The organism is Christiangramia crocea (assembly GCF_022410465.1).
Taxonomy (GTDB): Bacteria; Bacteroidota; Bacteroidia; order Flavobacteriales; family Flavobacteriaceae; genus Christiangramia; species Christiangramia crocea.
This window is the reverse complement of record NZ_JAJSON010000007.1, coordinates 57,672-115,342: the sequence shown is the minus strand read 5'-3', so window position 1 is coordinate 115,342 and position 57,671 is coordinate 57,672. Positions and strand designations below refer to the sequence as shown.

The window sequence follows — 57,671 nt, the reverse complement described above, 5'->3', positions numbered from 1 at the left end:
ATGTTTTCATGTTCGTTGCAGTGGGAGCTGTATTAGGTAATATGAGTGGAAAGGAAAAGATTCCATTCTGGCAAAAGGCTTTAGTTTTTATAGGTTTAACAGGTGTTTTGATTTTAGTCCAGGATAAGATCCTGGGGGTGATGGGACTTCAGAATTCCGACAATTTAATCGAAGATTTTCAAGCTGTATCATCAAAGAATGCTGAAGATCTAAGTTCAGCCGGTTCAGGGGTGGATATGTCGTCATATCCTTTGCCTTTTAAACTTTTTACTTTCTGGTTTAGGCCTCTATTTATCGATGCACCAAACCTTTTAGGAATAATAACATCTGTAGAAAATCTAATTTATCTTTTGTTGTTTATTAAAATCTTGTCATTGAGGTTTATAAAATTTTTAAAGAAATCTCCGGCTTTGGTGAAGATGAGTTTTGTGATCTTTTTAATGGCCTCATTTGCCATGACGTTTGTAATGTCTAACCTTGGAATCATTATGCGACAAAAATCGATGGTGATGTATTTCCTCTTTTTTGTGATTTATTACTACCTGGCTCAAAAGAAGTATGATAAATTAATAAGGCTCAGAAGGTTAAAAAAGAAACTAAAAGAAAAACGGGAGCACCCAGAACTCATAACGGAATAATATGCAGAACGGTTATTTTGTAATTTCACTGGATTTTGAACTTCTATGGGGGGTATTTGACGTTATGGACTTTTCCAAAAAAAAAACATATTTCAGAAATACAAGGCAGGTTATTCCTGAAATTCTAAAATCCTTTCAAGAAAAAGAAATACATTCCACATGGGCGACCGTAGGAATGCTATTTAATGAAAACTGGGATGAATGGAAAAGCAATATACCTGAATCAATACCGGCTTATCATAATAAAGCTCTTTCAGCTTATAATTTTGGCATGAACCATTATAAAGACGGAATTGAAGAATTATGCTTCGCTCCTGAATTGATAAGACATATTTCTGAATTTCCGGGACAGGAAATAGGTACACATACCTATTCTCATTATTATTGTATGGAACCCGGACAGGACCAGGAAAATTTTAGAGCTGATATATCTACAGCTGTGAGTCTGGCCAGTAAATTTAATATACAACTCAAATCCCTTGTTTTTCCAAGAAATCAGATTTCTGAAGATTACTTAGAGATTTGTAGGGACCTGGGAATTGTTAATGTAAGGTCTAATCCTTATTCATGGTACTGGGAAGATGTAAGGTCAGATAGCATAGTTACAAGATTGGCGAGAACCGGTGATGCCTATATTCCTTTAGGGAAAAAAACATACAGGTTAAATGAATTAAAAGGCAAAAATGCGGAGCCAAATGAACAGATGGCTAGTAGATTTTTAAGGCCTTCAGAAGAAACCGATCTACTGCGCAAAATAAAGTTGAACAGAATTAAACGGGAAATGGAAACAGCAGCAAAGAAGAATGAAATTTACCATTTATGGTGGCATCCACATAATTTTGGGGATCATCCAGAAAGAAGTATGAGAGATCTGAACGAAATTCTTTCACATTTTCAAAGTTTGAGTAAGGAATATAACTTTCAGTCTCTTAATATGGCTGAATTAGGTGATATGATTCTTAAATAAAATTTAATTACAGTTACCTCCGTAAGTGTTTCTTTATATTTGCGGATTTTACATTAAATACCATTTATGTGCGGAATCAATGGAATAATTCAATTTAGACGGGAGAAGCGAACAGATCTTTCCAAACACCTTTCTAAAATGAATATGGAAATCTTTCATCGTGGACCCGATGAGGATGGATTCTTTATCCATGAAACAGAGGACTACCAGATAGGAATGGCAATGAGAAGGCTGTCGATCATAGATCTTAATACGGGAAAACAACCTATATATTCTGATGATGGTTCTGTATGCATAGTTTTCAATGGTGAAATATATAACTATAAGGTTTTAAAAAATAATCTTACTGAACAGGGGGTTAAATTCAGCACAACTTCAGATACTGAGGTGATACTTCGCTTATACGAAAGGTATGGAACGGATGCTTTTCCAAAGTTGGATGGAATGTTTGCCTTTAGTATATATGATTCGAATATAGAAAAGCTTTTCATCGCCAGAGATTTTTTTGGAGAAAAGCCTTTATATTATTTTCATAAGAAAGATAATTTTATTTGGGCCTCAGAATTAAAATCTATTACTAAAATTATTTCGGAAAAGCCCAGCATATCTGTGCATGGTCTCAATCTTTATTTTCGGCTAACTTATATCCCGGCTCCATTCACCATTTATGAAGATATAAATAAGCTTGAAGCGAATCATTATCTGGAAATAGACTGTAAAACTCATACTGTGAATGATCATGAGATCGTTCAGGAATTCAAAAATGAAGTCGATCCCGGCTTATCTTTTAAGGAAGCTGTAAAAAAAACTCATGAGCTGGTAAATAAAAGTGTTCACTCCAGATCTATGGCAGATGTTCCATTGGGTACCTTTCTTTCCGGAGGCGTAGATTCTTCTATTGTTTCTTTGGCCTTGGCCAGGGAGAAAAGCAGCAAAATTGATACATTTTCAGTGGGTTTCGAAAAGAAATCTTTTGACGAGACTGACAAGTCGCGCACTGTAGCCAAACTTATAAATAGCAATCACCATGAATTTGTTATTTCAGTTAAAGATTTGAAACAGAATATCGATAATATTCTGCTGAATTTTGATGAACCTTTTGCTGATTCTTCTTCATTACCTACTTACCTGGTAGCACATAAGACCAGGCAAAACGTAAAAGTAGCCCTTACCGGGGACGGCGGAGATGAAGTTTTTGGGGGATATAATAAATACTATATAAGTAAACTGAATCAGCGATATTCTTCAGTGGTCCCAAGAGGTATGCATTATAGTTTTAGAAGTCTTTCTAATTCTTTATTTTCCACAAAAGATGATAAAAGAGGTATCAGGTTTAAAATTAAGAGACTTCTCAATGCTATTAATTATGAAGGTGACTTTTATTACAATATCATATCACTGGCTTATCAAGAGGAAGAGATGAAAGCGTTGTTAAAACCATCTATGCAAAGTCCTGGAGTATTTAATTATTATAAAGATAGTGTAGGACATAAGGCCAACTCTCTTACCGATTTCAGAAATATTGATAAGATAATGAGCCTTGAAGGGGATATGTTAGTTAAGGTTGATAGGACCAGTATGTTAACATCGTTGGAAAGCAGGGCGCCATTTCTCAATAAGGAATTATGGAATTTCACTATGCAACTTCCTGAGGATTATTTAATGAAAGGATGGGATAAGAAGTATTTGCTTAAAGAATCCTTTAAACATTATTTTCCTAAGGGTTTTCTTGATAAATCTAAAAAAGGTTTTGGAGTTCCGGTAGGTGATTGGTTGAGAAATGATTTATCTGCTGAGTTGGAATCATATATCGAAAAAGATTTTCTTAATCAACAGAATATATTCAATGCTCAGGAAATTACCAGTCTTGTCAAAAACCATCTATCAGGAAAAATAGATAATACCTTTAAGATCTGGACTTATTATTGTTTTCAGAAATGGTATCAAAGAACTTATCTCCACCATATCTGATTTTTATTAGCTCTTATTTTTATATTGCCGGGAGTTAAATTAAGGACACTCTGCCTTCAGGTTTTTTTAAAATATCTGATCTAACCTTATCATTGTTGTATACTTCCAAAAGTGCCACCTTGTTCTCTGGAAGAAGTGCTTTCTGTTTTCCGGTGAAGCACTAGATAGTTAAAAGTTTCTCTTTATAGTCACAAACTTCCGCATTGGATATATCCTATTTTGGTTCTTCATAAATTTAAATGCTAGTTAGATAACTCCTGCATATAAAAATCCTGCTCCTAACCAATTTCCAATAAACTAATGGCGTGAAATAAGTAAAGTGTGGAAGTGCTCTACAGTTCTCAGGAATATTCTACAAATAAACGGGTTTCAGGAACTACACTCTATAATAATTAAAATGCCTTAAACATCTATTAGACAGTGTTTTATTGGTTTAGAATAAGGGGTATTATATATTCAATTTAAAGATGGTTAGAATATTGAATTAACCGATTGCGAAATTTAGATTTAAAATATGCATACCGGAGAAATATTATGTATTGCTGATGCAATTCTGGCAACCAGACTTTTATTTGGTTTGAATCAGTTCATTTTTGGGAAGTTGGAGAGTGAACATCTATTTTTCTCCAGGAAATTAATGAATAAGCTTTTTGTATATCATATATTTTTTGGAATTGTATATTACATATACGCATTATTTAATCCTTCAGATTCTAAAAGATACTTTGAAATACCCTTTAATTCTACAAAAGGATGGTTCGATTATTTTGGTACAGAAACCACCTTCATTGATTTTATTTCCTACCCTTTTATTAATGGATTAGGTTTTAGCTATGAAATGATGATGCTTCTTTTTACCTGGATAGGTTACTGGGGTTTTGTATTTGGTTTTTTATTTTTTAAAGAGAATATCCCTCAAAAGGTCACCGTCTTTAAACGAATTGACCTGTTAACCTTAATACTGTTCTTTCCAAATATGCATTTCTGGTCTGCTTCCCTGGGTAAGGGGGCGCCAATATTTTTTGGTTTAATGTTATTCGCTTATTCCATCGGAAAAATAAAGGAGCGGAAATTAGGTTTGATCATTTCCTCCCTACTGGTCTTTGCTATAAGGCCCCATATGTTTTTGTTATTATGCATAGGTGGCCTTTACGGGCTTTATTTTGGAAAGAATATGATATCAATAAAGAATAAAGTTATAGGTGGCTTGGCTATACTGGTAGGGTTATTACTCATACATGAACATATTTTAGCAGTTGTTAATCTTAACCATTCTACTAATCTATGGGCAGATTTTCTTGCATTTTCCTCTAATAGATCTGAAGCTCTTAGTTCAGCCACTTCCGGACTGAATATGGCAGGATATAGTTTGCCGGAGAAAATATTCACCTTCTGGTTCAGGCCATTATTTCTTGATGCACCTGGATTTTTAGGATTGATTGTGTCTATAGAAAACTTTATTTATATACTTCTTTTTGCTAAACTTTTACGAATGAACTTCATAAAGTTCTGGAGGAATGCCCCTTCCCATGTCAAGTCCTGTTTGATGATCTTCATGCTTACTTCTATAGCCATGACATTTATTATGTCTAACCTTGGAATTATGATTCGTCAGAAAACCATGATCATGTATTTTATGTTTTTTGTGATATATTACTTTCTTGCCTATGAAAAGTCGGAAGCTTTAAAGCTAAAGCTGGAAAGGATAGGAATGCCTGAAAAACAACTTTCAGTTTAGTTCTAATCAGCCTAAGTAAATTTATTTTATACGTGTTTGCTCAAATTTAAAAATCTTAGATTTGCAGCTAAAATATCTTTGATTAGTGCAAAAACTTGTTCGAATAACCACCATTCCCCTTTCCCTGGAAAAGCTACTGGAAGGTCAGCTTACATTTATGAACGATCATTATGAGGTGATCGCAATATCCGCGGAAAAAGAGAGACTTAAGAAATATGGACGGGATAATGGAGTAAGAACTTTTTGCGTGGAACTGACCAGAGCGATTACGCCTTTGAAGGATCTTAAGAGCTTGTGGAAAATTTATAGATTCCTAATAAAGGAAAAGCCTTTTATAGTTCATACGCATACTCCTAAAGCGGGTATAATTGGCATGCTGTCGGGAAAATTAGCCGGAGTTCCAATAAGATTGCATACAGTAGCCGGTTTACCTTTGCTGGAGACACATGGATTTAAAAGGAAACTTCTGGATGCCGTGGAAAAACTTACTTATAAACTGGCAACCCGTGTATACCCTAATTCCTTCGAATTAAAAAAAATTATACTTAAGGAAGGCTACACCAATAAAAATAAATTAAAGGTGCTGGGAGAAGGAAGCTCCAATGGTATTGATACGGGATATTTTGATCCGGCACTTTATACAGAAGAAAGACCTGGAATAAGAGAAGAACTAGGTATCCCGCATGAAGATTTCATTTTTATCTTTATAGGCCGGCTGGTTAAGGAAAAAGGTATCAATGAGCTGGTAAGAGCCTTTGTGAATTTACAAAAGCATCATCCGAAATGTTCCCTTTTACTTGTGGGACCATTTGAGCAGAAGCTGGATCCGGTAGATGAAGAGGTTTTTAAGCAGATACAGTCTCATAAAAAAATTTTCACCACTGGGTATCAGCGAGATGTAAGGCCTTATTTTGCCATAGCAGATGTTTTGGCTTTTCCAAGTTACAGGGAAGGTTTCCCCAATGTGGTTATGCAGGCTAACGCGATGAATCTACCGGCTATTGTGACCGATATAAATGGTTGTAATGAAATAGTTGAAAATGGGAGAAATGGGATTGTTATTCCGGTTAAAAATGAAGGAATTCTCCTGCAATCAATGTTGAAAATTATAGACGATCAGGAATTTTGCTCTTCTTTAGCACATAACGCACGTGAATTGATTCAAAAGAAATATGAGCGGAAGCGATTTTGGGAAATTTTGTTAAAAGAATATAAAGATTTAGAAGTCTTAAATAAACATGATTAAATTCGCCGCCACAAGAGTGAGACGTCATGTTCCTTTAATTGTTCAGAATGTATAGGAAAATTATTAAACCAGCTCTGGATTTTTTAGTAGCCTTAATAAGCCTAGTTATAATAAGCCCTTTACTGATATTAATAATACTGTTATTAGCTTTGGCCAATAAAGGCAAACCTTTCTTTTTTCAAAAAAGACCGGGTAAATTCGGTAGAAATTTTAAAATAGTTAAATTTAAAACCATGACCGATGAAACAGATGAAAATGGCAATTTGTTGTCTGATTCTGTAAGGTTAACCTATATTGGAAAGGTAATCAGGAAAACTTCTATTGATGAAATTCCCCAATTGATAAATGTTTTGAAGGGGGATATGAGTATTATTGGGCCCAGGCCATTATTGCCAGAATATTTAGCATTGTACAATGAAAAACAGATGAAAAGGCATGATGTAAAACCGGGAATTACAGGTTGGGCACAGGTGAATGGACGAAATACCATAAGCTGGACCCAGAAGTTTGAATATGATGTGTGGTATGTTGAAAATCAATCCTTTTTTCTGGATTTGAAAATTTTGTTCCAAACAATAAAGAAAGTGCTAGTCTCAGAAGGAATTAATACTCAAAATATGGCAACAACCGAACCTTTTAACGGAAATAATTAATGATCATATACGGAGCAAGCGGTCATGCTAAAGTAATAATAGATATAATAAAATTGATGGATGGCCATTCCATAGATTTTGTTTTAGATGATGACCCTAAAGTTAAAAACCTTTTGGGCTTTGAAGTAAAGCATCAGCTAACTGATGATATGAAGGATGAAAAGTTAGTTCTTGCTATCGGTAATAATCTTATTAGGCATAAACTGGCTAATAAACTTCAGCAGGGTTATTGTTCAGCCTTAATACACGCATCGGCTGTAATTTCTGAGAATGTAAATATCAACGAAGGAAGTGTGGTGATGGCTAATGCTGTTATTAATTCTTCTACAGTTATTGGCAAACATTGCATTATTAATTCGGGAGCAATTGTAGAGCATGATGTAAAGATGGAAGATTTTGTTCATATTTCTCCGGGCTCCACGGTCACTGGAAATGTCAATATTGGGAAGGGTACCCAGATTGGAGCCGGGGCAACTATCATTCCCGGTCTTCAGATTGGAAAATGGGTTACCGTTGGGGCGGGCGCAGTGGTACTTGAAGATATTCCGGATTTTGCAGTAGTGGTTGGAAACCCCGCGAAGATTATTAAATTCAACAGGATTGAAGATGAATAACGAGAAAATATGGCTTTCTTCTCCTCATATGGGAGGAGAAGAATTGAAATATGTTAATAAGGCATTTGAAGATAACTGGATTGCTCCATTGGGTCCAAACGTTACCGGTTTCGAAAATGACATAAGGGAGTATCTAACTCAGAACGGCTCTTCAGATATAGAAGTGGCTGCTCTGAGTTCAGGTACTGCTGCCCTGCATTTAGCTTTGATCCTTTTAGGAGTTGAAAGAGGTGACGAGGTTATTTGTCAGAGTATGACATTTGCGGCATCTGCAAATCCTATCGTTTATTTAGGGGCGATACCGGTATTTATTGATAGTGAAGTAGATACGATGAATATTTGTCCCGAGCAACTGGAGATTTCGATCAAAGATAGAATGGCCAGGGGTAAAAAACCAAAAGCCATAATAGCGGTCCATCTTTACGGAATGCCTTATAAAGTTGATGAGATTAACAAAGTGGCTAAAAAATATGAAATCCCCGTTATAGAAGACAGTGCTGAGGCCCTTGGGAGTAAATATAAAAATGCTTATTGTGGGACTTTGGGAGATTACTCTATTTTATCTTTTAACGGGAATAAGATAATAACCACTTCTGGAGGCGGAGCTTTGATCACAAAGAATCTTGAGGCTAAAAAGAAGGCCATCTTTCTTGCCACCCAGGCACGGGATGATGCTCCTCATTACCAGCATAGTGAGGTAGGTTATAACTATAGATTGAGTAATGTTAGTGCGGGAATAGGTCGGGGACAAATGCAGGTTTTAGATAAAAGAGTAGAAGCCAGGCGCAATATGTTTCATTTTTATGTAAATTTATTCCGCCAGATTGAAGGCGTGAGGGTTTTTAAGGAACCCTCGGATGACTATTTTAGTAATCATTGGTTAACTGTTATAGAAATTGATGAGTCTAAAACTGGCGGCTTAGACAGGGAAAAGCTCAGGAAGTATCTGGAAGCCGAAAATATTGAAAGTCGCCCTCTTTGGAAACCAATGCATATGCAGCCAGTTTTTAATCACTATCCATATTACGGCACGGGAATTGCCGAAAAGATGTTCCAAAATGGTTTATGTTTGCCCAGTGGCTCCAATTTAACAAGCAATGAAAGGAATAGGATAGAACAGGCAATATTAAATTGTTTTAAAAACAGAGTCTAAAACTACATTATGGGTAAAATTAACAGAGCCCTGAATAATATACTTTCTGGTCCCGACAATGCCTTAGATATTAGAAATATCAAATATCTTCCGCGGTGGGCAGTTATGCTGATAGATATTGGCCTGGTAACGGTATCAACTGTTCTAACTATTCTTATCTTACTGGATCTTGCTCCAAACGCTTATCCATTACTGAGCTATTTTGATAAAACAGTTGTGGTTGTAGCAGTAAATATTATTTTTTTCTACATATTTAAGACTTATGCAGGTATAATAAGATATTCTTCGAATATTGATGCTCTCAAGTTATTACTTGCTACGATAAGTTCATTTATTAGTTTACTTGCGATAAATTATATTTCTTTTTTCTTCCTGGGTGAAAAGATATTTTTAGTGGGCGGATTATTAATCAACCTGTGGATATCTTTCTCACTTTTATTCTTATTCAGACTTGGAGTAAAACAGGTTTATGAATATTTTAAAATTTTACAGAAGAATGAATCTCTTATAAAAGCCGTTATCTTAGGTGTAGACGAGAATGCCATTTCAATAGCAGGTGCGCTTGATATTGAACACCCCAGACGTTTTAAAATTGTAGGTTTTCTAACCCAGGGATCGCATAAAAGTTTAAGGATTTTAGACAAGCCTGTTCTAAGACATACCCAAAAAATTCATAGGGAAGTAAAATCTTTAGGTGCTGATGCTATTATCTTTTCAGAAAACACTTTTTCTTCAGAAGAAAAATTTCAGCTGGTAGAAGAATGTTTAGAACACGATATTGCCGTATATAATGCGCCTTTGGTTTCCTCGTGGGATGATAATCAGCCTATAGCCAAAAAGGTTAAAACATTACAAATTGAAGATTTACTTGATAGGGAGCCTATTCAATTGGAAGTTCAGAATAAAATAGAGCAACTTACAGGTAGAACAATCCTGGTAACGGGGGCTGCAGGTTCAATAGGCAGCGAAATAGTAAGGCAGGTAGCTGAATATAACCCAAAGAAGCTCATCATCCTTGATCAGGCAGAAACCCCCTTACATAATTTACAACTGGAAATTGAATCTAAATATCCAGAACTCAATTTCAAGGTGATTGTATGCGATGTAGGCAATCAGAAAAGACTGGAATTAATGTTCCGGAATCAGAATATCGATGTAATATATCATGCAGCTGCGTATAAACATGTACCTCTTATGGAGAGTAATCCACACGAAGCTATTTCAGTAAACATAATGGGCACAAAGAATCTCGCAGACCTTGCAATAAAGTATTATGTTGGCCATTTTGTGATGGTATCTACAGATAAGGCAGTGAATCCCAGCAACGTTATGGGAGCATCTAAAAGAGCCGCTGAAATGTATGTACAATCTCTTTATCATGAACAAAAGAGGCAGGGCTGGGGTAAAACTAAATTTATTACTACACGATTCGGAAATGTTTTAGGGTCTAACGGCTCTGTAGTTCCTTTATTTAAAAAACAAATTGAAAAGGGAGGGCCGGTTACTATAACCCATCCGGATATTATAAGATACTTTATGACAATTCCTGAAGCCTGCCAGCTTGTTCTGGAGGCAGGTGCCATGGGCAAGGGAGGAGAAATATTCGTGTTTGATATGGGAGAGCCGGTAAAAATCATGGACCTGGCAATTAAAATGATTAAACTTGCCGGATATCAGCCAAATAAGCATATTAAGGTAAGGATAACCGGGCTAAGGCCAGGTGAAAAATTGTACGAAGAATTACTTAATGATGAATGTAAAACTTTGCCAACTCATCATAAAAAAATAATGATAGGTCAGGATGTCGTTCGTGACTACGAAATGATAAATGAGAAAATAATTAAGATCATCAAATCTGCCAGTAAATTAAAAAATGAAAAAGTTGTTGCCAAATTAAAAGATTTGATCCCCGAATTTAAAAGTAATAATTCGCTATACGAGCGTTTGGATAACACTCCGGAGCTAGAAAGAGAATAAGCTAAAATCTATGAGGAAAATAATAATGCTGCTTTTGAGCACCTTTATGATCATTGGGTGTGCCACGAAAGATCAAATTGTTTATTTCAATGATGCAGAAAGTCTCGAAGGCATGGAAAATATTTTGGATTACGAGCCTGTAATCCAAGTTAATGACATCCTTCATATTACTGTCTCCTCTTCATCTTTAAACAAAGAAATTGTTGAACCTTTTCAAATGCCTGGTCAGAATCTTCAAGGTGGAGGAGGTGGTGGGCAAAATCAATCAATGACAGGATACATTGTTAATCCTGAAGGAAACATAAAATTTCCGGTTTTAGGTAAAACAAAAGTTAGTGATTTAACGAGATCTCAAGTCGAGGATAAGATAGAGAAAGCCATTAAAGCATATGTAAAAGATCCTATTGTAAATGTTAGGATAATGAATTTTTCAGTTACCGTCTTGGGTGAGGCAGGTGCAACAAGGGTAAAGATTGATGATGGTAGAATTACGATGCCCGAACTTATAGCTGAAGTAGGTGATATTTCATATGATGGTAAAAGAGAGAATATTTTGATAATAAGAGAGGAAAATGGTATAAAAAAAATTGGTCGAATTGATATGACCGAAACTGATTTGTTTAACAGTCCTTTTTACTATTTAAAACAAAATGATATTGTATATGTGGAACCTACTTACCGGACTGTAAAATCTGCTGGTTTCTTTACAAGTTATCAGGGTATCATCTCAGTGGGAACTACTATTATTAGTCTATATTTACTTATAAACGGCCTCTAAAATATGGAAGAGATTACAGATTTTTCTGAGGAGAAAAATGAATCCAATTTTGATCTTAAAGCTGAGATCTATAAATATCTCATTCACTGGAAATGGCTTTTTCTAGGTTTCTTTCTTGGTGGCTTTTTGGCGTTCCTATATAACAGGTATACTATCCCGAAGTATAGGACTGAAGCCACAATGATAATTGTAAATGAACAGGAAAAGAATGCAATGAGTGCACTTCCATCGGGAGGGGCTGCAATTTTATCTTTGGAAAGTGATGGTATCCAGAATCATATTGAAAAATTAAAATCGAAGCAGTTAGTTGAAAGTGTGGTCGATGAGTTAGACCTGAATGTGTCTTATTATATAGAAGGTAATGTAATAACAGTGGAGGCTTATAAATCCAGCCCTATTCTTATTGAATTTATTACAGCCGATTCTATTGTTAATAATGTCAATGGGAATTTTTTTGTAACCCCGGTATCGGATACTTCGTTTAAGCTGGAAGAAGAGGATTTGAATTATTCTGAGATACATGAGATAGGTGAGATTATTAATTTAAATGAACTTAGGTTTACAATTTTACCGCGATCAGGCGGAGAAGAAGGAAGTTTTAAACGTACCAGTACTGTTAATATAAAATTAAATTCGGTTAGACAGGTAGCGAATGATTTCATTCAAAGCCTTATGATAGCAACCAAAGGGCAGGCAAAAGATATTCTTGCTTTAAGTATGGTCAATCAGTCGAGTAAAAAATCTGAGGATTTCCTTAATAAATTAATGCATAGGTTTAACGAGGAGGGGGTTGCAGATAAGCAGGAAGTTGCAGAAAATACAACAACGTTTATTCAGGATAGACTGGAAATGATCACCATGGAACTTGATTCTGTAGAAATTGGTATTGCCGAATTCAAAAGGGAGAATCGTTTGATGAGCGTCGAATCCGGTGCTTCTGAGTTTCATAGTAAATTTACCACAGCTGAACAACAAATTTTTGAGCTTGAAACTCAATTAGAACTTATTAATTCAATTGAAGACCTTTTGAAGGAACAGGCTGATTATGATTTTCTTCCTGAAGTAGGAATAGAGGATGCCGGAGTTTCAGGATTTATCAATTCCTATAACAGTATTGTGATGGAACGCAATATGTATCTTAAGGGCTCTACCTCCCAAAATCCTGTAGTAGAAAATCTTACGGAACAACTTGATAGTTTAAAAGATAATCTATTCGAGAGTATCCAAAGTACCCGTCGCTCAATTAATGTTAAATTAAAAGAGTTGAATCAAAGGGAGAATATTGCCCAAAGCCGGTTCAGTAATTTTCCCGGACTGGAAAAGGGAATGCGAAGTATTGAACGGCAGCAGCAAATAAAAGAACAGCTTTATTTATTTCTGCTGCAAAGAAGGGAGGAAGCAGCTATTTCTTTTGCTGCCACTGCTTCCGTTGCGAGAGTAATAGACTCGGCCTTTACACATAATGACCCAGTAGATCCCAAACCATGGCTTATATTACTGGCAGGATTTATAGTTGGGATAATTCTTCCTATATTGATAATATTTGTTAAAAACTTTTTAGACACTAAAGTTCATCACAAGGGTGACTTGGCTTCCTTGATGAAGGTTGTTCCTTTCATTGGAGAAATTCCAAGAATAGGTGCAGAGCAACAGGATATTATTCATGTTAATGACAGATCACCACTTGCCGAATCTTTTCGGATTTTAAGAACCAATCTGGCTTATCTGATTCAGAATAAAGATAAAAATATAGGCGACGTTATTTTTGTGACTTCAACAATTAAGGGAGAAGGCAAAACCTTTATCTCCTATAACTTATCCCGTACGCTGGCCAGTACAAATAAAAAAGTTTTGTTGATAGGGGGAGATATTCGAAATCCTAAACTGCATCGCTATACAGCAAATACAGAAGGTGCACAGGAAAAGGGGCTTTCTGATTATTTATATGATTATGAGGTAACTCCAAGTGACATTATTTCAAAAACCAATGATGATGGTATTACTGTGGATGTGATACTTTCAGGGCCCATACCTCCAAATCCTGCCGAACTTCTTATGAACGACAGAATGGAAATACTTTTAGATGGTGCAAAGAAGGAATATGATTATATTATTGTTGATACAGCACCAACCATGATAGTTACTGATACTTTGTTAATTAGTCAGTTAGCCGATTATACTCTGTATGTTACAAGGGCCGATTTCACAGAAAAGAATCTTCTTGAATTTCCAAAAGATCTTAAAAAGCAGGGTAAACTCAAAGGCGTGGCTGTAATACTAAATGATGTGGATTATTCTAAATTCTCTTATGGTGCCCAGTATGGTTACTCTTATGGCTATGGCTATGGATATGGAGTAGATAAGGAGAGTAGATGGAAAAGATTAAAAAGGAGGCTTTTTAGTTAACCTTTCTAATTCTCAGTTGAGAATAGAAGCTTATTGTTATCTATTAATATTTTCACCTTATCATGATATTTTTTAGGTATTTTGATCTTTTTAATTTTATCAATATGGTCTATTCGATGTACATCACTGCAAATAAAATCCAGTAAATCTTCTTCCAGTAATTTAAATGAAGTTTTCTGAATAGATTCACCATAATGTCCGGATAGAGATAGCATATTTAATTGGAATTTACAGCCTCTTGATTTCAAGTCCTTATATTTCTCCAGTGATTTAGAATGCAAATAGCCATATCTTTCAGGATGAGCTAAAATAGGTAGGAAGGAGTTGTTTTGGAGTTTGAACAATATTTCATTTAAATTTATAGGCGGCTGAAAATAGGACATCTCCACAAGTACATTTTTATCTGAGACCGTAAGAATATCTTGGTTATCGATGATTTCAAGAAAATGCTGATCCATTATATATTCTGCAGCCGCTCTGATTTTAATATTCGGTTTCACTTTATCCTGAACCTTTTTATGTGCTGATTGAATTGTTTGAGGAGTGTTTGGGTAATACTCTCCTATTACGTGAGGTGTGGCCACGAATTTTGTAATTCCTATATTTTCGAAAGCTTTGATTAATTCTAAGGATTCATCTAGGGTTTGTGCACCATCATCGATACCTGGCAATATATGGTTATGAAAATCTGTTATACCTTCCAGTAGATTTACTAAGAATGCTCTTTTTTTAAATATCGAAAACATTAATTCTATTTTTCACTCCAAAATTACATAATTTAAATTCTTATTAGTAATATTTGCATCGTTCCTAGATCGGTTACATGAGAAAATACTCCTTAGCAATCTTTTTTTGTTTCCTGGTATTTGAGCTTTCAGCTCAGAATATTGATTATGGAGTTGATTTAGAAGGAATCGGACAGTTATACTCTGGAGAAACATCACCGTTTTGGCTACATACAAATAATAGAGGTAGACTTGATGAAAAAACTCACATATCCACGCTTTTATCCGGTACGGGAAATATTCAGATAAGTGATTCCACTTATTTTAGGTTGGGGGTTGGAGCTTTATATAAAGATGGTTTTGAGAACGGAGTTAGACTGGATGAAGTTTATTTTGAATACAAATCAAGAAAAATTGGTGTAGTTCTAGGTAAAAAACATAAAGAAGATTTATTCCAGGGGCTTAGTGCGAGTAACGAAAATATTCTATGGTCTTTAAATTCGCCCTCTATCCCTGGGATAAGGATTTTTACAACAACTCCCATTTTTTTGCGAGAAAACCATGGAATCGGTTTTATGGCTGGACTTGAGGAATATCTGCTTAATGATGACAGGTATGTTAGGGATTCACGTTTACACCATAAAAGTTTTCATTTTGTATTTAAAAATCAACGGGATTTACAGATTGCACTTGGAGTACAGCATTTCGTACAATGGGCGGGTATTTCGCCAGATTATGGAAAACTACCAAACTCATTTGAAGATTATATTAAAGTGTTTACCGGTACTTCTGGAGATCCCGTGGGAGGAGAAGAGGTTAATGCTCTGGGGAATCAAATAGGCTCTTATGAAATAAGATTGAACACCAAAATAAAAGATTTGGATTTCCAGTTTTTATATAATCACATTTTCGAAGATGCTTCCGGGATGAAAATGGGTAATTTTCCCGATGGGCGATATGCTATATATGTGGAAGATAACCGTGATGAGTTTTGGGGATCCCCATGGCTAAAGGCATTTATGTATGAATTCTATTATACCAAGAACCAGAGCCGGGACAGGATGAGTTCGGCGATAGATGGTGCCGATAATTATTTCAATAATAACCTGTATCGCTCGGGTTGGACCTATAAAAATCAGGTAATAGGAGTGCCTTTTATTTTGTTGAATGACAATCGCTTCAGAATTGGAACCAATATAGTTGCGGTTCATCATATAGGTCTAAAAGGAAAAGTATTGGATGAATTCCCATACCGTCTTTTATTAAGCTATAGGCAGAATTATGGTGTGAAAGGTTCCTATTTCCCTCAGAAAAAAGAAATATTATCAAGCCTCCTGGAACTGCAATTAATCGATTCTGAGTATAACCTAAAGGCTCAATTCGGTGCTGATATTAATTCCCATCAGGATTCCAATTTTGGATTCGGGATCAACTTCAGCAAAACCATCTTTTAAATAAGGGGTAAATAAATTTTTTGTATTTTAACTCCCAGCCCAATCACTTAACCTAAGCTTTACACCTTGAACCGGAAGACCGAAACTTCTAATTTTAATGGTCAGTTTTTTATTAGTCTGAATAAGGATTTCAGAGTGCTGGCCTTTAATAAAAGTTCAGAAATCCTGTTTTTAAATTTCCTTGGCAGTTCAATTCAAAAAGGAACTTATTTCCCTGAGTTGTTCAATGATAAGCAATCACCCGATATCCTGGAGAAGCTCCAAAGTTCAATAGGGGGCTGCATTGAAACTTGTGATATTCTAAATAATTCCGGCATTGGTGGTTATCGAATTTTGTTTACCCCGGTAATGGATGAGAATGCCGAATTTTCCATGCTGTCCATTTCCATCACCCCATCAACAGAAGCGGAAGATTTTGCAACCCGTGAGGGACGTATGCTTCGGGCCATTATAGATAATATCCCCGATTATATTTTTGTAAAGGATAGAGAACATAGATCAGTCCTTTTTAATAAGAAGTTCTCTGAAAATATTCTGAAAAAGAATAAGAGAAACCTGTATAGAGGTCAAACTCCTTTAGACTATTTCGAAGAAGAAAAGGGAAAGGAAATTATTGCTGATAATGAGGAGGTAATGAGAACCGGAAATCCTGTTATTAACAGACCGGATGTAGTTATAACCACAAGTGGAAATGAGGAAAGAGTACTCCTTACTAAAGTCCCGCTAAAAAATGAAGATGATAAGATATCCGGCCTGGTTGGTATTGCAAGGGATGTCACCTCTAATTATAAACAGGAAAAAAAGCGGGAGCTTATTTTAAATATTATTAAGTCCTTCGGTGATTATTCTACGCTTAAAGAGGCAATGGCAGAGAGCCTTGGTCTATTATGCAAAGAACTTGGATATGATTATGGAGAGGCCTATAAAGTAAGCATGGATAAGAATAATCTTATAAGAACTGCATTTTGGCCACCAGATCAGGATCTTTCAGATAAAGATGATTATTGTACTTATGAAATGGGCGAAGGCCTTCCCGGGTTGGTATGGGAGTCTAAAATACTTAAGGTACTTAAGCTGGAATCAGGCCTGCTTAAAAATATGCTAGTTGATGGTAAAGAACCATTAAAATCGGCAGTTGGTTTTCCTATAATGTTTGGGAACAGGATAGTTTCAATTATATGTCTTGGATCGATTGAAGAAGATAAGAAAATTGAAACGGAGTATCTCAAAGAAGTATCCATCCAGATCGCTTCTGTTATAGAAGGTAAAAAAAGTCAGGATCAGCTGAGTGATTTTTTCCATTATTCATTGAATCTAATAGCGGTTATAGGCCTGGATGGTTTTGTGAAAACTATGAATCCTTCTTTCCAGTATAAATTTGGTTATACGCAAAATGAAATACTGAGTCAGCCTTTTATGGATTTCATTCATCCCAATGATCTGGAAAAAGTCTTGCAGGCCATTAGCGAGTTGTCGGTGCCTGATTCAAAGTTTGAGATAAGGTGCAAAAAAAAGGATGGGGATTATCTCTGGATCTCATGGCGCTTTTCGCGCTTCTTCGAAGATGAAAATGTTGTTTACGTATTTGGTACAGATATCACACCTCTTAAAAATGCTTATCATGAATTATCTACTCAAATCCTTGAGCGACAAAAAATACAGAATCAATTACAATTATCTGAAGAGAAGTACAGAAGCCTTTTTAATGTAAATCCATTGCCAATGTGGGTTTTAGATAGGGAGCAACTTAAGTTTCTAAGTGTTAATCAAGCTGCTATCGATTTGTATGGATATACGAAGGAAGAATTCTTGAATATGAAAGTACAGGATCTTTGGGCTCCCAATCAGGAAAAAAGGATTAAAAAAGTCGTGAATGATAATCATGACGACTTCTTCAAGGTAAAAGTAAAACATGTAACTAAAAATGGTGATTTTCTCTATGTTATAGTGAAGAGCAATCCTTTGATCTTTGACGGGGTGAAGGCCAGGGTCTCCCTGGTCAACGATATAACAGCGATGGTCAAGGCCGAAGAGAAACTGGTTAATAGTGAAAAGAGGTTTAAAGCCTTGGTTCAGGAGGGATCAGATCTTATCTCTATAGTAGATTGCAATCATAATTATATATACAATAGTCCGGCTTCGCGATGTGTTTTTGGTTTGGATCCAGATCATCTAAAAGGGACCAATTTCAGAGATTATATCCACAAAGAAGATATTGCAGTGGTTGATGCAAATATGACAAAATTAAAGACCCAGAAAAGAATTCAACTACCTGCTTACAGGATAAGAAATACGAATGACCAATGGCGCTGGATAGAAACCATTGTTACTAATTTAAAAAATGAGCAGGCTGTGGGAGGTATCATAATGAATTCCAGGGACATTACTGAATTTGTAGAACAGAAGAAAAAACTTACAGATAGTCTTCAACGTTACGACATCGTCTCTAAAGCTACAAGTGATATTATTACCGATTATGATATTGATAAGGATGAGGTAACAGTAAATGAGGCTGCCTCAGAGATGCTTGGTTTCCTGCCTGAAGAAATTGGCAGGAATGGTGCCTGGTGGGACGATAAGATCCATCCTGATGATTATGAAAGTGTAAAAAAGATTTTCCGAAAAATGAAAACAAGGAGAATAAAAAACCTTACTGCCGAATATCGTTTTCAATGCAGGGATGGTTCTTATAAACATATACTTGATAGAAGCTACCTTCTTACGGATGAAAATAATATCGCTAAAAGAATAATTGGTTCCATGCAGGATATCACGGAACGTAAACAACATCTTATTGAGATAGAGAACCATAATAAAAGGTTGAAAGAGATTGCCTGGACACAGTCTCACGTAGTTAGAGCACCTTTAGCGAAGGTTATGGGACTGGTAGACCTGCTTTTGAATTATAAAAATGATCTCGATAATGTGGATGAATTACTTCAGAATATTTTAAATTCAGCATATGAGCTAGATAAGATAATAAGGCAGATTGCCGTCCAGACAGAAGAACACTTATAAAAAAGACCTAAATGACCCTACAAACCCTACAAACAATTATTATTGATGACGACTCTATAGTTACTTTCCTGCAAAGTAAAATAGTTAGCAAGACTGGCCTGGATAAAGTTCCTGTTATTTTTAAAGATCCGCTGGAAGCCATTGATTTTCTGAAGGAAAACTTAACTAAGGATCCCGGTCATTATTTGATAATGCTTGACATCAATATGCCGGCAATGACCGGTTGGGAATTTCTGGATCGTCTAAAAGAGATTCCCAATAATGAACATTGCCATGTTGTAATGGTAACTTCATCAATAGATCGTAAGGATAAGAGGAATGCGGCAAACGATCCCCATGTGATAGACTTCATTGAAAAGCCTGTTTCAGCCAAACACTGTAATAAGTTAAAAGGTGTATCTACGTTATCGCCTTTTTTTGAGGAAAACTGAGATCGATCTTTTGTTGTAGAGGGTCGGCATTCTGAATTTTTTCTTCGGCCCATTCTTCTTCTTCGCGTTCAGCCTTCTCTGTGTCTTCATTGATCAATTCTGCGGTAGGTTCGTAATTCAACTTAATGTACATCGGGAAATGGTCTGAACCTATATTTCTTTCCCTGGCAATATCTATTAATGTGAAATCCTTTGTATGGAATACGTGATCCAAAGGCCACCTAAGCAAAAAATAATCAGCATGGAAGGTGTTAAAAAAGCCACGGCCTATCCTGGGATCCATCATGCCACTCATTTTCAAAAATAATTTGGTAGTGCGCGACCAGGCTACATCATTTAGGTCACCAATTACCAAAGTTGTTTGTGTATCTGCATCCACATCTCTTCCCAGCATCAATAATTCTGCATCACGATTGGTAGAGGTTTCACTTTCAGTTGGGCTGGGTGGCATAGGGTGCAGACAATGAAGCTTCACCTTTTTACCACTTCTAAGGACCACAAAAGCATGAATGCTGGGTATATCCTTCTGAACTATATTGCGCACCTTTACATCTTCCAGTTTTAATTTAGAATATAAATGCATCCCATATAAGTTATCCTGCGGGATCTTAACGGTATATTTATATTCATCTTCCAGGACCGATAGCTCCTTTTCCCATCTTTTATCACTTTCAAGTGTTAAAAGAATATCGGGCTGGCGCTCTCTCACCAGGGTAATAAGTTTATCACATCGTTTATTGGGAGTAAGCACGTTGCTCACAAGAATTGATATGGTAGCATTTGGATCACTTCCTTTAAATTTGAGTACCTGCTTTTTAGATATATAAGAATATGGATAGATCTTTACTAATTGATATACCAGGCTTAATGCCAGAATTATGACTGCAATAAGATGCCAGGATTCTGAAAAATCATAATAGATGACTGAAGCTATAATTACAACAGTGATTAAAAAACTTATTTGTATACGTGGGAAATCAAAACCCCGGATCCACCATTGGTCAAACCTTGTTATGGAAGCAATTGTAGGAATGCATGTTAAAACCGAGAAGAATAAGATTATTATTTCTCCTATATCCATATGTTACCAATTTAAAAGGAATAGATCATTGCGATATTTTTTCAAATCTCTTTTTTTCTGAAGAAAATTGAAGAGTAATTAAGAAAAGAATAACAATAGCGCTTTTTCGTTTTGGAGATTTCAATTAACAAAAGTTTAGTGAGTGTTTACAAGACATGTTTTCACTTTCTGTATAAAATGGTTTATTTTTAAAGATATGAAAAGGAATGCAGATAAAGAGATTAGAGGTTTCATTTTCAACAAGTATGATGAGCCGGAAAAATCTCCTTTTGATAAACTATTTGAGATCTTCAAGGAGATCATTACACATACTTCGGGTGATCTGGATGAGGCTCTGGACTGGATGAAACAGCTGGATGAGGAATATCAGCTTACCGATGATGACTATACCCTGGATGATTTTGTAGAGGACCTAAAGAAGAAAGGATATATCAGGGAGGAGATAGATCAAAACGGGGGTGGTAAAATGGCCATAACCGCAAAAACTGAAAGAGCCATAAGACAGCAGGCCCTTGAGCAGATCTTCGGAAAACTGAAGAAAGGTTCATCCGGTAATCACAGGACAAGCTATATTGGTGAGGGTGATGAGCATACTGGAGATTTTAGAGATTATCACTTTGGTGATTCCCTGTCCAGAATTTCAATGACCGAAAGTCTCAGAAATGCTCAGATAAATCATGGAATCGGAGACTTCAAGATGTCAGAAGATGATCTTGTGGTGGAAGAAACTCATTATAAATCTCAAATGAGTACTGTGCTAATGATAGATATAAGCCATAGTATGATACTTTATGGTGAAGACAGGATCACTCCGGCTAAAAAAGTGGCTATGGCACTTTCCGAACTTATCACAACCCGCTATCCCAAGGACACACTTGATATTCTGGTTTTTGGGAATGATGCCTGGCCTATTTCAATTTCAGAACTGCCTTACCTCAAGGTTGGTCCTTATCATACAAATACTGTGGATGGTCTCCAACTGGCTATGGATTTGCTTCGCCGGAAAAGAAATACCAATAAGCAGATCTTTATGATCACTGATGGAAAGCCAAGCTGCGTAAGGGAAAGAGATGGCAGTTATTACAAGAATAGTATGGGCCTGGACCCTTATATTGTGGATAAGTGCTATAATATGGCAAGACAGGCAAGGAAACTTCATATCCCAATCACTACTTTTATGATCGCCCAGGATCCTTATCTAACCCGCTTTGTTCAGGAATTCACCATAGCTAATCAGGGCAAGGCTTTCTATACTGGCTTGAAGGGCTTAGGCGAAATGATATTTGAGGATTATGAAATAAACCGAAAAAAAAGAATTAGAGGCTAAGAAAAGGAATATATGGAAACAAAAAATATCAGGACACTGGGGGCTTTAAAAAAGGCCGGATACCAGAGTAAGAGTATAAAAGAAGAACTTAGGGAAAACCTCAAGGAAAAGATCAGGAATAATGAGAATGCCTTTGAAGGCATTCATGGTTACGATTACAGTGTAATCCCCGAACTGGAAAGAGCAATTCTTTCCAGGCATAATATTAACTTCCTTGGACTCCGGGGTCAGGCCAAGACAAGACTTGCACGCCTCATGGTTAACCTTCTTGATGAATGGATCCCGGTTGTGGAAGGTTCAGAGATCAATGATGATCCGCTAAAGCCTATAAGCCGCTATGCAAAAGACCTTATCAATACTAAAGGAGATGAAACACCTGTAGCCTGGATCCACAGAGAAGAAAGGTTCTTTGAGAAACTGGCAACGCCTGATGTTACCGTGGCCGATCTTATTGGGGATGTGGATCCCATCAAAGCAGCCAATTTACGATTGAGCTATGCCGATGAACGCGTCATACATTTCGGGATGATCCCGCGTGCGAATCGCAGTATTTTTGTGATCAATGAGTTGCCCGATCTTCAGGCGAGGATACAGGTAGCTCTTTTTAATATTCTTCAGGAAGGCGATGTTCAGATACGCGGGTTTAAACTAAGACTTCCACTGGATATGCAGTTTGTATTTACAGCCAATCCTGAAGATTATACCAATCGGGGAAGTATAGTTACCCCTCTTAAAGACCGGATTGGTTCCCAGATACTCACCCATTATCCTGAAAGTATAGAGGTGGCTAAGATCATAACGACCCAGGAAGCCCAGCTGGATGACCGTCAAAAAGAACTGGTATATGTACCGGAGATGGCAAAGGATTTACTGGAGCAAATAAGTTTCGAAGCCAGGGATAGTGAATTCATTGATCATAAGAGTGGTGTAAGTGCGAGAATGAGCATTACCGCTTTTGAAAATCTTTTAAGTACGGCTGAAAGAAGAGCAATTAAGAACCGAGAGGAACAAACCATGTTGAGGTTTGGTGATTTTCTGGGAGTTGTCCCTTCGATCACGGGAAAGGTGGAACTCGTTTATGAAGGAGAGCAGGAGGGAGCCGCCTTTGTTGCACTTCAATTGATAGGAGAGGCGGTGAAAAGTCTTTTTCCTGATTATTTTCCAAAGATAGAAAAATTGAAAAGACCGGATGAGACAACTCCTTATGACGATCTGGTAGAATGGTTCTTTGAAGGATCCGGTTTTGAACTGCCCGATGATCTGCCTGAATCTGAATACAAGGAAAAACTGGATTCCATCGATCCGCTTAATAAATTGATAGAAAAGTATCAACCTGAGATTGATGATCAGGATAAATATTTTATGAAAGAGTTTTTGCTCTGGGCATTGGTGGAATATAAAAAATTAAGTAAACACAGGTTTTCAAAAGGCCTTCAGTTCAAAGATCTATATGGAAGTTATATCAGCGGACTCTAAATTTAGATTTTCAAATTATTAATAAACAGCCCGATATATTTTATTATCGGGTTTTTTATTCGGAAAAATTATTAATGTGATAATTCTTAAAAGGATATAAATAAAAAGTTTTGCCGCTAAATTTATTTGAATACCTTTATTCAAGTTTACAAGCAAAAGCTGTGAAAAATCTTCTAAAAAATATCGATATGAATGCTGGAAATATTCCTTTCCGAATGCGTATTATTGGTATTATCATGATTACAGGTATTACCCCTTTTGGGGTTCTTATTATATAATTTTCGTTCGTACCTGTATATTTTAATTTCTTATTAACCTTATTAATTTTTAAACGGTTTCAGTTATGCATATCCTGAAATTTGGAGGGACGTCCCTCGCTTCGCCAGAAAGAATAAAACTGGTATCCAAAACTATTCAGCAACATCTTGAAGAAGACTCTGTGATTACGGTGGTCTCAGCTTTTGGCGGTGTAACTAATGATCTTTTGCTCATGGCTGAATTGGCCGCAAGAGAGGATCTTAGTTACAAAGAAATCCTTGAAAAGAATGAAAAACGGCACCTGGAGGCAGTAAGGGAGTTGATTCCGGTGACAGCCCAAAGTGGTATCCTGAGCCAGGTAAAAAATCAGTTTAATCGACTAGAAACTCTTTATGAAGGAGTTTTTTTATTGAATGAACTTTCAGATAAAACCCGTCATGTTATTTCCGGTTTTGGAGAAATTCTAAGTTCCCTGATTATTTCAGAATATTTTAAAAGCCTTAAAATAAAAAGTTTGTTTACCGATTCCCGGGAACTTATCGTTTGTAAAAATCAGAATGAAAAGGTTCAGGTGAATTATGAAAAGACAAACAGTAACATCACTGAATATTTCAAGAAGAACGAAGCTGATCTTTATATAGTTCCCGGTTTTGTTGCCAAAAATGATCTTGGTGTGCCAAGTACCCTGGGTCGTGGAGGATCAGATTTTACTGCCGCCATTATAGGTGGAGCACTCAATCTTGACAAGGTAATTATTTATACCGATGTAAACGGGATGTTCACTGCAAACCCTAACCTGGTTCCCCAGGCTTATTCCTTGAAGGAAATCTCTTATGAAGAAGCAATGGAACTTTCACATTTTGGTGCCAAGGTTTTATATCCGCCAACATTACAGCCACTGCTCGATAAAAATATCCAAATTCATATAAAAAACACCTTTGAGCCCGATAATCCGGGCACCCTTATTTCGAGGTCCAGCAAAAAGAATTTTCGCTGGGTAACGGGAATTACACATATAGATTCAATAAAACTTCTGAATATTGAGGGTAGTGGTATGGTTGGAATCCCCGGTTTTTCCAAGCGTTTGTTCGAGGTTCTTTTTCAGGAGAACATAAACGTGGTGCTTATTACTCAGGCTTCCTCTGAACACAGTATTTGTATCGCCGTGAAAGCTGATGAAGCTGACCAGGCCAAAGAGGCTATAGACGAGGCCTTTGAAGTTGAGATAGACTATAAAAAAATTAAACCTGTGGAGATCGAGGATGATGTGGCAATTATCGCCCTTGTCGGAGACAGGATGAGAAGCCATCATGGTCTTAGCGGGAAAATGTTCAGCGCCCTTGGGAATAACAACATAAATATCAGGGCTATTGCCCAGGGATCTTCTGAGAGAAATATTTCAGCAGTGATCGCAAAGAAAGATGTGGTAAAGGCATTGAACACCCTGCATGAACAGTTCTTTGAGGTACCTTCAAAAGAGATGAACCTCTTCATTACAGGAGTTGGAAATGTTGGTAGTAAACTTATTAATCAGCTTAAGAAACAGGAAAAATACCTGCTTGAAAAGTTAAGATTAAAGGTTAGGGTGCTGGGCCTTTCCAATTCGCGAAAGATGCTCTTTAACGAAGATGGAATAGATCTGAATAATTGGCAAGAAGAATTGGAGAATGCTGAAAATGCTGATAGAAAAGAATTCTTCAACAGGGTGAAGGAATTTAACCTTAGAAACAGTGTTTTTGTGGATAATACGGCCAGTCCGGAAATATCTGACTGGTATAAGCACTATCTTGCAAATTCCATTTCAGTAGTCACCTGTAACAAGATCGCATGTGCCGATGACTTTGAGAATTATGAGAACCTTCAGAACCTGGCAAGGGAATATGGAGCTTCATTCCTTTATGAGACCAATGTAGGCGCCGGACTTCCAATAATTGACACTTTACAGAATCTTGTGGCTTCCGGAGACAGGATAACCAAGATCCAGGCAGTTCTTTCCGGCAGCCTTAATTTTGTATTTAATAACTATGATGCTTCAGAACCCTTCTATAAGGTGGTTGAAAAAGCCATGAAGGAAGGTTATACTGAACCCGATCCGAAGATAGATCTTAGCGGGGTAGATGTTGCAAGAAAAATACTCATCCTTGCCCGTGAGAGCGGACATCAACTGGAGCTGGAGGATATAGAAAGGGATGATTTCCTTTCACAGGAAAGTCTTAATTCAGAATCGAATGAAAGATTCTTTGAATTGCTTGAACATGATGAACCTGAATTTAAGAAGATGTACAATCATGCTGTAGAAAATAATGCCGAACTGAAATATGTGGCTCAGCTTGAAGATGGAAAGGCAAAAGTAGGACTTCAGGAAGTAGGTGCCGATCATCCTTTTGCCGGACTTAGCGGAAGTGATAATATTGTATTATTTTTTACTGAAAGATATCCCGAACAACCATTAATCGTGAAAGGAGCCGGGGCTGGAGCTGAAGTGACCGCGTCGGGAATATTTGCAGATATAATCAGGGTAGGAAAGAAATAGGTATGAAGGAATTAAAAGTTTTTGCGCCGGCAACTGTTGCCAACCTTTCCTGTGGCTTTGATGTTCTGGGTTGTTGCCTCGATTCTGTGGGTGATGAGATGGTAGTGAGAAAAAATGACCTGAATGAAATCAGGATTACTAAAGTCACCGGACAGGAACTTCCAATGGAAGCCGATAAGAATGTTGCAGGGGTAGCTGTTAAGGCCTTATTGAAGGACCTGGAATCTGATCAGGGATTCGATATAGAGATAACCAAAAGGATCAAACCAGGAAGTGGGATCGGCAGTAGTGCTGCAAGTTCTGCCGGAGCGGTTTTCGCCGTGAATAAACTGCTGGGAGAACCTTACAGTTCTAACCAGCTGATACCTTTCGCAATGCAGGGAGAGCTTATAGCAAGTGGGAATGAGCATGCAGATAATGTTGCACCGGCACTGCTTGGGGGCTTTAGCCTTGTAAGAAGCTACTGTCCCTTGGAAGTCCTTAGTTTGCCCGTTCCTTCAGAATTGAGAATGGTGGTGTTACACCCTTTAATTGAGATAAAGACTAAAGATTCCCGTTCCATTATCAAGCAGAATATAAGTCTTAAATCAGCCATAAATCAGTGGGGAAACCTTGGAGCATTAATAAGTGCTCTTTATACTGATGATTATGATCTTTTGGGGAGGAGCCTTGAAGATGAGATCGTGGAACCTATACGTTCCATCCTTATTCCTTATTTCCAGGAACTGGATGAACTATCAGTGGCCAATGGGGCTTTAGGTTTTGGTATCTCAGGGTCGGGACCTTCAGTATATGCCCTTTGCAAAGGAGATGAAAATGCGGAAAAGGTAAAGCAGGCAATCAAGAAATTTTATGAGAAGAAAGGGATCGACTTTGATCTTCATCTTTCAGCAATTAATAAACAGGGAGTAAAAATACTATGAAATATTTCAGTTTAAATAACAGGGAACACAGAAGCAATTTTGAAAATGCCGTTATTCGTGGTCTGGCTCCTGATAAGGGGCTTTATTTTCCTGAGGAAATAGTGAAACTTCCTGAATCGTTCTTTAAGAAACTTCCTGAATTGAGTAAAACTGAAATTGGATTTCAGGTCATTAAGGATTATGTAGGAGGTGAAATTCCAGATAACGAATTAGAAAACATCATTAGTAAGACTCTGGATTTTGATTTTCCCGTAGTGGATGTAAAAAAGGGGATAGGTAGCCTGGAGCTTTTTCATGGACCAACACTTGCTTTTAAGGATGTTGGGGCCCGGTTTATGGCGGGTAGTCTGGGTTACTTTATAAAAAAGGGTAATATTGGAAATGTAACTGTTCTGGTGGCAACTTCGGGAGATACGGGTGGTGCCGTGGCCAATGGATTTTTAGGGGTTGATGGTATAGACGTTGTAATTCTCTATCCTAAGGGAAAGGTAAGTGAGATCCAGGAAAAGCAACTTACTACTTTGGGGCAGAATATCACTGCTCTAGAAGTTGACGGAGCCTTTGATGAATGCCAGGCCATGGTAAAACAGGCTTTTCTGGATGAGGACATCTCTGCGAAACGAAAACTTACTTCTGCAAATTCTATCAACCTAGCAAGGTGGTTACCACAGATGTTCTATTATTTCCTTGCGTATAAGCAGTTAGAGGAGAAGGATGAAAAGCTGGTATTTTCAGTTCCCAGTGGGAATTTCGGAAATATTTGCGCCGGAATGCTTGCCAGGGAAATGGGATTACCAATCGATCAATTTGTAGCCTCAAATAACGCGAATGATACTGTCACGAGTTATCTGGAAACCGAAATTTACAAACCAAAACCAAGTGTCCAGACCATCTCGAACGCTATGGATGTGGGAGATCCCAGTAACTTTGTGCGTATTCTTCAGCTTTTTGATAATGAATACCATTCACTAAAAAAGAATTTAACTGCCTATAGTTTTGATGATGAAGAAACGAAGAAGGCAATTAAGGAGGTCTTTGAGGAGACCGGTTATGTCATGGATCCACATGGGGCTGTGGGATATTTAGGACTTCAGGAGTTTCTGAAGGACAAAAATGGTTATTACGGTACTTTTCTGGAAACCGCTCATCCAGTTAAGTTTTTAGAGACTGTTGAAGAGGTGATAGGAAAGAAGGTGGCAATTCCGGATTCAATAGCCAGAATTGTTGATAAAGAAAAAAAATCCCTCCAGATCAGCAATTATGAAGACCTGAAGGGATATTTGATGAGTTAAATATTAATATTTTGCGGGTTCGCCTTCTCCTGGTAAGGTGTTCAGGATAAATTCTCTCAGATCATCATTAGCCTTTTCAAGGTCCTCGCTTCTTAAATACATCATATGGCCGCTTCGGTATCCCTTAAAGCTGAGGCGGTCTTTCATTTTGCCGCTTGGGTCAAGTTGCCACATGGAGTATTTCGCATTGAAGTAAGTGGTAGCACCATCAAAATAGCCAGACTGAATCATCACATCCAGATTCGGATTTTGAGCCATGGCCTGTCTTAAATTCTCACCGGTATTATTCCCGCTTCGATCCCATGGATGAACCGGCCCGAACATAAAATATTTAAGATCTGTCTTGAAGTTCAGTTCTTCGCGTAGATAATAGTTTATCGCCGGAGTGAAAGAGTGCAACCAGGAAGTTAGTTCTGAATTATAATCGGGATCGTCTCCTGATTCCTTGGCGTCCAGTCCCCGATATCTTGAATCAAGTCGGCCAACCGTGTATCCTTCTTTTTCGCGCAGAAGCTCCTTCCAGAAATACCTGAAGGGTACTTCAAGGTTATTCTGAAGGATTACTTTTTCTGAAATTCCTGAATAGTAGGCCATTTTTTGGGCCACTTCCTGTTTTTTTGAGGCTTCAGTAAATCCTCCTTTCACCAAAACAGGTAATAATTCGTTTATAGCATAGTTTTCAACTTCGGGCAGTAAATCATCCAGGTCCTTACTCTGAAGTTCCTGAGGTAAAGCTTCATGGTACCATGCTGCCGCGGCAAAATATGGGAGACGGTTAGCAATCTCAACCGGCCCTTCCCGGTCCAGTCCTATTTCTGTAGGAGAAACCAGGATCACTCCGTTAAGGTACATCCACTGGCTGTTCTGTAATTCGAGTGCAAGACCGGAAACCCGAGTGGTCCCGTAACTTTCTCCAATCAGATATTTTGGTGACAACCATCGGTTCTTTCGGGTTACGAAAGTATTCAGCCATTCGGCAAGATATTCAATATCGGCCTGAACTCCGAAGAATTTTTCCCGGTCTACCTTTCCTTCTTTATTGGGGATAGGGCGTGAGTAACCGGTGTTCACAGGGTTAACATATACGATATCAGCCACATCCAGAATTGAATGCGGATTTTCCTTTATTCCATAGGGTTGAACAGGAAAACCCTCTTCATCTATTTTTAGTACACGTGGGCCTGTGTAGGCTATGTGCATCCAAACAGAGGCCGAACCCGGGCCGCCATTAAAAGAAACTACCAGTGGCCGGTTTTCTGTATTTTTAATTCCACTTCGAGTATAATAAGTATAGAATAAACTCGCGATTGGTTCCCTGTCTTCGTTCCACAGAGGAATAGTACCGGTCTCAGCGGTATAATCAATCGATTTTCCATTGATGTTCACAGAATGCCGGGTCACCACAGAAGTGTCCAGGGGAATTTCTATTTGCTGGGCATAAGTGGCGAAAATTGAAAAAAGGCTTAAGCCAATTAAAAATGAAAATTTTCTCATGTTAATTTTAGAATTCTAAAGTTCAAAAGTTAATTTTTATTATTGAGGTTCTCGTCTCTGAAGACTATAACATAGCTTAGTACGATGGCTCCTACTGCTGCCAGAATAAAGAATAACATGGCCAGGCCAGGATAACCAAAAATGGTAAAATCTGATGGTATTTGCATGAGCATGGAGGCACCGATGATCATGGCTGCTATAATGAGACCCAGAGTGATACGGTTTGCTACTTTTTGAAAACCATCAGTCACGCGTTTTTCGTCTATGGCGTCTATCTTGATCTTCATCTCGTTGTTAGCCAGGTTTTCAGAGATCCGGTTCATTCTTTCAGGCATTTTCTCCAGAAAGTGTTTTGATTCTATGAGAGTGCTAAAGAAATTCTCAGGTTTCAGTTCACTGAGCATCTTTTTTCGCATGATCTCATGCACATTTCGCTGGATAGCAGCTCTCAGGTCAAATTCCGGATTTAAAATTGCTACGATCTGGTCAAGGTTAAGAAGTATCTTCCCAAGAATATTGATCTCCACCGGTAGTTTTATATGCGTATTAAGTGCAAGCCGGTTTAGTTGAATTAATATGCGGCCTGTTTGCAGGTCTTTAGCCCTGCTGTTCTCGCTTTCCATGATCACATCGCTAACAGTCTTCGCAAAGGCTTTGGGTTGCGACTCCTCACTCATTTCACTCATCTTGAGCAGAATGTGAGCAGTTTTCTCCCCGTTACTCTGACTTATGGCCAGAAGTAATTCAATGAGATTTTCCTGAAGTTGGGGAGTGAAGCGTGCTACCATTCCCAGGTCTATAAGTGCGATCCGGTTATCATCGGTGAATTTTATATTCCCTGGATGTGGATCGGCATGCGCAAAACCGTCGTTTATGATCTGCTGTAAATAGGCTTCAACAAGCTCTTCCACTAGTTCAGAAAAGTCATTTTCCATCTGCCTCAAAGGGGAAAGAGAAGTGATCTTTTTTCCGCTAACAAACTCCATGGTTAGTACCCTGGAAGAACTATAATCATCCACGGGTGCCGGAATAATGAGATGTTCATATCTCTGGAGGTTTTGCTTTAGGGTCTTCAGGTTCTGTGCTTCCTTAAAATAGTCGAGTTCATTTATTAAAATACGCCTTAACTCCGCAAATACTTCATCTATGGCATAGGTCTTGGCCTTTTCGAGATGTTTTACGGCCAGTTGCGTCATTTCATCCAGTGTTTCAAGGTCCTGCATGAATTGCTTTCTAATTCCAGGCCGCTGGACCTTAACCGCGACAGGTTTCCCGGAATGAAGTTCAGCGTGATGCACCTGACCTATAGAAGCACTTGCTATGGGCTTTTCATCAAAAAGATTGAAAGCTTTAGAGATTTTTGTTCCCAGTTCTTCCTCAATGATATTTTTTACTTCCTCAAAAGGAACAGGAGAAACATTATCCTGCAGATTGGCCAGTGCCTTTAAGTATTCGTCCGGTAACAGATCTGGTCTTGTAGAAAGAAGCTGCCCTAATTTAATGTAAGTAGGCCCCATGGCTTTAAGATCCTCGACCAGTTCTTCGGGAGTCTGATCGAAGTGATGTTCATCATCTTCTTCAGCAAGGCCTTCATCAATAGCTGCTGAGGTGGTTTGCCGGAACAGGTCACTATTCCAGTATTTCAGCATAAAATGAATGAATTTGTAATATCTCTTGATCTTATCTGGCGTGTTGCTCATTGGTCATTTAAATTGTTAGGGTTCTAAATTTATAAAATAAACCAGTATCAGAAAGAAAGCATATTGTTTATATGGTTAATATTATTGGGATGTCCAAAAAGATACAGCAGGTCACCCTGGTGTATTGTCGTCTCTGGTGATATCTCGGTGAGATAACGTTTATCCCGCTGTATGGCCAGAATTGTTACCCGGTAGTTCTTCCCAATCCCTGATTCTTCAATGCTCTTACCCACTATCTTATGGTTGTCCCTCTGTACCTTTAGGGTAACTATTTCTTTATTAGGTATGTTGAGGTGTTGCAGGGCAGGAGAGTGCGGACTTTTCTTCATAGAAGTAAGCATCTCATAATCTGAAGAACGGATCTGGTTTATAAATTCCTGAATTTCATCAAACGGTACCAGGTATTTTTTTAAGACCCTTGTAAATATCTCGATGGAGGTCTCAAATTCTTCAGGTACCACTTCATCTGCGCCCAGCCTTATCGCATCTTTGATCTCCCTTACATATTTCGTTCTTACTATAACCGTGGCAGTTTGGGTAAACTGCCTTATATTGGTAAGAATTTTTCTGGTGGCCCCGGGATCGGAAATTGCGATCACTATAACCCGGGCTTCCTGGACATGAGCGTGTTTAAGGATAGAATTATTTGTAGCATCACCAAAAATTATGGGTTCCTTTTTTGCTTTGGCCTTTTCAAAAGTATCAGGGTTGGTGTCCAGGATCACATAAGGGATCTCAGCCTTTCTGGCGGCTTTTGAAATGTTTTCTCCATTAATCCCGTAACCGATTATCACAAGATGGTCATGAAGATTTTCTTCGGAAAACTCTTCTTCGGCCTTGCTGCTTCTTTTAATGTTTTCAAGACGTTTTCGTACTGCTGAAGGGATGGGGGCCTTCAGAAGGGCATAGGTGATGCGCGGAGCTTTTTCAATGAGAAACGGTGTGATGCCCATCGTAATGATTGAAATAGCCAGGAAATACTGGTAAATATTTTCGGGAATTAATTCGCTTTCTTTGCCAACACCCGATAGGAGCAGGGAAAATTCACCCACCTGGAAAAGGCTGAACAATGCAAGGAAAATAGTCCTGACAGGGTATTTTAAAATAAGCACAGTAAGTCCGACTACCAGCATTTTTAAAAGGATCACTCCAATCACCAGAAGCAGGATATTGATGATATTGTTAAAAAAGAAATCAAGGTTGAGCAGTGTTCCTACCGAAATAAAGAAGAAGCTAATAAAGATCTCCCGGAAGGGAAGTACGTTTGCTGTTGCCTGATGGCTATAATCCGATTCAGAAATGATGAGCCCTGCGAAAAATGCACCCAGAGCCAGGGAAAGACCCACCGTAGACGTGAGCCACGCGACACCAAAACAAAATACCACCACAGTGAGCACGAAAAGTTCCTGATTCCTAGTTTTTACTACCCATCCAAATATTTTTGGAGCCACATACCTGGCAAGAATATAAACAAGGATAAGAACGATCAATATCTTTAAGGCCATGATAGAAATAGTATAAAGAATATTTGGTGTCTCACCAGCAAGCAGCGGAGTGAAAAGCATCATGGGAACTACGATGATGTCCTGGAAAATAAGTATTCCCAAACCGATTTTTCCATGAGGAGATCCAATTTCCCCTTTTTCCTGCAATAGCTTGAGTACGATAGCAGTACTGCTCAAACTAAAAAGGAAACCAAGGAATATTGATGTATTCCAGGGTAAGCCTATAAAATGTGAGATAGCCGCCGTGATAAGGATGGTACCGCCAACCTGTAAGCCACCTCCCAGGAATATGATCCTCTTGATAGAGGCCAGACCTTTCAGTGACAGTTCGATACCGATCACGAAAAGCAGAAAGATGATCCCGATCTCGGAGAGCAGTTCTACTTCGTGTTGTGAACTTATTAAATTAAAGGCATGGGGCCCGGCAATGATCCCTGCTATAAGAAACCCAAGAATGGCGGGGAGTTTCAACCGTTGAAAAATAAGAATTATCAAAATTGATAACCCCAGTATAATGACTATATCCTGAAGAATAGGAATTTCCATAGGTTGGTTTAATTGAATTTTAAATATAAGAAGATAAAGGGCTTGGACTCTATTTTAAACAAAAAAAAGCGGTAGGATGTTGGGGTTAAGTCCATTTTCCTGCCGCTGTCTATTCTGATAAAACCTATTAGCCTTTTAACCAGGCATTACGAAGTTCCATTTGTTCGCCATCAGCATTCTGTATCTCTACAAGCCTTTTATCCATGTCCATAGGTTTTGTAATTTCACCTTCAAGTGTAATTTCTTCCCCATCCCTTTCAACAGTCATGCTAATTCGGTTTCCTTCTTCCCAGCTTTGAGTCGCATTGATTAGATCATACACATTCTGAATCGTATATTCTTTTCCATTGATAGATTTGATGGTATCTCCTCCCTGAACACCAAGATCTTTTAAAAATGTGTTCAGTTCAATATCATTCCTGAAAACGAGCTCCATGGTTTGCTGATTTGCGGTAATGTATGGTACCTGGCCTCTTAAGAAATATCCCACTTCGGTCATGATTTCTTTTTCTTCCAGACCTGCCTTTTCAAAAAACTCATAATAAGGAATGGGAGTAGTACCACTTACATAGGTATCAAAAAAGTCCTGAATCTCAGGATAGGTAAGTTTCACGATTTCCGAGATCAATTCATCATCATTAAAGGGTTTGTTTTTTCCGTATTTCTCACTCAGTTTTTTCATAAGGTCAAGTATGCCCATGCGGCCACCACTTAATTCCCGTAAACGTATGTCCAGAGCCATACCTATTAAGGCACCTTTCATATATACATTATAGTAACTGTCTTTATAATCATCTTCCAGTATATTCTTACTCATTACCGTAAAAGGCATGGTGTCATCAAAATTCTTAGCAATGTTGATCTTCTCAACCATTCGGTTATAGAATTCCTGATTACTAATAAGCCCCTGGTTAACCTGGAAAAGATTAGCGAAATATTCGGTTACGCCTTCATACATCCATAGATGCTGAGACATTTTAGGATCGTTGTAATCAAAATAATGTATCTCTTTGGAGTGAACATTCAGTGGAGTGAGTATATGAAAGAATTCGTGGGATACTATATCGATCATTGAATTTTCCAGTGAAGAAAGCGAGGAGTCTTCAGACAGTACGACCACCGTAGAGGTATGGTGTTCCAGGGCTCCAAAATTGCCGGCATCGGGTTTATCATTTTCGGCAAGATATAAAAGGATGGCATACTTCCCGGTATTATCGATATCTCCAAGGAATTTTTTTTGTGCATTAATCATCTTTTGCATGGATGGCTTGATATCCTGTGCCGAATATTTATCGTTAGGCGAATAAACATTCAGCAGTACTTCCATTCCCTGAACCTTTATCCTGGCGGTATCAGGTTCAGCGTACATGATAGGATTGTCTATCACCTCAAAATAGCGGCTCAAATTGAAAATATCGGTCTTAGAACTGCCATTTTCAGAATTCATAGTTCTGTCTACAGTAAGTGAAGTTCCGGGAATAAGACCTGCCGGACGCTCAATCTGAAGTCGGTATTCTTCCTCTTTCATATCCTTGAAATAACCCACAAATCCATGAAGGTTTAAAAGGAAGTTTTTGTCTTTGAGAATGTTTGTTCCCGCCATGGAATAAACGCCTCCTTCGTTTTCCCAGTCGAAAGAGTCATTCACCTGGTAAACCACTTTATCAAGATCTTCTGCATTGGCAATACTCCAGCTATTGTCGTCAAGTTTTACCACGTCCATTTCCCTACCCTTATAATCCAGAGCCTTGAAATTTTCTGAAAATTTGCCGTAGTTATCTGTAGAATAGGTTCCCGGTACTGTTTTGGGAATATAGAAAGTTGTGGTTTCTGAAGTAAACCTATCCGGATCTACGCTAACCCACACTTTGTCATTTTCAACATTTACAAGATCTATGGTAGCCAAAATAGGCTGTTCTTCCTGGGGTACATTCGGGGTCTTACAGGCAAATAAAACCGAGGCTGCTGCAATCCCCATTATAAATTTCTTCATAAATAAATTGTCTTTACTTTATAAGACATAAAGTAAGTGAAAATGTTACAAAAAAATAAAGGCACCAACCGGTGCCTTTATACAAATTTGAATATCAATATTATACCCTAACATGACCTTCTCCCAGAACATAATATTTGTTGGTAACCAACTGTTTTAGTCCAAGAGGTCCTCTATGGTGTAATTTATCGGTAGAGATCGCAAGTTCAGCACCTACACCCATTTGTCCACCATCAGTGAATCGGGTAGAGGCATTATGATAAACTGCGGCGCTGTCTACCTGTTCCATAAAGGTGAGAGCCTCATTTTTATCTGTAGTGATGATTGAAGCCGAGTGACCACCGGAATAATGATTTATCTTCTCGATGGCTGCATCCAGCCCATCAATGGCTCCTATAACAATTTTCATCGCCAGGAATTCTTCATACCAGGTATCTTCTGAAGGTACCTTTTCTTCATCGGTAAGTACTTTAGAAACTTCATCATCAACCAGGATATTCACCTTGTTGTCTTTGAATAGCTTCTGAAGTTCTTTCAGTTTCCCTTCAAAATCTTCAATATTCTTATCTACAAGTACCTTATCTAAAGCATTACATCCTGAGATCTTATCAATCTTGGCATTCAGCATCACTTTTTTAGCAACTTCAAAATCAGCATTTTTTGAAACATAAAGGAAATTATTTCCTCTACCACTAACCAGTACCGCACCGGTAGCATGTTCCTTAACAAATGCGATAAGTCGTTCACCGCCTCGAGGTACTATAAGGTCTAATTGTTCTGGCGGGTTTTTCAGGAATTCCTGGGTTTCAGTTCTGCTCATATGCAGCAACTTGATCCAGTCTTTTTCAAGGCCGTTTTCCTCAAGGGCTTCATGCCAGCATTCTTCGAGGATCTTGTTACTGTTAATCGCCTCTTTTCCTCCTTTAAGATAGATCTTGTTATTAGCTTTGAAAGCTAAAACTGCTGCCTCAATGGTTACATCGGGTCTTGATTCATATATAATCATGATATTTCCGAAAGGAGCTGTTTTATTAGTAATATCAAGACCTGTATCAAGGGTACGGTGTTCAATCACCTTGCCTACCGGATCATCCTGTTCCATTACTTCTTTAACAGACTGGATCATCCCGTCCACCTTCTTATCATCTACGATCAATCGGTCGTACATGGCCTGATCGTCTTTAGTGAAGGCCTCAAGATCTTTTTTATTGGCTTCAATAATTTCTTTACGTCTTTTATCCAGAATCTTCATCATGGATTTAAGCACGTTATTTTTGGTTTCTGATTTTATCAACTTCATTTTTTCGTTTCTTTAGTTTAGTTATGTTAATCTAATTCTTTTATGAGGTAAACTTGGTACCTACCGGTTTTCCTGCCATAATATCAAGAATCACATCTTCACGTTTTCCATTGGCAATGTAAGTTGTGATATTCTTGGCTGCAGTACCCTTCGCTATCTTTATCTTGGATTCCATACCTCCACGGCCTTCGCCTTCACCCTTATCAGATTGCTGAACATATTTTTCAACATTCTCGTCTACCTGGACCTTATTCAGCTTTTCAGATTCGTCATCTTCAGGATGACCGGTATAAAGTCCTTCGGTATCACTAAGAATAATTAGTTTTTCAGCACCGATAAGTTCGGCTACCAGACTCGCGAGCTCATCATTATCAGAGAACATAGACATGGTGACCGAAACGGCATCATCTTCATTTGCAATAGGGATGATACCTTCTGAAAGCAGGGACTCGTAGCAGTTTATCATATTTTCTCTATGGATCCCGGGACTAAAATCACGCTTGGTGGCCAATACCTGTGCACATCTCATTCCGTAATCATGGAAAATGCTATAATAGTGGCGCATCATACGTGGCTGCCCTACTGAGGAGTATACCTGCCTTCTTTTACTTTCATCTTTGATGTTTATTTCACCAAGGATCTCTTTACCTGCGATGGCAGAACCTGAGGAAACAAGTACAACAAGAATATCTTCTTCATATAAGGTAGCTATTTGCCTTACCAGGCTTTTTAATACAGGGCCTAAAATCCTATTGTCTTTATTGGTCATTACATTAGTACCAACCTTTACAACAATTCTTCTTTTATTGTCCATTTTAGTTTATTTATAAGCTAAATTAAGTTTAGAATTATTTGTCTTCTCCCAGTTCTACGGCACGGTCAAAAGCAGCATATGCCGCTTCTTTGATGAGCTCCTTTACATTATTATCGTCCATGGAATCAAGTGCAGCTCTGGTTGTTCCGCCCTTAGAAGCCACTCTTTCCATCCAGGTATCAGGGGAAAGGTCATTACGATTAAAGAGTTCTACGGCACCCTCAAAGGTTTGGCTAACAAGAACTTTGGAGTCGTGCTTTGAGAATCCCATTTTAAGTGCTGCTTCAAGCATAGACTGCATGAAGTAGAATACATAAGCCGGCCCACTACCAGAAATACCGGTGGAGGCATCTATAAAATTCTCATTTTTAACATGTATGGATTCTCCGGTAGTATCCAGAAGATTGCGTACCATAAGCAATTCTACACGGGAGACTTCCTTAGATTCGGTATATGAGGTAACACCTTTTCCAACCTGTGCCGGAAGGTTAGGCATAGATCTCACTACTTTCTTTACTCCCAGACCCGCCTGGATCTTTGCTATAGTTACACCAGCCATAAGGGAAACAAAGATCTGCTCTTCGTTTACCATTGGTTTCATTTCTTCAAAAAGGGTATCACAGTGATAAGGTTTTACCGCAACAAATACCATATCTGCCTGTGGCAGGCAATCCTCAAGCTTTTCATAAACATCGAAATGGTCAAGTTCTCTAAGTCTTGCAATAACATCGGCAGACTTATCAAATACCATTAAATTTCTACGATTAAGCATGGCAGATTTAGCCATACCCTCAGCGTAGGTTAATCCCATATTACCTGCTCCAATTACTAATGTTTTCATTTTTTATTTTTTGGTTCTAAGTTTTTTAAAAAGGCTTTTGCCATATGTTTCGCCCCATTTGGTTCAAAGACCATGCGATAAAGTTTATTTTAAATGCCCAACCGGCAGTTTGAAGCAATAATTTAGTTTGATTTTATGGAAGCGTGCACTAATAAAAACATAAAATCTGGTAAAATATCTTAAAATCATCAACGGTATAATTGTCGATTAATCAATTATTGAGGATTGATATTAAGAATAAGTGTGTAGAAATTCCTCTATTTTATTAATATGAAAATCACAGAATTGAAATAGAAAAAGCCGAATATGAACCCATTCTTAAAATAATGTTATTTATTTCTGATTTAAATTTTAAAGAAATTTTATTTGCATATTTGACAAAATCATGTAATTCTGTCAGGTATTTGAGGTTTGAAGTGGAAACCTTAGAACTCTAATGAAAATTTTTGGCATGGATTTTTCTCTAATGGGGGTAATTGAGGCAAAACAGTAATAAACACTAAGCATTTGACTCAATAAATATGTGATATGGAATAAAACTTTTTGGAAAAATTATCTATTATTACCGATTTCAAAAGTATTCTATATTGAATATAAAAACCTACTAGTCTAATTGAATGAAAAACTTTAAAGAGAGGCCTCAGGCTGATACTAAAAAAGAAAAATTGGCTGAACAGACCAGGATTATCGCCGTTGGAGCGAGTGCAGGAGGATTGGAAGCCCTTAAGAAATTCTTTAAGAACATTTCAGCAGATGATGAGAATGCCTATGTAGTTATTCAACATTTATCTCCCGATTATAAAAGTATGATGGGAGAACTCCTTAAAAAGAATACGAACCTTCCTATTATACAGATCACTAATCAGATGAAGGTGAAGCCAGGACACATCTATTTGATACCTCCGGCTAACAACCTTATTCTCGAGGATGATATCCTTTTACTTCAGGAGAAACCTAAAACCCAGATATTAAACCTTCCCATAGATTTGTTTTTTGAATCAATGGCCAGGCAAAGAAAGGAGAGGGCCATTGGTGTTATTTTAAGTGGAACAGGGAGTGATGGAACAAGAGGAGTTCGCGCCATAAAGGAGAATGATGGAATGGTCATGGTGCAGGAACCAGACGAGGCTAAATTTGATGGCATGCCTAACAGTGCCATCAATACAGGACTGGTAGATTATATACTTCCCGTTTCTGAAATGGGACCGGAGCTAAAGGATTTTATTTCAACTCCGCCAATTTTCCATTTTAAGGATGGCGATGTTCAGTATGACGAAAAGGAACTTAATAAGATCCTTAATTATATTGATGAAAAGGCTGGGCTGGATTTCAGGGAATATAAATATGCCACCCTTGCCCGAAGAGTAGCAAGAAGGGTAAATATCTGCAAATGCAAGAACCTGTCTGAATACTACAATTTTCTTACAAGTCAGGAGGAAGAGGTAGAGATCCTTTACAGAGAATTCCTTATTGGGGTAACCAAGTTCTTTAGGGATGAAAAGGTTTGGGAAGTGCTTAAAACCGAGGTATTCCCTAAAATGATTTCCGAAAAGAATGATGGTGACACTTTAAAAGTATGGGATGTTGGGTGCAGTACCGGGGAAGAAGCTTATTCTTTTGCCATGTGCCTGCATGAGGAGATGGAAAAGCAGGGTAAAGACCTTGAAATAAAAATTTTTGCAACAGATATTTCTCAGCCACATCTTGATATAGGCAGTAAAGGTATTTATCCGGAAAGTATTGTGGCCGATGTGTCAAAGGAATTTCTGCTTAAATATTTTTTAAGCAAGTCCAACGGCTACCAGATTATTGAGAAAATCAGGAGAATGGTGATATTCTCACAACATAATATCATCAAGAATCCACCTTTCAGCAATATGGATATGGTGGTATGCCGAAACCTTCTTATCTATTTCCAGAACAGTATTCAGAAAAAAGCATTGAACATGCTCCATTATGCATTAAGGAAACATGGAGTACTGGTTCTAGGGACCAGCGAGAGTGTGCATGGCCTTAAGGATAATTTCTCGGAAATTGACCGCAGATGGAAGATCTACAAAAATGTAGAACCTAGTAAAAGGCTTAAGAATGGTATTAGCCATGCCTCTGCCATTGGGGCCAAGACTACTAGATTACTGGAAAATAAATCAACTTCCGAAAGGAAAAATTTCAGATCACAGTCTAATCCTATAAGACAGAAACTTCAGAATGAGCTGAACGAGACCATTTTGGAACAGTTTGGTGGTGCCTCACTTTTTGTTGATTCAGAATATAACATATTACAGGCCGTTGGTGAATTCAGAAAATATGCAAACCTGCCGGTTAGTGGATTTTCAATCAACCTTCTGGATATGCTGGATGGAGATCTTAAGATTGTTGTGCAGTCTACTTTCAATAAAGCATATAAGGATAAGGAGAAAGTGGTTTATCGCGATGCAGTTATAACCCAGAAAGATAAAAAGATAGGTGCCGATATCATTGTCAAACCATTCACAAATCATAGTATAGAAGGTGAGACAAACTACGTGATCTCTTTTATTGAAAAGGAACTCAACCTTGAGGAGGTAAAAAAAATGGACAAGGTAAGTCCTTCTAACCAAACCAAGGAATATGTAGCCAGTCTTGAAGAAGAGTTAAAGAAGACCAAGGAAGATCTGCAAACCTCTCTTGAGGAAATTGAAACGAGTAACGAGGAATTGCAGGCTGCTAACGAGGAGCTTCTGGCTTCTAATGAGGAACTTCAAAGTACGAACGAAGAACTTCAAAGTGTTAATGAGGAGATCAATACGGTGAATGCTGAGAATATTCAGAAGATGGATGATCTGGCAGCACTTAATGCCGATATGAACAACCTTCTTAAGAGTACAGATATCGGTGTTATATTTTTGGATTCCAATTTAAAGATCAGAAAATTCACCCCGGCGATTAAAAAGCATTTTAGCTTGATAAACGGCGATATTGGACGACCTATAGACAACTTTACCAATAGTTTTGGTTTAAGCAGGAAGCAGAGTTTCCTGGATCGTTGTGAAAAGGTGCTCAATACCGGAAAAGTATTTGAAAAACCTATAGTTTCAAGAGAAGGGAAGAATTATCTGCAACGTATTTCCCCCTATATGGATTCAGATAACAATATTGATGGAGTTGTGATCGCCTTCATTGATATTGAAACTATCCAGAAGTCTAAGGAGAAATTAATGGCGAGTGAAAAGCGTTTCAAGTCATTCTATGAGGACGATCCTGTATTACATATTAGTGTAGATCCAAAATCTTCTGAGATCGTACATTGCAATAAAAAGGCGGTTCAGAAACTTGGGTATGAAACCAAGGAAGACCTTATTGGAAAACCTATTTATGAACTTTTTGATGAGGACTCCAAACTTTCTGCCTTAAAGATGGAGAACAGTATTAAAAAGTCAGGTGAGCTGGTGAATCTCGAGCAGAATATGCTCACAAAGAAGAAAAGGGTTTTACCTGTTATTCTTAATGCTACTGCAGAAAAGGATGAAAAGAACAATCTGAAAACCATTCGCTATACCTGTGTGGATATCTCTGCTCTTAAAAAGGCCCAGGAGCAACTCCGTGAGCAGAAAAGCGACCTGGAAACAGCCAACCGCGACCTTGAGCAATTTGTATCGATATGTTCACATGACCTTCAGGAGCCTCTTGCAACAATTAAGTTCGGTAGTGATGTGCTCGGGAAGATGTATGCAAGTAAACTGGATGAGAAGGGAGAGAATTATATAAAGTATATTAAGAACGCTTCAGACAGGCTTTCAGCACAGATTCGTGCACTGCTTGAACATTCCAGAATTGGTAGGAATGGTAAGAAAACCATTGTAGATACCAAGGAAATTGTTGAAGTAGTGAAGTACGATCTGGGGAAGAGTATAAGGGATACCGGAGCCAGAATTCATACCGGAGCCCTTCCTAAACTTAAAGGCTATGAGGTGGAGTTAAGGTTATTATTTCAAAATTTAATTAGTAATGCTATAAAATATGTACCAAAGGAAAGAGAACCGGAAATCCGTATCTCAGCCTATAAGGAAGATAAATACTGGGTCTTTTCAATAGTGGATAACGGTATGGGCATCTCCACAGAAGATCAGCGTAATATTTTTACCATTTTCAACCGCGTTCCCGGTAATGAAGATATGGATGGTACTGGTGTTGGCCTGGCACATGTGGAGAAGATCGTTCTTTTACATGAGGGTACTATCTGGTTAGATTCTCAGGAAGGAGTGGGGAGCACCTTTTATTTCAAATTAAAAGCCAACTAAATTTATGCCCCAAATCAGTTATCCTGAAAAAGTGGATATGACCAATTGTGATAAGGAACCCATTCACATTATTGGCAAATCCCAGTCCCATGGCGTAATTGTAGCCTGTGATAAGGTTAGTCTTAATATTACTCAAATAGGAAGGAACTCTGAAGACTTCTTTGGAACCCCTTCTAAAGAACTGCTTTCTAAACCTTTAAGTTTTTTGATAGGAGAGGAAAGGACCAGCGAGCTTAAGCTTTTGAAAAATGAAGAAGAAAGGCCAGTAGTAAGGGAAGTGAAAATCAATGATAAGGAGTTTGTCATGATCCCTCATATTTCCGGCGACAGCCTTATTATTGATTTTGAACCTGCCCGAAGTGACTATAATCCTTATGAATACCAAAGACAGCTTACCAGTATCCTGAATATACTTGGTTCTTCGGAAACCCCAGAAGATCTGTGTGCAGATGCAGCTAAGATTACCAGGGATATCTTTGGCTACGATCGTGTAATGGTATATAAGTTTGATGAAGAATGGAATGGAGAGGTGATAGCCGAAGAAAAGGAAGAACATTTAGAAAGCTGGCTGGGATTGCATTACCCGGCTAGTGATATCCCGAGGCAATCCCGTGAGTTATTCATGAAGCACCGGGTTCGTATCATTTCCAATGTTAACTACGATCCCATACCCATAGAACCTGAAATTTCTCCGGTAAATGGGGAACCGCTGGATCTTTCAAAATCTGAACTACGTGGCGTTTCGCCAATACATATAGAATATCTTAAAAACATGAAGGTTGGGGCTTCGCTTACTGCAGCCTTAATAAGTAAGGGTAAGTTATGGGGACTGCTTGCCTGCCATCATTATTCTGCAAAATATATTAATTACTATCATCGGCAAACCTGTGAGTTCCTCACCCAGATATTTTCAAATGAACTTACTCTCAAGGAAACCAACAGGTATATTGGGAAACTTGAAGATTGGGAATCTATTAGAGGAGATCTGGTGACACAGATAGAGTCTGAAGGCAAGATTAAAAAGGGACTGGCAGAACAGAAGGTTCTTTTTACCGATTTGATGGATTGTAAAGGAGGAGCAATTATTCTCGATGGAAAAATGCGGTTGGTGGGAAATACTCCCTCAAAAAAACAGGTTAGGAAACTGGCTGAAAGCTTTCTTTCCAGGCAAGATGAATCAGTATACTTTACCAAGAACCTGGCTAAATTTTACGAGCCCGCCAGGGATTTTCTGGCTTCGGCCTCAGGAATTTTAAGTGTGAAACTGGGTAGGAGTAATAAAGACTTCCTTATGTGGTTCAGGCCAGAAGTGGTTCAGAATGTGAGCTGGGGAGGAAATCCAGATAAAAAAGCGAGTTTTGATGAAGAAAAACAACGGATGACACCGCGAAAGTCCTTTGAAAAATGGACTCAAAAGCTAACCGGTGTATCCGATCCCTGGTTAGATTATCAGATTAGCGCGGCCAAAGCCATAAGGGAGAGTTTGAGTAATATCATTCTTGAAAAACAAAAGCTGAAGATAGACAGGCTTAATAAACAGTTACTAGAAGCACATGATGAGCTTGAGCTTTTTAGTCAGGGACTGTCGCATGATCTTAAGGCTCCGTTAAGAGGAATAGACGGGTATGCCCATATTCTTAAGGAAGATCATTACGATAGCCTGGATAAGCCCGGACAACAAGCCGTGGATACTATCCTTAGTTCTGCAAAAGAAATGCAGGAGCTCATAGATAATATCCTTTCTTTTGCCGGTGTTTCCGGGCAAACAATGAATAGAGGCATCTTTTCTGTGAACCATTTGGTAGAAGACATCCTTCAGTCATTCAATATCAAAACAAATTATCCCAATACACGTATCATTATGGATAAAGAGATACCCAGAATGATGGCTGATAAAAGAATGATCATGCAGGTTTGGTCAAATCTTATTACGAATGCCCTTAAATATTCTGAAAAGGAAGAGAATCCAAAGATTGAAATTGGTGCAAAGGGTATAGAGGGTAGGACAACCTATTACGTTAAGGATAATGGAATAGGCTTTGATCCAAAACATAAAGAAGACATTTTTAACCTTTTTTCCAGGTTTTCAGGAGATGGGTATAAAGGAACCGGAATTGGTCTGGCTATAGTGAAAAAGATAATCGAAAAGCATAATGGTAGGATCTGGGCAGAAAGTGAACCCGGAGTAAGCACTACATTTTACTTTCATGTTTAACAGAACAAAATTGCCAGAAATTAGCCTTTGTAATATTTTCGTATTCCCGATTTCTGAATTAATTATCTAATGATCAAAACTTCCCTTCGCATATTATTAGTAGAAGATCTTGAAACAGATGTAAATCTAATTAAACGGCAGATCCGGAAGATAGTAGAAGACCCAGTTATAGAGGTTACCGATAATCTGGAGGATTGCCGGAAGCACCTTGTAAATTTTGCCCCGGATGTGGTGCTTTCAGATTATAATCTACCTAACTGTACTGGACTTGATGTGATGGAGCTGGTCAAGGATTTTGATAGTAACATTGAATTTATTTTTATAACTGGAACTATTCAAGATGAAGAACTTGCTGCAAATACCATTCTTAATGGCGCTTCCGGCTATATTCTGAAAAAACATATGAATAATCTGGCAGAAAAGCTTGAACCTTTTTTAAAAAAGGTGGTTGTAAATATGGTCGCCAGGGACGAATTAAGAGAGCGTATTAGAAATAATAAGATCACTGTGAACCAGATCTACGAGTATCTTGACCAGATAAATGCTGATAATGCAGAGCAGGTAGATAATATTAGAAAGATCAAGGAGGCCATGAACAGGTTTAAAATAGAGGATGATGCTGAATAGATTAAGAGAGGCTACGGCCGAATTGCATAAAAAACTGGAAGGTGAAAATCTTGCCAATAAAATCATGGACCATTCTATAAGTCCTGAAGAATATAAGTTATTGCTTTACCAGAACTTTATAGCCTATTCTGCGGTAGAAAGAAATCTTATTGAATTTATTCCCGGCCAGACCAGGGATAAATCTAATAGATTAAAGCAGGATCTGTCCAAAATGGGTGTGAACGATCTGGATGAATCCATATTTAAATTCAGGTGCGAGAATGAAGCCGAAGCGATTGGCGCAGCCTATGTTATTGAGGGTTCTGCCATGGGTGGAATGATCATAGGTAAAGAGGTGGAAAATTGCAGTTCCTTAAAACACTTGCCCCGGCAAACTTTCTTTACTGGCACCCGCGAGAGTATGAAAGGCTGGAATGAATTTCTTAAGTTTCTGCGATCCAGAGAATTCAGCGAAACTGAAAAGGAGCTGGCAGCTAACAAAGCCCGGGAAACATTTAAACTTTTTGAAAAGGCTTTTAATGTAGAATTTTCTAATTGTTAGAATTCTTTTTCCGCCTGATAATAAAACAAATTGGTTAAGTTTAGCTCCTAAATTTTTATTTATGCTCCTTTATCCAAGGCTTGTATTCTCCTTTTTTCTAGTCCTATCAGTTAACTTTCCCATTATCGCTCAGGGCGGCCGTATTCCGGTTCGTGCTGAAAATGCAATGGTATCAAGTAGTCATTATCTTGCTTCTGAAGCAGGGCGGGATATAATGGCGCGTGGAGGTTCTGCTGTGGATGCTTCTGTCACTACCGCTTTCGTTTTGGCGGTAACCTTGCCTTCCGCAGGTAATATTGGTGGAGGAGGTTTCCTGGTTTATCAGAGCGCTAACGGGGAATCGACCACTTTTAATTTCCGGGAGAAAGCCCCATTGGCTGCTACAAAGACTATGTATCTTGATGAGGAAGGGAAAATAAAGGATAATTCCAATCATGAAGGGATACTGGCAGTGGGGGTTCCGGGTACGGTAGCAGGTTTATACAAAGCTCATCAGAAGTATGGCAAGCTGAAATGGGCCGACCTTGTACAACCGGCAATTGAGATTGCTGAAAAAGGATTCCCCATAAGTCCTGAAATAGAAGGTTTTTCAACATGGTTGCTCCAAAATAAGGAAGTTTACCCTTCAACAGCCAGAATCTTTCTTAAGGATGAACAAACTGCTTTAAGATCAGGCGATACCTTAGTTCAGCAAGACCTGGCGGAAACGCTTAAGCGTATCAGGGATAAAGGATCTGATGGGTTCTATAAAGGAAAAACGGCTGGATTACTGACCGATTTCATGAAAGCTGAAGGAGGAATTATTACCCGGGAGGATCTTCGTAATTATGAAGCACAGGAACTGGATCCGATAAAGGGTTCTTACCGCGGCTATGAAATTATTAGTATGCCTCCACCAAGCTCCGGAGGCACGGTATTAATTGAAATGCTCAATATTCTTGAAGGTTTTGACCTGAGTAAAAAGGGGCATAATTCAGCGGAAAGCCTTCACCTTTTAACAGAAGCGATGAGAAGGGCCTATGCAGACCGAGCCTTGTTCCTGGGCGATCCTGATTTTAATGAGGCTATGCCCTTGGAAAAGTTGACTTCAAAAGAATATGCGGCAGATCTTCGCCAATCCATTGAACCACACAGAGCTTCAGTAAGTGATTCAGCAAATTTTTCAGAAGCTCATTTAATATATGAAAGTCCCCAAACCACGCATTTCTCAATAGTAGATCCTGAAGGGAATGCAGTTTCACTTACCTACACTCTGGAACAGTCCTATGGTTCTAAAATTGTTGTTGAAGGTGCAGGCTTTTTACTTAACAATGAAATGGGAGATTTTAATCCTATTCCGGGACATACCGATACCAGGGGATTGATAGGGACAGAACCTAATCAGATAGAGCCGGAAAAAAGAATGCTTTCCAGTATGAGCCCGACTATCGTTGCAAAAGAAGGAAGACCTGTTATGATCATTGGGTCTCCGGGAGGACGTACCATTATAAATACAGTGTTACAGGTTATTGTGAATGTTATAGATTATAATCTGAATATAGCTGAGGCCATAGAGTCACCTAGAATTCATCACCAGTGGTTACCCGATGTAACCCGGTTTGAGGATTGGGGATTTTCACCGGATACTAAAAGGATCTATCAGGAAATGGGACATGAAATTGAGCTGAGGTCTGTTCAGGGACAGGCGATGGGCATCTATATCGATAAGGAATCCGGGATGATATTTGGGGCTGCCGATAGTAGAAGCTATGATGGAAAGGCTGCCGGATACTAAAGCTTCACTTCTCTAAGTTCCCTCACTTCACCTGAATTCATATCGTCAAGTTTTTCATTGGCGATACGTACCCTTACGAGCCTTAGAGTAGGGAATCCCACAGCCGCCGTCATTTTCTTTACCTGGCGGAATTTACCTTCGGTTAGGGTGACACTAATCCAGGTTGTAGGCCCGTGCCTCTCGTCTCTAACCTTTTTTGTTCTTTCGGGAAAATCGGGGATATTAAAGAGCTTTTCAACCGTACATGGAAGGGTATGATAGATTTTGCCGTTGATGCTTATATCAACCCCCTCCTCAAGTTTCCTGATTGCTTCTTCAGTGATCTCTCCGTCCACCTGAACATAGTATTCCTTTTCTGAATCCCCCGCTGTGATCATAGTGCTAAGTTTTCCGTTGGTAGTTAACAGTAACAGGCCTTCTGAATCTTTGTCAAGTCTTCCTACAGCCATGGTGCCTTCCGGGAAATCGTACAGTTCTCCCAAAAGTTTATGTTTTCCGGGTTTCTTCTGATTGGTAATGAACTGGCTGAGGTAGCCGTAAGGTTTATATATCTTGAAATGTCTGTGCATAGCCCGAAAATAGAAAAAAAGAGGCTGTGTAAAAAGTTCTTTTCATCAGTCACCGCGAGGAACGAAGCAATCTTTGCATAATTGTATTCAAAAAACAGATTACTTCACTTCATTCGTAATGACACCTCGATTTGCTTTTTAAACAGTCTCTCTATTCAAAAGATCATTTAATCCATTCCGGGTTGAGTGATCTCAAAATTCTGCTCTTCCTTTTCCTTTGCCACCATCTCTTCAACTTCTTTTAGCAGTGCTTTTGAATCATAGATGATCCCGTCCTTAATGGTGTACTTAACTCCACCTACGCGAACCACCTTATTATCTTCAGTGAGTTTTATGGCCCCGGTCCCGTATAGTACCTTTAGATTCTGAAGCGGGTTTTCTTCCACGATCACAAAATCTGCCAGTTTACCGGGTTCAACAGTACCTAATTCATCATCCATTCCCAAAGCCTCTGCACCATTAAATGTAGCAGCTCTTATCACTTCAAGGGGATGAAAACCGGCCTCCCGGAGTAATTCGAGTTCTCTTATGTAGGCAAAACCGTAGAGCTGGAATATAAATCCGGAATCAGAGCCCGTTGTGACCCTTCCGCCACGGTTCTTATATTCGTTGACGAACTGCATCCAGATCCTGAAATTTTCCTTCCAGGCCACTTCTTCCTCAGTTCCCCAGTAATGCCAGTAGGAACCGTGGGATATTTTACTGGGTTGATAGAACTCCCATAAAGAGGGGAGGGTATAGGTCTCATGCCATTCGGCTCTTCGTGCCCGCATCAGATCCCGACTGGCTTCATAAATATTGAAAGTAGGGTCCAGGGTGAAATCAAGGGCCAGTAATGTATCCATGGTTTGCTTCCAGTGTTCCGAGTCCGGACCAGCGGCCTGAGCCCAGAGTTTCCCTGCTTCGGCAAACCTGTGCTGTTCATTAAGATAATTATAATCCAGCGGGTAGTCCTGTACGGTACGATCATCGAAAAGAGCTTCCGGGAGTCCGTACCAGTGTTCCATTGAAGTGAGGCCGGCTTTGGCAGAGTTAAGTACATTCCATCGTCCCACGCTCAACTGTGCATGGTGCATGGCCGAACCTTTGCCAAGCTTTGTGTTTTCATCCAGAGCGGCTTTCATTACAGCAGGTGAAGCTCCGAAGAATTTTATCCCATCGGCACCATTTTCAGCATTTTTTCTAACCCATTCCCGGGCTTCCTCAGTAGTGGTGATAGGTTCCTCTTCTCCTGAGCCAAAAACAGAGTAACTAATGATCCTGGGACCTGCCAGTTCCTTAGCCTTAATTTTTTTCTTCAGGTCGAGGGTCCAGTCAATACCAGGACCTCCCACTTCGCGAACAGTGGTAACTCCGTGAGCCAGCCAGAGATTGAAAACATATTCCGGGGTTGCTCCCTGTGCCTTTCCCCCAATATGAGTATGCATATCGATAAAACCGGGTAGGAGGTACATTCCGCTGGCATCAAGTTCTCGTCCGCCTTTTTTCAGCTTTGGTCTCTTAGATTGGTCTATTTTCACTCCTGGATACCCCACATTATGGATGCCTGTGATCTTATTGTTCTCCACGGTAATATCTACGGGACCCATTGGCGGAGCACCATTTCCGTTAATAAGTGTGACACCTCGTATGATGAGGTGGGGAAAGGGCCCTTCTCCTTTATTCTGACCAAATGATGCAGGTATATAAAATAAAAGAAGGGGAAGGAGAAAGTATATCTTTTTCATTTTGAGTATTAATTTATAATTAAACACCCCGAAATTTTTCGGGGTGAATATTGATTAATTATTTTCTGGCACCGGAAAACCACGATCCCTCATTAAAGCGTCTATCTTAGCATCCCTTCCACGGAATTTTTTATAGGCTTCTGCAGGATCCATCGCGTTTCTTGGCGCAAAAAGATATTTCACCAGTTTATGAGCCAGTTCCTTATCATAGAAACCACCCGGGGCATCTGCAAATGCCTCGGCAGCATCAGATGTAAGCACGTCTGCCCATAGATAACCATAATAGCCGGCAGCATATCCCTCCCCCGAGAATACATGCCCAAAGTGTGGTGTGCGGTGGCGCATCACGATCTCTTCCGGCATATTCAGTTCTTTCAGGGTTTCCTTTTCAAACTTATCAGGATCTATATTCTCCGGATCGGTGGTGTGATATTTCATATCCATGATAGCTGACGCCAGGAACTCTGTGGTAGCAAAGCCCTGGTTAAAGGTAGATGCTTTCTTAATCTTTTTTACCAGTGCATCAGGAATTACTTCATTCGTTTCATGATGTCTGAGGAACTGATTGATCACTTGATCTGTATATAACCATCTTTCCAGCAATTGTGACTGGAATTCAGTATAATCCCTAACTCCTCCATTCAGCGTTGGATATTTCACATTGGCAGAAAGGAAGTGGAGGGCGTGCCCGAATTCATGAAAGAAAGTCTCAGCATCGTCCCAGGAAACCAGAACGGGCTCACCTGGGGCTGGTTCTATAAAATTGGAGTTGTTTGAAGCCAGTACAGGTTTCTCTCCTTCCAGTTTTGTGTATGCACGATAGGTGGTAGCCCATGCTCCGGATCTTTTACCCTGTCTGGCATATGGGTCAAGATACCATAAGCCGATGATCTCTCCGGAATCCTTATCGGTCACCTCCCAGACTTTTACATCCTCATGGAATACCGGTACAGTCCCTTCTTCAACAGGGGTGAAATTGAAATTGAATAATTCTCCCGCTGTAAAGAATAAGGCCTGTGTGAGATTTCCCAATTCCAGGTATTGTTTTACCTCTTCACTGTCCAGATCATATTTTTCTTTCCTTACTTTTTCAGCATAGAAGCGATAATCCCAGGGTTTGATCGTGATATTGGCACCCTCAGCATCGGCAATCTTTTGCATATCGGCCACTTCTTCTTCCACTCTGGCAAGGGCAGCAGGCCAGACCTTCATCATAAGATCCATTGCATTTTCAGGATTTTTAGCCATCCTGTTCTGGAGTCTCCATTGGGCATAATTATCATAACCTAAAAGCTCTACGCGTTCATCCCGTAATTTAAGGATCTTTGAAATGATCTCGTTATTGTCAAATTCATCATTATTATCGCCACGGGAGTAATAATTTTTCCAAACTTTTTCACGGAGATCCCTTTCTGTAGAATAGGTTAGGAAAGGATCCATGGAAGACCTGGTATTGGTAACCGCATACTTTCCATCCTTCCCCCGGTCGGCAGCTGCTTTGGCAGCAGATTTTATATAGGATTCGGGAAGACCACCAAGCTGATCCTCTTCGAGATAGATCACATAGTTTTCTTCATCGGCAAGTACATTATTGGAAAACCTGGTATATAGTTCTGACAGTTCCTTATTTATTGCAGCATAGCGCTCCTTATCCTCTTCATTCAGGTTAGCGCCCTGCATGGCAAATTCTTCATAAATAAGCTCTATGGTTCGTTGCTCTGGTGCCGGTAGCGAATCTTCCTGAGCGTTCTCATAAACCGTTTTGATACGTTTAAAAAGTTCTGTATTCTGGCTGATCTTTGAATAGAACTCTGAGATCTCGGGGGCTAGTTCCTTTTGAACTTCCCTAAATTCAGGACTTGAAATATTACTGCTGTAAATACCATAGTAAACAAAGGCTCGTTCCAGTTCTTTTCCTGCTTCTTCCATCGGGACAATGGTATTCTCAAAACTTGGTTCCTCAGGGTTGCCGGCTATTTTATCTATTTCGGCAAGATGTAATTCCATGCCTTTCCTGATTGCAGGCTTCACAAGCTCTACTTTCATTTCGTCGAATGCGGGTACACCTTCATAAGGGCCGCTCCATTCTGATAATAAGGGATTACTCATTGATTCATTTTCATTTACAGTTTCGGGGCTGTTGTTACAGCCAAAAATAGAGACCAGTAATATAATACCCAGGTCTTTTCTTATTTGTATGTTCATTTTGTGATAGTGTTAAAGGTGGCCTGAATATACGAACATTTAGAATTTTGGAATCTGCTTTTTATTTGAAACCAGATATTAAATCAATAAAAAAGTACCCTGAGGTGATGAACCCGGGTACTTTCGTTAAAAAAGATACAGATGTGATGATTGATTGTTGAGATGTGATGATTGATGTTTGTTATCTAATGAAAATCCGGCACTCGGCTTTGACTAATTCAATCTGAGGTTTTTACTGTCCGGGTCTGGAAAGAACGTCTTTCAAGTTAAAAATCTGATTGATGAATGATTTCCCCGTCTTGCTCCTCAGTTTTAAATGCCGGATTTTCACCTGATAATCACTGTTTCTGCCAGCCTTCTAAGGATTAAACCGTAATACATACCCCTTGGCCGTTGTTTGATGTTAACTTTGATATGCGATTTCATGACTGATGAATTTTGATGATTGATGAATGATGATTTTTAATGAAATTAAATTCCGAATTTTCTCCGGTTATACCAGCAACTTCTTCCGTTTCCAGACCGTTGATTTAAAAAGGTTCTGTGATGAGTGAGGTTTCCGTCGTTTAAAGAACTAAAGTTTTCGATGATTTTTGAAAAAGCTGTCATGATGAAAAAAATTTGATTGATGAATGATGATTTTTAATGAAATTAGATTCCGAATTTTCTCCGGTTGTACCAGCAACTTCTTCCGTTTCCAGACCGTTGATTTAAAAAGGCTCTGTGATGAGTGAGATTGCCGTCGTTTAAAGAACTAAAGTTTTCGATGATTTTTGAAAAAGCTGTCATGATGAAAAATTTTGATTGATGAATGATGATTTATATATGGGGGTTTTATATTTCCAGGTTTTATATCCGGAACTAAATTTTTAATATTTTATGGGGGGATAAAAAGGGAGGTGAATTTCTGATACTAAAGTACTGGAAAGATGCTTGCTTGGAAAGGGGAATAATCCCCTTTTTGTCATATTAATAATAATAGTTTTTCCTCTTTAAATTTTACTTACCAGATTGAGTAGCAAGAATTTGTCTGGGAGAAATGCCATATTTAGCCTTAAATATTTTGGAAAAGTAACTACGGCTGGAAAGGCCTAATTCATAAACCACTTCACTTACATTCTTGTCGCCGGTAGTTAGAATGTTCAGAGCTTTTGTTAAACGAATGTCCCTTAGGTATTCATTTACGGTTTTGCCATAGATAACCTGAAAGGATTCCTGTAATTTATTAGAATTTATTCCTGCGATTTTAGCCAGATCATTTACCGTTCCCACCTTAGCTATATTGCAATTTATATATTCTACAACTCTTTCAACCGCCTGTATGTCACTTTCCCTTAGTGTTTTATTCTTAAATATTTGCTTTTCTCTTTTAAACCTGGAGAGCATATAGCTTAGTATCTCCAGAGATTTAGCACCTATAAAGTTGACCCTTGGAAACCCGTCTATTTCACAGTTTTTAATCTCCTTGATGGTTTCAGCAGTTTTTAGGCTAAAACTACCGGTTTTAGAGATCCTGTTCTTCCCTTTAGTATCACTAAAGATCTTATAAAACACGGGTTCTAATTGATTAAGATCGAATGAGAAATACCTCTGGAATTTGAGCCGGTCAATTTCCAGGTAGCACAAAGCGATTTCAGTATTCTTTTTAAAAACAAGGTTATGGGTTTCACCATCTTTTGGAGCTGCAATCAGAAACTGGTGATTTTCAATGGTTGTAAAGTCTTCATTATTATTAAAGTAGCTATCTACAGCACCTTCTATGCAGTAAAGAAACCTGATAGGTTTAATTGCAGGCAGGGAAACTTTAAATCTTAGATTTTCATAGAATTTGCAGTGATACGTATAGAGTCCCAATCCGTTGGGGAAATTAATGCCTCTTATTTCACCTTCTCCATTTTTATTAGGAACCTTTAATGTGTATTCTCCCAGGTGTTCACTGTGCTTGATCCCCAATTCATTAGCTAATTCAGGGATGAAATCATCAACATCATTTAAATCTAAATGATAGGTTTTCATTTCTTAGTTGCTTATATGTAGAAGTTAAAGCTGTTTAAATTTAAGACTTGATTAATGGTTTGGCATATAAGTATCAGTTAAACTTATACTAAATCATGTCGGATAAAAGTATAAAAACTGTAAATCAGTCAATTAGGGTGTTTTTCCCCTTTTCCTGTTTAATCTTAAAATCTACATTGAAGCTATAATTTTTATCCCCAAACGTTTGAATTTTCCTGAGAATTTTAACCAATCAAAATTTCAAGGTATGTGTTCTTTAATATTTTTTCTTAGATCGAGCCAGGTTTTTCTTAATTCCTTAATTGTATACATTTCTTTACTTGCGATTTTATCATGTAGTACTGATTCGGAAATGCAGATAACAGCCGATACAACTGCCGACCTTAATCTTAAAAAAACTGACAGTGAAAGTTTTATTATAATACTTTCAGATAAACCAGCAGCTGAAAATTCCAGAGCCAAGGAAGTTCTGGAAAACCTTGAAAATGAATTAGGTATACCAGAGAAATCTGTAGTCTATAAATATCAAAAAGTCTTGACAGGATTTTCAGCTAATTTAAGTAAACAAAAAGCTGAGGCACTAAGAAATAATCCTAATGTATCTCATGTGGTAAAAGATAAGGAGCTTAAGAATTTTTCCATCGAGAGTTCTCAGCAGGATTATCCTGTCTGGGGTTTGGACCGGATAGACCAGCGCGAGCCACAGCTGGACTATGTTTATAGCTATAATTCAACAGGAAAGGGGGTAACAGTTTATATAGTAGATACAGGCATTAACTATTCCCATGAAGAATTTGAGGGAAGGGCTAGCCTGGGTTATGATTTTGTCAAGGATAACGAATGGTTTAATAATGATCCCAGTCTTGAACCTGGGGGTGATTGTCATTGGCATGGAACACATGTCGCAGCTACAGTAGGAGGTAAGACAGTTGGAGTAGCTAAAGATGTAAACCTGGTATCTGTAAAGGTATTTGGTTGTGAGAATGGTACTCAAAACTCCGTATTATTAGCTGCAGTAGAATGGATAACCCTTAATGCCAAGAAGCCTGCAGTTGTAAATTTGAGCCTCGGGGATTACTATGAACCAGACATGGATCCAACCGAAGTTGCCATCAAAAATTCAATCGCTACAGGAATCCATTATGTGATCGCAGCTGGGAATAGTGCCTCGGACGCCTGTGAAATAAGTCCTGCCCGGATAGAACAGGCAATAACAGTAGCTGCTAGTGATATTAACAACGAAATGGCCTCTTTTTCAAGCTTTGGCAGTTGTGTAGACCTTTTTGCACCCGGAGTAGATATTTGGTCTGCCTATCATTTGAATGACAGTTCATTTCATCTGGGGCGTGGTACTTCAATGGCCGCACCGCATGTAGCAGGAATTGCTTCTTTGCTTTTGGAAGCTAACCCTAATTTAAAACCTAGCGAGACTCATGAAGCTATAGTTATGAATTCCACGGAGAATGCTATTAAGAATGTGCCAGAAGGTCCTAATCGTCTGGCTTACAGTCTTAATGAGGAGCCTGTGATTTTACCAGCTTCTCTTGACTTGGAAGTATTTGGTTACAAGGATAAGGGGAATTTGAGGTTTGGTCTTCCTTGAATTCATCTTTAGAAGCATATCTGGGAAAAGTACATATTTATATTGATGGAAAGTTAAGCTTTGAGACTGCAAATAATGGTAAATGGTTTTATAATCCAGGAGGAAAAATACCTGATTCTTTTCAGATATGTTTGACTGGAATTAATGATTGTTCGAACCAGGTTACTCCTATAATGGTAGATGACCCTATGCAGCTTCCTAACGAAGAACCATTTGCTAATTTTTCTAAGGACCAAAATGGACTGGAAGTCATATTCACCGATACAAGTAGGGATGAAGATGGCGAAATTGTAGCTTGGGAATGGAGTTTTAATGATGGAAATACATCTTACCTTCAAAATCCCGGTCATATTTTCCCAAATGAAGGCTGGTATTATGTTTCCTTGAAAGTAACAGACAATAGAGGGGGGACTGCCACAAAGGGGAGACACCTTTTAATTGAACAATTGCCTGATCCGGAACCAGTTAATCTTGAGCTCACTGTCCGAACCGTTAAACGGAGAGGTAATACAAGAGCGATTCTTTCATGGACCCCATCCGGGACTTCTGAGAGTATCGAGATATATAATAATAATGAAATGTCACTATCCTTAAATGATGGATCCCAGGAAATAAATCTGGGAAAAGGAGGCGGGATAGCATCATTTAAGGTTTGTATTACTGAAACCTCATATTGTTCTAATGAAGTAATTGTGGAGTTTTAAGTCATTTTTTATAGTAAATTCGGATCTTACCTGGTTTGGAACAATTGATATAATTCCTGAAAGCCAAAAGTAGAAACCGCATATTCCACATCATAATTGATAAGAAGTTGAACATATAATTCTTAATTATCCCGGTTACTAATCTAACCGGGATTATCCATTTACGGCATTTCTCCCCTGTTTTTATACTTGAAATATCCCTTTTTAAGGGACTAATGCTGGGTTTAATATCCGCACTGCTTGTCAGGGGTTTAATTAAGCCATTTATTTTCAGAAGCTATTGGCAAGTCGATTATTTTTCTTTTTTGGTAAATGAATTTATGAACATCAGTCTTTATTGAACAGGTCATTCTTTTTTCAAATTAAAGAATAGCTTCAACTTGAAGAACGGGGTTATTTGCATATTGGATCTCCGTGACCAATTTAGTGTGATTTGAATGCCATGTTTAACTCTACTTCCTTAAATTTGCCGGTTCATAATTAAAAGAACTACACTATTGTTTTCTTTATAAAATCAACTTATGAACCATAAGATTTTCTGGCTTTTAATAATTTTTA

At 38.5% G+C, this 57,671-nt stretch carries 40 protein-coding genes (2 of these 40 cut by a window edge); 27 read left to right on the top strand and 13 right to left on the bottom strand.

Annotation, left to right across the window (positions count from 1 at the left end; translation table 11 throughout):
- The 11 genes from LU635_RS02120 to LU635_RS02070 all read left to right on the top strand — a co-directional run.
- A protein-coding gene (locus tag LU635_RS02120) for a hypothetical protein (RefSeq protein WP_240095708.1) crosses the window boundary here: on the top strand, window positions 1-638 show its 3' portion. 580 nt of this gene lie to the left of the window's left edge; the window shows 638 of its 1,218 coding nt (coding positions 581-1,218); its start codon lies beyond the left edge, outside the window; the stop codon is at window positions 636-638.
- A 1-nt stretch (window position 639) separates the two neighbouring features.
- Window positions 640-1,605, top strand: coding sequence for a polysaccharide deacetylase family protein (locus tag LU635_RS02115; RefSeq protein WP_240095706.1), 966 nt, complete (start codon window positions 640-642; stop codon window positions 1,603-1,605).
- A gap of 66 nt (window positions 1,606-1,671) precedes the next feature.
- On the top strand, window positions 1,672-3,576 hold the full coding sequence (gene asnB / locus LU635_RS02110) for an asparagine synthase (glutamine-hydrolyzing) (protein WP_240095704.1): 1,905 nt from the start codon (window positions 1,672-1,674) through the stop codon (window positions 3,574-3,576).
- Between the two features lie 514 nt (window positions 3,577-4,090).
- Entirely contained in the window at window positions 4,091-5,314 is a 1,224-nt protein-coding gene (locus tag LU635_RS02105; RefSeq protein WP_240095702.1) for a hypothetical protein, read from the top strand.
- 85 nt (window positions 5,315-5,399) lie between these two features.
- Window positions 5,400-6,560 carry a glycosyltransferase family 4 protein gene (locus LU635_RS02100; RefSeq protein ID WP_240095700.1) on the top strand — a complete coding sequence of 387 codons (1,161 nt, stop codon included), beginning with the start codon at window positions 5,400-5,402 and terminating at the stop codon, window positions 6,558-6,560.
- A 47-nt stretch (window positions 6,561-6,607) separates the two neighbouring features.
- On the top strand, window positions 6,608-7,213 hold the full coding sequence (locus LU635_RS02095) for a sugar transferase (RefSeq protein ID WP_240095698.1): 606 nt from the start codon (window positions 6,608-6,610) through the stop codon (window positions 7,211-7,213).
- Window positions 7,213-7,827, top strand: a complete 615-nt coding sequence (locus LU635_RS02090; protein WP_240095697.1) for an acetyltransferase — start codon at window positions 7,213-7,215, stop codon at window positions 7,825-7,827. The genes LU635_RS02095 and LU635_RS02090 overlap by 1 nt, the downstream gene beginning before the upstream one ends.
- Entirely contained in the window at window positions 7,820-8,980 is a 1,161-nt protein-coding gene (locus LU635_RS02085) for a DegT/DnrJ/EryC1/StrS family aminotransferase (protein ID WP_240095695.1), read from the top strand. Before LU635_RS02090 ends, LU635_RS02085 begins: the two co-directional genes overlap by 8 nt.
- A 9-nt stretch (window positions 8,981-8,989) precedes the next feature.
- Window positions 8,990-10,957, top strand: a complete 1,968-nt coding sequence (locus LU635_RS02080) for a polysaccharide biosynthesis protein (protein ID WP_240095693.1) — start codon at window positions 8,990-8,992, stop codon at window positions 10,955-10,957.
- 10 nt (window positions 10,958-10,967) lie between these two features.
- The gene (locus LU635_RS02075) at window positions 10,968-11,735 is read left to right on the top strand and encodes a polysaccharide biosynthesis/export family protein (RefSeq protein WP_240095691.1); all 768 of its coding nucleotides are present in this window, start codon (window positions 10,968-10,970) and stop codon (window positions 11,733-11,735) included.
- A gap of 3 nt (window positions 11,736-11,738) precedes the next feature.
- Window positions 11,739-14,141, top strand: coding sequence for a GumC family protein (locus LU635_RS02070; RefSeq protein WP_240095689.1), 2,403 nt, complete (start codon window positions 11,739-11,741; stop codon window positions 14,139-14,141).
- A gap of 5 nt (window positions 14,142-14,146) precedes the next feature.
- Here the strand turns inward: LU635_RS02070 and LU635_RS02065 are convergent, their stop codons facing one another.
- Window positions 14,147-14,887: a tyrosine-protein phosphatase gene (locus LU635_RS02065; RefSeq protein WP_240095687.1), complete on the bottom strand. Its 741-nt coding sequence runs from the start codon at window positions 14,885-14,887 to the stop codon at window positions 14,147-14,149.
- A 77-nt stretch (window positions 14,888-14,964) separates the two neighbouring features.
- Here LU635_RS02065 and LU635_RS02060 point away from each other — a divergent pair, with 77 nt between their 5' ends.
- The 3 genes from LU635_RS02060 to LU635_RS02050 all read left to right on the top strand — a co-directional run bounded on the left by LU635_RS02060 (window position 14,965) and on the right by LU635_RS02050 (window position 19,769).
- Window positions 14,965-16,320: a capsule assembly Wzi family protein gene (locus LU635_RS02060; protein WP_240095685.1), complete on the top strand. Its 1,356-nt coding sequence runs from the start codon at window positions 14,965-14,967 to the stop codon at window positions 16,318-16,320.
- A gap of 66 nt (window positions 16,321-16,386) precedes the next feature.
- Window positions 16,387-19,338 carry a PAS domain S-box protein gene (locus LU635_RS02055; protein ID WP_240095683.1) on the top strand — a complete coding sequence of 984 codons (2,952 nt, stop codon included), beginning with the start codon at window positions 16,387-16,389 and terminating at the stop codon, window positions 19,336-19,338.
- A gap of 11 nt (window positions 19,339-19,349) precedes the next feature.
- A complete protein-coding gene (locus LU635_RS02050) occupies window positions 19,350-19,769 on the top strand; it encodes a response regulator (protein ID WP_240095681.1) in 420 nt (139 codons plus the stop codon).
- On the opposite strand, the gene LU635_RS02045 is transcribed toward LU635_RS02050, so the two are convergent.
- Entirely contained in the window at window positions 19,738-20,850 is a 1,113-nt protein-coding gene (locus LU635_RS02045) for an endonuclease/exonuclease/phosphatase family protein (RefSeq protein ID WP_240095678.1), read from the bottom strand. The genes LU635_RS02050 and LU635_RS02045 overlap by 32 nt on opposite strands.
- 196 nt (window positions 20,851-21,046) lie before the next feature.
- Between LU635_RS02045 and LU635_RS02040 the strand changes: the two genes are divergently transcribed.
- The 5 genes from LU635_RS02040 (at window position 21,047) to thrC (ending at window position 28,659) form a co-directional block, all read left to right on the top strand.
- The gene (locus tag LU635_RS02040; RefSeq protein WP_240095676.1) at window positions 21,047-22,177 is read left to right on the top strand and encodes a vWA domain-containing protein; all 1,131 of its coding nucleotides are present in this window, start codon (window positions 21,047-21,049) and stop codon (window positions 22,175-22,177) included.
- Between the two features lie 12 nt (window positions 22,178-22,189).
- Window positions 22,190-23,653 carry a MoxR family ATPase gene (locus LU635_RS02035; protein WP_240095674.1) on the top strand — a complete coding sequence of 488 codons (1,464 nt, stop codon included), beginning with the start codon at window positions 22,190-22,192 and terminating at the stop codon, window positions 23,651-23,653.
- A 343-nt stretch (window positions 23,654-23,996) separates the two neighbouring features.
- Complete coding sequence (thrA, locus tag LU635_RS02030) at window positions 23,997-26,444, top strand: bifunctional aspartate kinase/homoserine dehydrogenase I (protein ID WP_240095672.1); 2,448 nt, start codon at window positions 23,997-23,999, stop codon at window positions 26,442-26,444.
- A 2-nt stretch (window positions 26,445-26,446) separates the two neighbouring features.
- Entirely contained in the window at window positions 26,447-27,367 is a 921-nt protein-coding gene (locus LU635_RS02025) for a homoserine kinase (protein WP_240095670.1), read from the top strand.
- A complete protein-coding gene (gene thrC, locus LU635_RS02020; RefSeq protein WP_240095668.1) occupies window positions 27,364-28,659 on the top strand; it encodes a threonine synthase in 1,296 nt (431 codons plus the stop codon). Before LU635_RS02025 ends, thrC begins: the two co-directional genes overlap by 4 nt.
- Window positions 28,660-28,662: 3 nt before the next feature.
- Here the strand turns inward: thrC and LU635_RS02015 are convergent, their stop codons facing one another.
- The 7 genes from LU635_RS02015 to proC form a co-directional block, all read right to left on the bottom strand.
- A complete protein-coding gene (locus LU635_RS02015; RefSeq protein WP_240095666.1) occupies window positions 28,663-30,153 on the bottom strand; it encodes a S10 family peptidase in 1,491 nt (496 codons plus the stop codon).
- Window positions 30,154-30,182: 29 nt separating this feature from the next.
- A complete protein-coding gene (locus LU635_RS02010) occupies window positions 30,183-31,853 on the bottom strand; it encodes an ABC1 kinase family protein (protein WP_240095664.1) in 1,671 nt (556 codons plus the stop codon).
- Window positions 31,854-31,900: 47 nt separating this feature from the next.
- On the bottom strand, window positions 31,901-33,904 hold the full coding sequence (locus tag LU635_RS02005) for a monovalent cation:proton antiporter family protein (RefSeq protein WP_240095661.1): 2,004 nt from the start codon (window positions 33,902-33,904) through the stop codon (window positions 31,901-31,903).
- A gap of 127 nt (window positions 33,905-34,031) precedes the next feature.
- Window positions 34,032-35,897, bottom strand: coding sequence for a M61 family metallopeptidase (locus LU635_RS02000; RefSeq protein ID WP_240095659.1), 1,866 nt, complete (start codon window positions 35,895-35,897; stop codon window positions 34,032-34,034).
- A 100-nt stretch (window positions 35,898-35,997) separates the two neighbouring features.
- Complete coding sequence (locus LU635_RS01995) at window positions 35,998-37,197, bottom strand: glutamate-5-semialdehyde dehydrogenase (RefSeq protein WP_240095657.1); 1,200 nt, start codon at window positions 37,195-37,197, stop codon at window positions 35,998-36,000.
- Between the two features lie 40 nt (window positions 37,198-37,237).
- Entirely contained in the window at window positions 37,238-38,011 is a 774-nt protein-coding gene (gene proB, locus LU635_RS01990; RefSeq protein WP_240095656.1) for a glutamate 5-kinase, read from the bottom strand.
- 34 nt (window positions 38,012-38,045) lie between these two features.
- Window positions 38,046-38,852 (bottom strand): pyrroline-5-carboxylate reductase, encoded by an 807-nt coding sequence (proC, locus tag LU635_RS01985; RefSeq protein ID WP_240095654.1) that lies wholly within the window; start codon window positions 38,850-38,852, stop codon window positions 38,046-38,048.
- 617 nt (window positions 38,853-39,469) lie between these two features.
- On the opposite strand from proC, the gene LU635_RS01980 reads away from it, so the two are divergent.
- From LU635_RS01980 to ggt, 5 genes are all read left to right on the top strand, one after another.
- Complete coding sequence (locus LU635_RS01980) at window positions 39,470-43,132, top strand: CheR family methyltransferase (RefSeq protein ID WP_240095652.1); 3,663 nt, start codon at window positions 39,470-39,472, stop codon at window positions 43,130-43,132.
- Between the two features lie 4 nt (window positions 43,133-43,136).
- Window positions 43,137-45,347 carry an ATP-binding protein gene (locus tag LU635_RS01975; RefSeq protein ID WP_240095650.1) on the top strand — a complete coding sequence of 737 codons (2,211 nt, stop codon included), beginning with the start codon at window positions 43,137-43,139 and terminating at the stop codon, window positions 45,345-45,347.
- 69 nt (window positions 45,348-45,416) lie between these two features.
- On the top strand, window positions 45,417-45,974 hold the full coding sequence (locus tag LU635_RS01970) for a response regulator transcription factor (protein ID WP_240095648.1): 558 nt from the start codon (window positions 45,417-45,419) through the stop codon (window positions 45,972-45,974).
- Window positions 45,964-46,515 (top strand): biliverdin-producing heme oxygenase, encoded by a 552-nt coding sequence (locus LU635_RS01965; RefSeq protein WP_240095646.1) that lies wholly within the window; start codon window positions 45,964-45,966, stop codon window positions 46,513-46,515. The genes LU635_RS01970 and LU635_RS01965 overlap by 11 nt, the downstream gene beginning before the upstream one ends.
- A gap of 61 nt (window positions 46,516-46,576) precedes the next feature.
- Window positions 46,577-48,289, top strand: coding sequence for a gamma-glutamyltransferase (ggt, locus tag LU635_RS01960; RefSeq protein ID WP_240095644.1), 1,713 nt, complete (start codon window positions 46,577-46,579; stop codon window positions 48,287-48,289).
- Here the strand turns inward: ggt and LU635_RS01955 are convergent.
- The 4 genes from LU635_RS01955 to LU635_RS01940 all read right to left on the bottom strand — a co-directional run bounded on the left by LU635_RS01955 (window position 48,286) and on the right by LU635_RS01940 (window position 54,806).
- Window positions 48,286-48,858, bottom strand: coding sequence for a pseudouridine synthase (locus tag LU635_RS01955; protein ID WP_240095642.1), 573 nt, complete (start codon window positions 48,856-48,858; stop codon window positions 48,286-48,288). The two genes, ggt and LU635_RS01955, sit on opposite strands and share 4 nt — an antisense overlap.
- A 167-nt stretch (window positions 48,859-49,025) precedes the next feature.
- Window positions 49,026-50,585, bottom strand: coding sequence for an amidohydrolase family protein (locus LU635_RS01950; RefSeq protein ID WP_240095640.1), 1,560 nt, complete (start codon window positions 50,583-50,585; stop codon window positions 49,026-49,028).
- 54 nt (window positions 50,586-50,639) lie between these two features.
- Window positions 50,640-52,790: a M3 family metallopeptidase gene (locus LU635_RS01945; RefSeq protein ID WP_240095638.1), complete on the bottom strand. Its 2,151-nt coding sequence runs from the start codon at window positions 52,788-52,790 to the stop codon at window positions 50,640-50,642.
- A gap of 999 nt (window positions 52,791-53,789) precedes the next feature.
- The gene (locus LU635_RS01940) at window positions 53,790-54,806 is read right to left on the bottom strand and encodes a helix-turn-helix domain-containing protein (RefSeq protein WP_240095636.1); all 1,017 of its coding nucleotides are present in this window, start codon (window positions 54,804-54,806) and stop codon (window positions 53,790-53,792) included.
- A gap of 352 nt (window positions 54,807-55,158) precedes the next feature.
- Here LU635_RS01940 and LU635_RS01935 point away from each other — a divergent pair, with 352 nt between their 5' ends.
- The 3 genes from LU635_RS01935 to LU635_RS01925 all read left to right on the top strand — a co-directional run.
- Complete coding sequence (locus LU635_RS01935; RefSeq protein WP_240095634.1) at window positions 55,159-56,409, top strand: S8 family peptidase; 1,251 nt, start codon at window positions 55,159-55,161, stop codon at window positions 56,407-56,409.
- Window positions 56,406-57,113 carry a PKD domain-containing protein gene (locus LU635_RS01930; protein ID WP_240095632.1) on the top strand — a complete coding sequence of 236 codons (708 nt, stop codon included), beginning with the start codon at window positions 56,406-56,408 and terminating at the stop codon, window positions 57,111-57,113. The genes LU635_RS01935 and LU635_RS01930 overlap by 4 nt, the downstream gene beginning before the upstream one ends.
- A gap of 521 nt (window positions 57,114-57,634) precedes the next feature.
- A protein-coding gene (locus LU635_RS01925; RefSeq protein WP_240095630.1) for a TonB-dependent receptor crosses the window boundary here: on the top strand, window positions 57,635-57,671 show its beginning. 2,138 nt of this gene lie beyond the right edge of the window; 37 of the gene's 2,175 nt are visible here — the first part of the coding sequence; it begins with the start codon at window positions 57,635-57,637; the stop codon falls past the right edge of the window.

What these genes read in the sequence shown, in the direction of transcription:
- LU635_RS02115 (WP_240095706.1), top strand. Translation starts at nt 640, where the DNA reads ATGCAGAACGGTTATTTTGTAATTTCACTGGATTTTGAACTTCTATGG.
- asnB (WP_240095704.1), top strand. Translation starts at nt 1,672, where the DNA reads ATGTGCGGAATCAATGGAATAATTCAATTTAGACGGGAGAAGCGAACA.
- LU635_RS02105 (WP_240095702.1), top strand. Translation starts at nt 4,091, where the DNA reads ATGCATACCGGAGAAATATTATGTATTGCTGATGCAATTCTGGCAACC.
- LU635_RS02095 (WP_240095698.1), top strand. Translation starts at nt 6,608, where the DNA reads ATGTATAGGAAAATTATTAAACCAGCTCTGGATTTTTTAGTAGCCTTA.
- LU635_RS02090 (WP_240095697.1), top strand. Translation starts at nt 7,213, where the DNA reads ATGATCATATACGGAGCAAGCGGTCATGCTAAAGTAATAATAGATATA.
- LU635_RS02085 (WP_240095695.1), top strand. Translation starts at nt 7,820, where the DNA reads ATGAATAACGAGAAAATATGGCTTTCTTCTCCTCATATGGGAGGAGAA.
- LU635_RS02080 (WP_240095693.1), top strand. Translation starts at nt 8,990, where the DNA reads ATGGGTAAAATTAACAGAGCCCTGAATAATATACTTTCTGGTCCCGAC.
- LU635_RS02075 (WP_240095691.1), top strand. Translation starts at nt 10,968, where the DNA reads ATGAGGAAAATAATAATGCTGCTTTTGAGCACCTTTATGATCATTGGG.
- LU635_RS02070 (WP_240095689.1), top strand. Translation starts at nt 11,739, where the DNA reads ATGGAAGAGATTACAGATTTTTCTGAGGAGAAAAATGAATCCAATTTT.
- LU635_RS02065 (WP_240095687.1), bottom strand. Translation starts at nt 14,887, where the DNA reads ATGTTTTCGATATTTAAAAAAAGAGCATTCTTAGTAAATCTACTGGAA.
- LU635_RS02060 (WP_240095685.1), top strand. Translation starts at nt 14,965, where the DNA reads ATGAGAAAATACTCCTTAGCAATCTTTTTTTGTTTCCTGGTATTTGAG.
- LU635_RS02050 (WP_240095681.1), top strand. Translation starts at nt 19,350, where the DNA reads ATGACCCTACAAACCCTACAAACAATTATTATTGATGACGACTCTATA.
- LU635_RS02045 (WP_240095678.1), bottom strand. Translation starts at nt 20,850, where the DNA reads ATGGATATAGGAGAAATAATAATCTTATTCTTCTCGGTTTTAACATGC.
- LU635_RS02040 (WP_240095676.1), top strand. Translation starts at nt 21,047, where the DNA reads ATGAAAAGGAATGCAGATAAAGAGATTAGAGGTTTCATTTTCAACAAG.
- LU635_RS02035 (WP_240095674.1), top strand. Translation starts at nt 22,190, where the DNA reads ATGGAAACAAAAAATATCAGGACACTGGGGGCTTTAAAAAAGGCCGGA.
- thrA (WP_240095672.1), top strand. Translation starts at nt 23,997, where the DNA reads ATGCATATCCTGAAATTTGGAGGGACGTCCCTCGCTTCGCCAGAAAGA.
- LU635_RS02025 (WP_240095670.1), top strand. Translation starts at nt 26,447, where the DNA reads ATGAAGGAATTAAAAGTTTTTGCGCCGGCAACTGTTGCCAACCTTTCC.
- thrC (WP_240095668.1), top strand. Translation starts at nt 27,364, where the DNA reads ATGAAATATTTCAGTTTAAATAACAGGGAACACAGAAGCAATTTTGAA.
- LU635_RS02015 (WP_240095666.1), bottom strand. Translation starts at nt 30,153, where the DNA reads ATGAGAAAATTTTCATTTTTAATTGGCTTAAGCCTTTTTTCAATTTTC.
- LU635_RS02010 (WP_240095664.1), bottom strand. Translation starts at nt 31,853, where the DNA reads ATGAGCAACACGCCAGATAAGATCAAGAGATATTACAAATTCATTCAT.
- LU635_RS02005 (WP_240095661.1), bottom strand. Translation starts at nt 33,904, where the DNA reads ATGGAAATTCCTATTCTTCAGGATATAGTCATTATACTGGGGTTATCA.
- LU635_RS02000 (WP_240095659.1), bottom strand. Translation starts at nt 35,897, where the DNA reads ATGAAGAAATTTATAATGGGGATTGCAGCAGCCTCGGTTTTATTTGCC.
- LU635_RS01995 (WP_240095657.1), bottom strand. Translation starts at nt 37,197, where the DNA reads ATGAAGTTGATAAAATCAGAAACCAAAAATAACGTGCTTAAATCCATG.
- proB (WP_240095656.1), bottom strand. Translation starts at nt 38,011, where the DNA reads ATGGACAATAAAAGAAGAATTGTTGTAAAGGTTGGTACTAATGTAATG.
- proC (WP_240095654.1), bottom strand. Translation starts at nt 38,852, where the DNA reads ATGAAAACATTAGTAATTGGAGCAGGTAATATGGGATTAACCTACGCT.
- LU635_RS01980 (WP_240095652.1), top strand. Translation starts at nt 39,470, where the DNA reads ATGAAAAACTTTAAAGAGAGGCCTCAGGCTGATACTAAAAAAGAAAAA.
- LU635_RS01975 (WP_240095650.1), top strand. Translation starts at nt 43,137, where the DNA reads ATGCCCCAAATCAGTTATCCTGAAAAAGTGGATATGACCAATTGTGAT.
- LU635_RS01970 (WP_240095648.1), top strand. Translation starts at nt 45,417, where the DNA reads ATGATCAAAACTTCCCTTCGCATATTATTAGTAGAAGATCTTGAAACA.
- LU635_RS01965 (WP_240095646.1), top strand. Translation starts at nt 45,964, where the DNA reads ATGCTGAATAGATTAAGAGAGGCTACGGCCGAATTGCATAAAAAACTG.
- ggt (WP_240095644.1), top strand. Translation starts at nt 46,577, where the DNA reads ATGCTCCTTTATCCAAGGCTTGTATTCTCCTTTTTTCTAGTCCTATCA.
- LU635_RS01955 (WP_240095642.1), bottom strand. Translation starts at nt 48,858, where the DNA reads ATGCACAGACATTTCAAGATATATAAACCTTACGGCTACCTCAGCCAG.
- LU635_RS01950 (WP_240095640.1), bottom strand. Translation starts at nt 50,585, where the DNA reads ATGAAAAAGATATACTTTCTCCTTCCCCTTCTTTTATTTTATATACCT.
- LU635_RS01945 (WP_240095638.1), bottom strand. Translation starts at nt 52,790, where the DNA reads ATGAACATACAAATAAGAAAAGACCTGGGTATTATATTACTGGTCTCT.
- LU635_RS01940 (WP_240095636.1), bottom strand. Translation starts at nt 54,806, where the DNA reads ATGAAAACCTATCATTTAGATTTAAATGATGTTGATGATTTCATCCCT.
- LU635_RS01935 (WP_240095634.1), top strand. Translation starts at nt 55,159, where the DNA reads ATGCAGATAACAGCCGATACAACTGCCGACCTTAATCTTAAAAAAACT.